This window comes from Nocardioides campestrisoli (assembly GCF_013624435.2).
GTDB lineage: Bacteria > Actinomycetota > Actinomycetes > Propionibacteriales > Nocardioidaceae > Nocardioides > Nocardioides campestrisoli.
Genome location: NZ_CP061768.1, coordinates 3,420,270 through 3,473,957, shown reverse-complemented (window position 1 = coordinate 3,473,957; position 53,688 = coordinate 3,420,270). Strand labels below are relative to the sequence as shown.

Annotated in this window: 63 protein-coding genes and 1 tRNA gene (1 of these 64 cut by a window edge); 20 read left to right on the top strand and 44 right to left on the bottom strand. The window is 72.4% G+C overall.

The window, feature by feature from the left end:
• Nucleotides 1–140: 140 nt before the first annotated feature.
• The 29 genes from flhA to H8838_RS16250 form a co-directional block, all read right to left on the bottom strand.
• Complete coding sequence (gene flhA / locus H8838_RS16390; protein WP_224766199.1) at nt 141–2,195, bottom strand: flagellar biosynthesis protein FlhA; 2,055 nt, start codon at nt 2,193–2,195, stop codon at nt 141–143.
• 81 nt (nt 2,196–2,276) lie between these two features.
• Nucleotides 2,277–3,425, bottom strand: coding sequence for an EscU/YscU/HrcU family type III secretion system export apparatus switch protein (locus tag H8838_RS16385; RefSeq protein WP_181313137.1), 1,149 nt, complete (start codon nt 3,423–3,425; stop codon nt 2,277–2,279).
• A 7-nt stretch (nt 3,426–3,432) separates the two neighbouring features.
• On the bottom strand, nt 3,433–4,197 hold the full coding sequence (locus H8838_RS16380; RefSeq protein ID WP_181313138.1) for a flagellar biosynthetic protein FliR: 765 nt from the start codon (nt 4,195–4,197) through the stop codon (nt 3,433–3,435).
• A gap of 12 nt (nt 4,198–4,209) precedes the next feature.
• The gene (locus H8838_RS16375) at nt 4,210–4,479 is read right to left on the bottom strand and encodes a flagellar biosynthetic protein FliQ (RefSeq protein ID WP_181313139.1); all 270 of its coding nucleotides are present in this window, start codon (nt 4,477–4,479) and stop codon (nt 4,210–4,212) included.
• Complete coding sequence (gene fliP / locus H8838_RS16370) at nt 4,476–5,294, bottom strand: flagellar type III secretion system pore protein FliP (RefSeq protein ID WP_185994590.1); 819 nt, start codon at nt 5,292–5,294, stop codon at nt 4,476–4,478. Before fliP ends, H8838_RS16375 begins: the two co-directional genes overlap by 4 nt.
• The gene (locus H8838_RS16365) at nt 5,291–5,761 is read right to left on the bottom strand and encodes a flagellar biosynthetic protein FliO (RefSeq protein ID WP_181313141.1); all 471 of its coding nucleotides are present in this window, start codon (nt 5,759–5,761) and stop codon (nt 5,291–5,293) included. The genes fliP and H8838_RS16365 overlap by 4 nt, the downstream gene beginning before the upstream one ends.
• Nucleotides 5,762–5,764: 3 nt before the next feature.
• The gene (fliN, locus tag H8838_RS16360) at nt 5,765–6,601 is read right to left on the bottom strand and encodes a flagellar motor switch protein FliN (protein ID WP_181313142.1); all 837 of its coding nucleotides are present in this window, start codon (nt 6,599–6,601) and stop codon (nt 5,765–5,767) included.
• Nucleotides 6,598–7,557, bottom strand: a complete 960-nt coding sequence (locus H8838_RS16355; RefSeq protein ID WP_224766198.1) for a flagellar motor switch protein FliM — start codon at nt 7,555–7,557, stop codon at nt 6,598–6,600. Before H8838_RS16355 ends, fliN begins: the two co-directional genes overlap by 4 nt.
• A gap of 107 nt (nt 7,558–7,664) precedes the next feature.
• Nucleotides 7,665–8,114, bottom strand: coding sequence for a flagellar basal body-associated FliL family protein (locus H8838_RS16350; RefSeq protein ID WP_185994591.1), 450 nt, complete (start codon nt 8,112–8,114; stop codon nt 7,665–7,667).
• On the bottom strand, nt 8,111–8,998 hold the full coding sequence (locus tag H8838_RS16345; RefSeq protein ID WP_181313143.1) for an OmpA/MotB family protein: 888 nt from the start codon (nt 8,996–8,998) through the stop codon (nt 8,111–8,113). The genes H8838_RS16350 and H8838_RS16345 overlap by 4 nt, the downstream gene beginning before the upstream one ends.
• Nucleotides 8,998–9,771 carry a motility protein A gene (locus H8838_RS16340; protein WP_181313144.1) on the bottom strand — a complete coding sequence of 258 codons (774 nt, stop codon included), beginning with the start codon at nt 9,769–9,771 and terminating at the stop codon, nt 8,998–9,000. The genes H8838_RS16345 and H8838_RS16340 overlap by 1 nt, the downstream gene beginning before the upstream one ends.
• On the bottom strand, nt 9,771–10,106 hold the full coding sequence (locus H8838_RS16335) for a flagellar FlbD family protein (RefSeq protein WP_224766537.1): 336 nt from the start codon (nt 10,104–10,106) through the stop codon (nt 9,771–9,773). Before H8838_RS16335 ends, H8838_RS16340 begins: the two co-directional genes overlap by 1 nt.
• Before the next feature lie 152 nt (nt 10,107–10,258).
• Nucleotides 10,259–11,116 carry a flagellar hook protein FlgE gene (locus H8838_RS16330; protein ID WP_181313146.1) on the bottom strand — a complete coding sequence of 286 codons (858 nt, stop codon included), beginning with the start codon at nt 11,114–11,116 and terminating at the stop codon, nt 10,259–10,261.
• Between the two features lie 32 nt (nt 11,117–11,148).
• The gene (locus tag H8838_RS16325; RefSeq protein WP_181313147.1) at nt 11,149–11,586 is read right to left on the bottom strand and encodes a flagellar hook assembly protein FlgD; all 438 of its coding nucleotides are present in this window, start codon (nt 11,584–11,586) and stop codon (nt 11,149–11,151) included.
• A gap of 10 nt (nt 11,587–11,596) precedes the next feature.
• Nucleotides 11,597–12,745, bottom strand: a complete 1,149-nt coding sequence (locus tag H8838_RS16320; protein ID WP_185994592.1) for a flagellar hook-length control protein FliK — start codon at nt 12,743–12,745, stop codon at nt 11,597–11,599.
• Complete coding sequence (locus H8838_RS16315; RefSeq protein ID WP_185994593.1) at nt 12,742–13,770, bottom strand: transglycosylase SLT domain-containing protein; 1,029 nt, start codon at nt 13,768–13,770, stop codon at nt 12,742–12,744. Before H8838_RS16315 ends, H8838_RS16320 begins: the two co-directional genes overlap by 4 nt.
• Nucleotides 13,767–14,210 carry a flagellar FliJ family protein gene (locus H8838_RS16310; RefSeq protein WP_181313150.1) on the bottom strand — a complete coding sequence of 148 codons (444 nt, stop codon included), beginning with the start codon at nt 14,208–14,210 and terminating at the stop codon, nt 13,767–13,769. Before H8838_RS16310 ends, H8838_RS16315 begins: the two co-directional genes overlap by 4 nt.
• A complete protein-coding gene (locus H8838_RS16305; RefSeq protein WP_181313151.1) occupies nt 14,207–15,517 on the bottom strand; it encodes a FliI/YscN family ATPase in 1,311 nt (436 codons plus the stop codon). Before H8838_RS16305 ends, H8838_RS16310 begins: the two co-directional genes overlap by 4 nt.
• Nucleotides 15,514–16,176 carry a FliH/SctL family protein gene (locus tag H8838_RS16300; RefSeq protein ID WP_181313152.1) on the bottom strand — a complete coding sequence of 221 codons (663 nt, stop codon included), beginning with the start codon at nt 16,174–16,176 and terminating at the stop codon, nt 15,514–15,516. Before H8838_RS16300 ends, H8838_RS16305 begins: the two co-directional genes overlap by 4 nt.
• Nucleotides 16,160–17,173: a flagellar motor switch protein FliG gene (fliG, locus tag H8838_RS16295; protein ID WP_181313153.1), complete on the bottom strand. Its 1,014-nt coding sequence runs from the start codon at nt 17,171–17,173 to the stop codon at nt 16,160–16,162. Before fliG ends, H8838_RS16300 begins: the two co-directional genes overlap by 17 nt.
• On the bottom strand, nt 17,173–18,747 hold the full coding sequence (fliF, locus tag H8838_RS16290) for a flagellar basal-body MS-ring/collar protein FliF (RefSeq protein ID WP_224766197.1): 1,575 nt from the start codon (nt 18,745–18,747) through the stop codon (nt 17,173–17,175). The genes fliG and fliF overlap by 1 nt, the downstream gene beginning before the upstream one ends.
• 11 nt (nt 18,748–18,758) lie before the next feature.
• Nucleotides 18,759–19,088, bottom strand: coding sequence for a flagellar hook-basal body complex protein FliE (gene fliE, locus H8838_RS16285; RefSeq protein WP_181313155.1), 330 nt, complete (start codon nt 19,086–19,088; stop codon nt 18,759–18,761).
• Entirely contained in the window at nt 19,088–19,480 is a 393-nt protein-coding gene (locus tag H8838_RS16280) for a flagellar basal body rod protein FlgC (RefSeq protein WP_181313156.1), read from the bottom strand. The genes fliE and H8838_RS16280 overlap by 1 nt, the downstream gene beginning before the upstream one ends.
• Nucleotides 19,480–19,842, bottom strand: a complete 363-nt coding sequence (gene flgB, locus H8838_RS16275; protein ID WP_181313157.1) for a flagellar basal body rod protein FlgB — start codon at nt 19,840–19,842, stop codon at nt 19,480–19,482. Before flgB ends, H8838_RS16280 begins: the two co-directional genes overlap by 1 nt.
• A 178-nt stretch (nt 19,843–20,020) precedes the next feature.
• Nucleotides 20,021–20,503, bottom strand: a complete 483-nt coding sequence (locus H8838_RS16270) for a hypothetical protein (protein WP_181313158.1) — start codon at nt 20,501–20,503, stop codon at nt 20,021–20,023.
• Entirely contained in the window at nt 20,500–20,871 is a 372-nt protein-coding gene (locus H8838_RS16265; RefSeq protein WP_181313159.1) for a response regulator, read from the bottom strand. Before H8838_RS16265 ends, H8838_RS16270 begins: the two co-directional genes overlap by 4 nt.
• Nucleotides 20,868–21,356, bottom strand: a complete 489-nt coding sequence (locus H8838_RS16260; protein WP_185994594.1) for a chemotaxis protein CheX — start codon at nt 21,354–21,356, stop codon at nt 20,868–20,870. Before H8838_RS16260 ends, H8838_RS16265 begins: the two co-directional genes overlap by 4 nt.
• Nucleotides 21,357–21,364: 8 nt before the next feature.
• Entirely contained in the window at nt 21,365–21,748 is a 384-nt protein-coding gene (locus H8838_RS16255) for a response regulator (protein ID WP_181313161.1), read from the bottom strand.
• Nucleotides 21,749–21,750: 2 nt separating this feature from the next.
• The gene (locus H8838_RS16250) at nt 21,751–22,605 is read right to left on the bottom strand and encodes a CheR family methyltransferase (protein ID WP_185994595.1); all 855 of its coding nucleotides are present in this window, start codon (nt 22,603–22,605) and stop codon (nt 21,751–21,753) included.
• A gap of 92 nt (nt 22,606–22,697) precedes the next feature.
• On the opposite strand from H8838_RS16250, the gene H8838_RS16245 reads away from it, so the two are divergent.
• The gene (locus H8838_RS16245; RefSeq protein WP_224766196.1) at nt 22,698–23,741 is read left to right on the top strand and encodes a protein-glutamate methylesterase/protein-glutamine glutaminase; all 1,044 of its coding nucleotides are present in this window, start codon (nt 22,698–22,700) and stop codon (nt 23,739–23,741) included.
• Between the two features lie 17 nt (nt 23,742–23,758).
• Here H8838_RS16245 and H8838_RS16240 read toward each other — a convergent pair whose 3' ends face one another.
• From H8838_RS16240 to H8838_RS16220, 5 genes are all read right to left on the bottom strand, one after another.
• A complete protein-coding gene (locus H8838_RS16240; protein ID WP_181313163.1) occupies nt 23,759–24,106 on the bottom strand; it encodes a hypothetical protein in 348 nt (115 codons plus the stop codon).
• Nucleotides 24,106–24,489, bottom strand: a complete 384-nt coding sequence (gene fliS / locus H8838_RS16235) for a flagellar export chaperone FliS (protein WP_224766195.1) — start codon at nt 24,487–24,489, stop codon at nt 24,106–24,108. The genes H8838_RS16240 and fliS overlap by 1 nt, the downstream gene beginning before the upstream one ends.
• A gap of 5 nt (nt 24,490–24,494) precedes the next feature.
• Nucleotides 24,495–25,832: a flagellar filament capping protein FliD gene (gene fliD, locus H8838_RS16230; protein WP_185994597.1), complete on the bottom strand. Its 1,338-nt coding sequence runs from the start codon at nt 25,830–25,832 to the stop codon at nt 24,495–24,497.
• Between the two features lie 110 nt (nt 25,833–25,942).
• The gene (locus H8838_RS16225) at nt 25,943–26,857 is read right to left on the bottom strand and encodes a flagellin N-terminal helical domain-containing protein (RefSeq protein ID WP_185994598.1); all 915 of its coding nucleotides are present in this window, start codon (nt 26,855–26,857) and stop codon (nt 25,943–25,945) included.
• Between the two features lie 156 nt (nt 26,858–27,013).
• The gene (locus tag H8838_RS16220; protein WP_224766194.1) at nt 27,014–27,859 is read right to left on the bottom strand and encodes a sigma-70 family RNA polymerase sigma factor; all 846 of its coding nucleotides are present in this window, start codon (nt 27,857–27,859) and stop codon (nt 27,014–27,016) included.
• A 245-nt stretch (nt 27,860–28,104) separates the two neighbouring features.
• On the opposite strand from H8838_RS16220, the gene H8838_RS16215 reads away from it, so the two are divergent.
• The 9 genes from H8838_RS16215 (at nt 28,105) to H8838_RS16175 (ending at nt 39,067) form a co-directional block, all read left to right on the top strand.
• Nucleotides 28,105–28,581, top strand: coding sequence for a flagellar protein FlgN (locus H8838_RS16215; RefSeq protein WP_181313167.1), 477 nt, complete (start codon nt 28,105–28,107; stop codon nt 28,579–28,581).
• 7 nt (nt 28,582–28,588) lie between these two features.
• Nucleotides 28,589–29,968, top strand: coding sequence for a flagellar hook-associated protein FlgK (gene flgK, locus H8838_RS16210; protein WP_185994599.1), 1,380 nt, complete (start codon nt 28,589–28,591; stop codon nt 29,966–29,968).
• Nucleotides 29,965–30,855, top strand: a complete 891-nt coding sequence (locus tag H8838_RS16205) for a flagellin N-terminal helical domain-containing protein (RefSeq protein WP_185994600.1) — start codon at nt 29,965–29,967, stop codon at nt 30,853–30,855. Before flgK ends, H8838_RS16205 begins: the two co-directional genes overlap by 4 nt.
• Nucleotides 30,852–31,304, top strand: a complete 453-nt coding sequence (fliW, locus tag H8838_RS16200) for a flagellar assembly protein FliW (protein WP_224766193.1) — start codon at nt 30,852–30,854, stop codon at nt 31,302–31,304. Before H8838_RS16205 ends, fliW begins: the two co-directional genes overlap by 4 nt.
• A 41-nt stretch (nt 31,305–31,345) precedes the next feature.
• The gene (csrA, locus tag H8838_RS16195; protein WP_181313170.1) at nt 31,346–31,582 is read left to right on the top strand and encodes a carbon storage regulator CsrA; all 237 of its coding nucleotides are present in this window, start codon (nt 31,346–31,348) and stop codon (nt 31,580–31,582) included.
• 126 nt (nt 31,583–31,708) lie between these two features.
• A complete protein-coding gene (locus H8838_RS16190) occupies nt 31,709–33,937 on the top strand; it encodes a chemotaxis protein CheW (protein WP_185994601.1) in 2,229 nt (742 codons plus the stop codon).
• Nucleotides 33,937–34,422, top strand: a complete 486-nt coding sequence (locus H8838_RS16185) for a chemotaxis protein CheW (RefSeq protein ID WP_181313172.1) — start codon at nt 33,937–33,939, stop codon at nt 34,420–34,422. Before H8838_RS16190 ends, H8838_RS16185 begins: the two co-directional genes overlap by 1 nt.
• The gene (locus tag H8838_RS16180) at nt 34,419–36,710 is read left to right on the top strand and encodes a methyl-accepting chemotaxis protein (protein ID WP_185994602.1); all 2,292 of its coding nucleotides are present in this window, start codon (nt 34,419–34,421) and stop codon (nt 36,708–36,710) included. Before H8838_RS16185 ends, H8838_RS16180 begins: the two co-directional genes overlap by 4 nt.
• A 47-nt stretch (nt 36,711–36,757) precedes the next feature.
• Nucleotides 36,758–39,067 (top strand): methyl-accepting chemotaxis protein, encoded by a 2,310-nt coding sequence (locus tag H8838_RS16175; RefSeq protein WP_224766192.1) that lies wholly within the window; start codon nt 36,758–36,760, stop codon nt 39,065–39,067.
• Nucleotides 39,068–39,076: 9 nt separating this feature from the next.
• Here H8838_RS16175 and H8838_RS16170 read toward each other — a convergent pair whose 3' ends face one another.
• Nucleotides 39,077–39,721, bottom strand: a complete 645-nt coding sequence (locus H8838_RS16170) for a response regulator (protein ID WP_185994603.1) — start codon at nt 39,719–39,721, stop codon at nt 39,077–39,079.
• Between the two features lie 218 nt (nt 39,722–39,939).
• On the opposite strand from H8838_RS16170, the gene H8838_RS16165 reads away from it, so the two are divergent.
• Nucleotides 39,940–41,526 carry an MDR family MFS transporter gene (locus H8838_RS16165; RefSeq protein WP_317983768.1) on the top strand — a complete coding sequence of 529 codons (1,587 nt, stop codon included), beginning with the start codon at nt 39,940–39,942 and terminating at the stop codon, nt 41,524–41,526.
• Nucleotides 41,523–41,990 (top strand): MarR family winged helix-turn-helix transcriptional regulator, encoded by a 468-nt coding sequence (locus H8838_RS20235; protein WP_181312426.1) that lies wholly within the window; start codon nt 41,523–41,525, stop codon nt 41,988–41,990. The genes H8838_RS16165 and H8838_RS20235 overlap by 4 nt, the downstream gene beginning before the upstream one ends.
• On the opposite strand, the gene H8838_RS16155 is transcribed toward H8838_RS20235, so the two are convergent.
• Together H8838_RS16155 and H8838_RS16150 are read right to left on the bottom strand one after the other, a co-directional pair.
• On the bottom strand, nt 41,954–43,594 hold the full coding sequence (locus H8838_RS16155; RefSeq protein WP_185994604.1) for a glycoside hydrolase family 13 protein: 1,641 nt from the start codon (nt 43,592–43,594) through the stop codon (nt 41,954–41,956). The two genes, H8838_RS20235 and H8838_RS16155, sit on opposite strands and share 37 nt — an antisense overlap.
• Nucleotides 43,591–44,355, bottom strand: a complete 765-nt coding sequence (locus H8838_RS16150; protein WP_181312428.1) for a hypothetical protein — start codon at nt 44,353–44,355, stop codon at nt 43,591–43,593. Before H8838_RS16150 ends, H8838_RS16155 begins: the two co-directional genes overlap by 4 nt.
• Nucleotides 44,356–44,392: 37 nt before the next feature.
• Between H8838_RS16150 and H8838_RS16145 the strand changes: the two genes are divergently transcribed.
• Complete coding sequence (locus H8838_RS16145; RefSeq protein ID WP_181312429.1) at nt 44,393–45,085, top strand: metal-dependent transcriptional regulator; 693 nt, start codon at nt 44,393–44,395, stop codon at nt 45,083–45,085.
• Nucleotides 45,082–45,567, top strand: coding sequence for a GyrI-like domain-containing protein (locus tag H8838_RS16140; RefSeq protein WP_181312430.1), 486 nt, complete (start codon nt 45,082–45,084; stop codon nt 45,565–45,567). The genes H8838_RS16145 and H8838_RS16140 overlap by 4 nt, the downstream gene beginning before the upstream one ends.
• Here H8838_RS16140 and H8838_RS16135 read toward each other — a convergent pair.
• Both H8838_RS16135 and H8838_RS16130 read right to left on the bottom strand, forming a co-directional pair.
• Nucleotides 45,545–46,372: a Sir2 family NAD-dependent protein deacetylase gene (locus tag H8838_RS16135; protein WP_185994605.1), complete on the bottom strand. Its 828-nt coding sequence runs from the start codon at nt 46,370–46,372 to the stop codon at nt 45,545–45,547. The two genes, H8838_RS16140 and H8838_RS16135, sit on opposite strands and share 23 nt — an antisense overlap.
• Nucleotides 46,369–46,638: a DUF2277 domain-containing protein gene (locus H8838_RS16130; RefSeq protein WP_181312432.1), complete on the bottom strand. Its 270-nt coding sequence runs from the start codon at nt 46,636–46,638 to the stop codon at nt 46,369–46,371. Before H8838_RS16130 ends, H8838_RS16135 begins: the two co-directional genes overlap by 4 nt.
• Nucleotides 46,639–46,718: 80 nt before the next feature.
• On the opposite strand from H8838_RS16130, the gene H8838_RS16125 reads away from it, so the two are divergent.
• Nucleotides 46,719–46,794, top strand: a tRNA-Arg gene (locus H8838_RS16125).
• 18 nt (nt 46,795–46,812) lie between these two features.
• Here the strand turns inward: H8838_RS16125 and H8838_RS16120 are convergent.
• The gene (locus H8838_RS16120; RefSeq protein WP_181312433.1) at nt 46,813–47,091 is read right to left on the bottom strand and encodes a MerR family transcriptional regulator; all 279 of its coding nucleotides are present in this window, start codon (nt 47,089–47,091) and stop codon (nt 46,813–46,815) included.
• 112 nt (nt 47,092–47,203) lie between these two features.
• Between H8838_RS16120 and H8838_RS16115 the strand changes: the two genes are divergently transcribed.
• Nucleotides 47,204–47,632: an Hsp20/alpha crystallin family protein gene (locus H8838_RS16115; protein ID WP_309136407.1), complete on the top strand. Its 429-nt coding sequence runs from the start codon at nt 47,204–47,206 to the stop codon at nt 47,630–47,632.
• Between the two features lie 70 nt (nt 47,633–47,702).
• Nucleotides 47,703–48,092, top strand: coding sequence for a YbaB/EbfC family nucleoid-associated protein (locus H8838_RS16110; protein ID WP_181312434.1), 390 nt, complete (start codon nt 47,703–47,705; stop codon nt 48,090–48,092).
• Here H8838_RS16110 and H8838_RS16105 read toward each other — a convergent pair.
• Nucleotides 48,082–49,257 carry a saccharopine dehydrogenase family protein gene (locus H8838_RS16105; protein WP_185994606.1) on the bottom strand — a complete coding sequence of 392 codons (1,176 nt, stop codon included), beginning with the start codon at nt 49,255–49,257 and terminating at the stop codon, nt 48,082–48,084. The two genes, H8838_RS16110 and H8838_RS16105, sit on opposite strands and share 11 nt — an antisense overlap.
• Nucleotides 49,258–49,438: 181 nt before the next feature.
• On the opposite strand from H8838_RS16105, the gene H8838_RS16100 reads away from it, so the two are divergent.
• Entirely contained in the window at nt 49,439–50,746 is a 1,308-nt protein-coding gene (locus H8838_RS16100; RefSeq protein WP_224766191.1) for an LCP family protein, read from the top strand.
• Nucleotides 50,743–50,919: a hypothetical protein gene (locus H8838_RS16095; RefSeq protein ID WP_185994607.1), complete on the top strand. Its 177-nt coding sequence runs from the start codon at nt 50,743–50,745 to the stop codon at nt 50,917–50,919. The genes H8838_RS16100 and H8838_RS16095 overlap by 4 nt, the downstream gene beginning before the upstream one ends.
• 6 nt (nt 50,920–50,925) lie before the next feature.
• On the opposite strand, the gene H8838_RS16090 is transcribed toward H8838_RS16095, so the two are convergent.
• From H8838_RS16090 to H8838_RS20375, 3 genes are all read right to left on the bottom strand, one after another.
• On the bottom strand, nt 50,926–51,294 hold the full coding sequence (locus tag H8838_RS16090) for an MscL family protein (protein ID WP_181312438.1): 369 nt from the start codon (nt 51,292–51,294) through the stop codon (nt 50,926–50,928).
• 48 nt (nt 51,295–51,342) lie between these two features.
• The gene (locus H8838_RS16085; RefSeq protein ID WP_181312439.1) at nt 51,343–51,981 is read right to left on the bottom strand and encodes an SAF domain-containing protein; all 639 of its coding nucleotides are present in this window, start codon (nt 51,979–51,981) and stop codon (nt 51,343–51,345) included.
• Nucleotides 51,982–52,097: 116 nt separating this feature from the next.
• Nucleotides 52,098–52,421: an FmdB family zinc ribbon protein gene (locus H8838_RS20375; RefSeq protein WP_181312440.1), complete on the bottom strand. Its 324-nt coding sequence runs from the start codon at nt 52,419–52,421 to the stop codon at nt 52,098–52,100.
• Between the two features lie 44 nt (nt 52,422–52,465).
• Here H8838_RS20375 and H8838_RS16075 point away from each other — a divergent pair, with 44 nt between their 5' ends.
• Nucleotides 52,466–53,688 carry the 5' end (the start) of a penicillin acylase family protein gene (locus H8838_RS16075; protein WP_185994608.1) on the top strand. Its footprint extends 1,354 nt past the window's final position, so the window shows 1,223 of its 2,577 coding nt (coding positions 1–1,223); the start codon lies at nt 52,466–52,468; its stop codon lies beyond the right edge, outside the window.

Here is a 53,688-nt window from a genome sequence, read left to right as displayed (position 1 = left end):
CCAGCACAGCGCCACCGAGATCAGGTAGCGGGTCAGGGCGGCGTCCAGGGGCAGCGTCCCCTCGACCAGGGAGAGCCACAGGGCGGGGGAGGAGACGACCGCGGCCGCTCCCAGGACGAAGCCGTTCAACGGGCCCACGCTCATCGGGGCACCCCTGTCTGGGTGAGGGCGCGGTCACCGGTGACCACGCCGACGGACCGGACCTGCCCGCTGCCGCTGAGCTCGGAGTAGGAGAGCACCGGCAGCCGGTCCAGGGTGGGACGGACCAGGCGGCGCAGGGCGGCGCGGATCTGCGGGGCGCAGACCAGGACCGGACGCTGGTCGCGGTTCTCCGCGTCGGCCGCCAGCCCGGCCAGCTGGACCAGCACCTGCTGGCCGGTGTCGGGGTCGAGGGTCAGCACGGCGCCGGTCTCGGTGGCGCGCATCGACTCGAGCATCCGGTGCTCCAGCTGCGGGTCGAGGCTGATCACGTGCACGTTGCCCTCCTGCAGGTACGGCGCCACCACGGCGGGCCCGAGCGCCTGCCGGGCGGACTCGACGAGCCCGTCCAGGTCCTTGGAGACCGCCGCCCGCAGCGAGAGCGCCTCGAAGATCCGGACCAGGTCGCGCACCGAGATCTTCTCGTCGAGCAGGGACTGGAGCACCCGCTGGACCTCGCCGAGGCTGAGGTGGGTGGGGGTCAGCTCCTCGATCACCACCGGGTGCGTCCGCTTGACCACGTCGGTGAGCAGCCGAACGTCCTCGCGACCCAGCAGCCGGGCCGCGTGCTGGGTGACGACCTCGGCCAGGTGGGTGGTGATCACCGAGGCCCGGTCGACCACGGTGGCACCGGTGATCTCGGCCTGGCTGCGCAGCTCGGCGGGGATCCACTTGGCCTCGAGGCCGAAGACCGGCTCGACGCCGACCTGCCCGGGCAGGTTGCCGAGGTAGTCGCCGATCGCCATCACGTGGCCCGACGGCGCCTCGCCGCGGGCCACCTCGATCCCGAACAGGGTGATGGCATAGGTGCGCGAGGGCAGGTCGAGGTTGTCGCGGGTCCGGACCGGCGGGACCACGATCCCGATGTCCGAGGCGACCTTGCGCCGCAGCGCCTTGACCCGGTCCAGCAGGTCGCCGCCGACGCTCGGGTCGACCAGGTCGATGATGTCGGGCGCGAGCTCGAGACCGAGCGGGTCCACCTGGATCTCGGCGGCGAGCTGCTCGGGGGAGTCGGGGTTCGGTGCGGCCGCCAGGGCCTGCTGCCCCTCCTCCAGTGCCGGGTCCGGGGGCTTCGGCACCCGCGTGGAGGCGAGCAGCATCAACCCTCCGGCGAACAGGAAGGGCAGCTTGGGCAGGCCCGGGATCAGGCACAGCGCGAAGGCGGCGAAGCCGGCGATCCGCAGCGGCATCTGGTTGGCGGTGATCTGCCGGATGATGTCGCTGCCCATGTCCTCGTCGCCGGCGTGCCGGGTGACGACCAGGCCGGTGGCGACCGAGAGCAGCAGCGCCGGGATCTGCGAGACCAGGCCGTCGCCCACGGTGAGCAGGCTGTAGGTCTGGATCGCCTCGCCGAACGGCATGCCCATCTGCGCGACGCCGATCGCGAACCCGCCGATGAGGTTGACCAGGGTGATCACGATCGCCGCGATCGCGTCGCCCTTCACGAACTTCGACGCACCGTCCATCGCGCCGTAGAAGTCGGCCTCGGCGTGCACCTCGGCCCGCCGGCGACGGGCCTGGTCCTCGGTGATCAGGCCGGAGTTCAGGTCCGCGTCGATGGCCATCTGCTTGCCGGGCATCGCGTCCAGGGTGAACCGCGCCCCCACCTCGGCGACCCGGCCGGCACCGTTGGTGATGACGACGAACTGGATGATCAGCAGGATGGTGAAGACGATGATGCCGACCACGAGCGAGCCGCCGACCACGAAGTGGCCGAAGGTGTCGATCACCTTGCCGGCGTAGCCGTCGAGGAGCACGAGCCGGGTGGCGCTCACGTTGAGCGCGAGCCGGAACAGCGTCATCACCAGCAGCACGGCCGGGAACGAGGCGAAGTCGAGCGGCCGGGTGACGAACATCGCCACCATCAGGATCAGCAGTGCACCGGTGATGTTGAGGGCGATGAGCATGTCGAGCACCACCGCGGGCAGCGGGACGACGAGCATCACCACGATGCAGACGATGCCGATCGGCACGCCCAGCTGGGTCAAGCGCTTCACGCCACGGTCCTCTCGGGGGGTCACCACATCCAGGTGCGCCCTCCGTGGCGCGGCCGGCACCATCCTGGTGCCGCACGGTTCCTATCGGCCGTCGACGACCGGTGCTGAGGACTTTCGCCGACGACCCGCAGCCAGCACCGGCGGCAGGTCCGCCTCGTGCCGGGGGCTGCGGTGCTCTCCGCCGTGGTGCCCGCGGGTACGACGGCTGATCACGAACGCCAGCACCTGGGCCACCGCGGCGAAGAGCTCGGCCGGGATCTCCTGCCCGACCTGCGTCGACCGGTGCAGCGCCCGGGCCAGGGCGACGTCGCGGACCAGCGGCACCCGGTGGGCGGTCGCCTCCTCGCGGATCCTGGCCGCGACCGCGCCGGCGCCGCGGGCGACCACCACCGGCGCGCCGCGCTCGGGCTGGTAGCGCAGGGCCACCGCCACGTGCGTGGGGTTGACCAGGACGACGTCGGCGGTCGGCACGTCGGCCATCATCCGGTTGCGCGAGGCGGCCATCTGGCGCGACCGGATGGCGCTCTTGACCAGCGGGTCCCCCTCGGTGTTCTTGTGCTCCTGCTTGACCTCCTGCTTGGTCATCCGGGTCTGCTTGCCGATCTTGCGGCGCTGGAAGGCGTAGTCGGCCACGGCCATCACCAGGCCGGCCACGGCCACGTTGCGGATCAGGCCCAGCGCCTCCTGGGAGATCACGTCGAGCACCACCGGGATCGGCACCAGGCCGCCGAGCAGCGGCATCATCGTGCGGATCACCGAGTAGGCGAACAGGGCGACCACCGAGCTCTTGATCAGCATCTTGGCCCCCTCCCACAGCGCCTGCGGCCCGAAGACCCGCTTGGCGCCCTGGATCGGGTTGAGCTTGGACAGCTTCGGCTTGACCGCCTTGGTGGCCAGGTAGAAGCCGCCCTGGGCCAGTGCGCCGGCGACCCCGATCACCATCACCCCGGAGGCCAGGGCCAGCAGCGCCACCGCGACGTGCCACAGCCCGCCGCTCAGCAGCTCCATCGCCACCGCGGGATCGGGGTCCTCCACCGCCCGCAGGGAGCTGACCAGCAGCTTCTCCAGCGAGCGCATCTCCGCGCCGAGCAGCAGCGGGAGCGCGAGCCCCACGGCGAGCATCGAGGCCCAGCCGCCCAGCTCCTGGGTGCGCGGGACCTGGCCCTCCTTGCGGTTCTCCTTCTTCTTCCGCGCGGTGGGTTTCTCGGTCTTCTCCTCGCCCTGGCTCACGCCGCTCTCACCCCCCGCCCGCGATCGTGGCCATGGCGTCGTTGGCGAGGGCGACCAGCCGCTCCATCGCCTCGGGCAGCACCGGGAAGGAGAGGCCCAGCAGGAGCAGGGTGAGGCCGATCTTGGCCGGGAACATCACGTTGATCGCGTTGAGCTGGGGCGCCACCTTGGTGAGCAGCGCCAGGCCGAGGTCGGCGACGAAGAGGACCGCGATCATCGGCAGGGCGATCTGCACCGCGGTCACGAAGAACATCCCGAACGCCGTGGTCAGCAGGCCGGGGGCGCCCTCGGTGTCGGGGGTGCTGCCCAGGGGGAGCAGCTCGAACGTCGAGAGCAGGCCGCCGATCACCAGCAGGTGCCCGGAGGTGGCGAAGAGCAGCATCGTGGCCAGCATCGAGTGGAACTTGCCGAAGACGGTGTTCATGTTCATCCCCAGCGGGTCGAACCCCTGGGCGAGCGCGAATCCGCCGAAGACGTCGACCAGGGCACCGGCGGCCGAGACCGCCTGGAAGAGCAGGAAGGTGACGAAGCCCATCGACACCCCGACCAGGACCTGGGTCACCGCCACCACCACCAGGTCCCAGGTGTCGGTCCCCACCTGCCCGGCCAGGCCCGGCGCCACCAGGAAGGCGAGCCCCAGGGCGAGCACCACCTTCGCCATCGACGGCACCGAGCGCGAGGAGAACGGCGGCACCACCGCGAGCCAGGCGCCGATCCGGAGCGAGGCGAGCAGGTAGGCGATCAGCTCCTGGCCGGCGATGGTGAGGGTCACGGCGGGGATCGCCTAGGAGAGCATCGAGGGCAGCGCCTCGAAGAGGTCGAGGGTGAAGGTGACGAGCGTGTGCAGCATCCAGTTGCCGCTGACCAGCAGCGCGACCCCGACCCCGACCAGCTTGGGCACGAAGGAGAGCGTGAACTCCTGGATCTGGGTCATCGACTGGAACAGCGAGATGGCGAAGCCGATCACCAGCGAGGTGACCAGGATGGGCGCGGAGAGCTTGAGCGCGACCACCATGGTGCGCAGCGCGATCTCGATGACGACGGTGTCGGTCATCCTGGCCCTCCGTAGCTGGAGACCAGTGAGGTGATCACCAGTCCCCACCCGTCGACCAGGACGAAGAGCAGCAGCTTGAACGGCAACGAGACCATCACCGGCGGCATCATCATCATGCCGAGCGCCATCAGCGCGCCGCTGACCACGATGTCGATCACCAGGAACGGGATGAAGATGATGAAGCCGATGATGAAGGCCTGCTTGAGCTCGCTGAGCACGAAGGCCGGCACCAGGGTGGTGGTCGCGACGTCCTCGCGGTCCTCGGGCAGGTCGCGCCCGGCGACGTTGGTCAGCAGGGTCAGCTCCTCGTCGCCGGTCTGGTCGAGCATGAAGCCGCGCAGCGGCTCCAGACCGTCCTCGAAGGCCGCCGCGGCGGTCTTGTCCCCGTCCAGGTAGGGCTGGAGCCCGACGTCGTTGATGTCGGAGAGGACCGGGCCCATGATGAACAGGCTGAGGAAGAGCGCGAGCCCGGCGAGCACCTGGTTGTTCGGCGTCTGCTGGAGCCCCAGCGCGTTGCGGGTCAGGCCCAGCACCACCAGGATCTTGGTGAAGCTGGTGCAGGTGAGCAGGATCGCCGGCAGCAGCGAGAGCAGCGTGAGGGCGACGATCACCACGACGGAGTTGCTGGGTGTCTCGGTCAGCCCGTCGAGCTCGATGGTCACCGAGCTCTCGGGGCCCGACGGCCCCTCGGGACCTCCGGGGCCGACAGGTGAGAGCGCAACGTCGGCGGAAGCGGCCCCGCCCACGGCGCCGAGCAGGAGGAGCAGGAGCACGGCGGCCAGGAGAGCGGCGGCCAGCCGCGAGAGCAGCCTCATGGGCGGTGCCTGCCGGGGACGCCCGGGTCGTCGTCCCGGTCGCCGGAGCGGTCGCGACGCAGGGCGGTGAGCGCCTGGCGCCAGGTCTGACGCGACAGCACGGAGCCGGAGAGCGGACCACCCAGGTGCCCGCTCAGCGGCGGCGTCTCCGGGGCGAACCGGGGCGCCTCGGCCGGCGGGTCCACGGGCAGGACGCCCTCGGCCATCGCCTCGTCGTCCAGGAGCTCCTCGGGGTCGAGCTCGGTCAGCAGGGTGACCTGCTGCTCGGTCGTGCCGAGCACCAGGACCCGGCTGCCGACGGTGACCACGGCGACCGACGAGCCCCGGGTCAGGGGCTGGCGGTGCACGACCTGCACCAGGGAGCCCGCGCCGCCCTTGAACCGGCGTGCGCCGAAGCGGGCCAGCAGCAGGAGCAGGCCGAGGACGACGGCCAGCGAGAAGACCAGCCGGAGGGCGAGCTCGAGCACGGCTCAGGCGCCCGCGTCGTCGACGATCTCGGTGATCCTCAGCCCGAAGTCCTCGTCGATCACCACCACCTCGCCCCGGGCGATCAGCCGCCCGTTGACAAGCAGGTCGGCCGGGCCGTCTGCGGCGCGGTCCAGCTCGAGCACGGCGCCCGGCGCCAGCGCCAGCAGGTCGCGGACCGCCATCCGGGTGCGGCCGAGCTCGACGGTCACCTCCATGTCGACGCCGGCCAGCATCTCGATGCCGCGCTGGGAGGCCAGGGCGGGGCGAGGCGCGGCGTCGAAGGACGGGACCGGCGTGGGGGCGCCGTACGAGAGGGGACCGCTGAGCGGGTCGCCGAGGGGCGTCCCGGCCGGGGCGAAGACGGCGGTCGGCTCCGCGGTGCTGGGCACCGCCGCCACGGCGGTCACCAGCGCCGAGTCGCCGATGAGCACGGCCGCCTCGATCCCCTGGCCGACGAGCGGGACCGCGGTGAACGGGCCGCCGAGGTCGGCCGGGACCATAGCCAGCTCGACCGCGGTGGCGGCGCGCGCCGTGCAGCCCAGGGCGGCGGCGAGCGCGTCCAGCGCGGGCTGGGTCGCGGCGGGGAGGTCGAGACCTCCGAGCGGGCTCTCGGCCAGCGCCCGGACGAACTCGTTGCCGACCAGCACCGCGGCCCGGTGCGTCCGGCCGTCCGACCCTTCGAGGCTGGCGATCGCCGCCCCGGCGAAGGCGTTGGTGACGTGCTCGTTGCCGGGCTGGGTGGCCACCGCGCTGAGCGGGGTCACCGAGGGCAGCACCCCGGCGGCCGCGGTGGCGGCCGCGAGGGCCAGCGTCGGGTCCGGGGTGTGGGCGGTGGTCATGCGTTCTCCTTGGGGTTGCCCACGATGAGGGCGGCGAGCCGGGGGCCCTTGGCCCCGGCGGTGGCGTGGGCGAACGTGGTGTCGTCGACGCAGACGTCCAGCGGTGCGGACGCCGGGTGCGCGAGCCGGATCACGTCCCCGGGCTTGAGCTGCCCGAGGGCGGCCGGGTGCAGCGAGGTCGGGCGCAGCCGGACCGACGCCTCGACGGGCACGTCGGCGAAGCGCCGCTGGAGCAGCGAGGCCGCCTCCTGGCGCTTGACCTGCTCGCGCTCGGAGACCGGCGCCGGCGCAGCGGCCTTGGTCAGGTGCGGCAGCAGGCCGTTGAACGGCAGGCAGAGCGTCATCTTGTGCACGCCCTCGCCGATCCGCACCTCGAGCTCGACGACCACCATCACGTCGGCGGCCCCGGCGATCTGGGCGAACTGGGGGCTGTACTCGATGCCGGCGGGGAGCAGCTCGAAGTCGGCGATGGCGGCCAGGCCGTAGCGCATCTCGCTGAGCAGCCGGTCGGTCAGTCCGCGGATCACGCCGGACTCGATCTCGGTGAGCGGGCGCACCGGCTGGGCCGGCCCCCCCGGTCCGCCGAGCATGTGGTCGATGCAGGCCATCGCGCCGGGCAACGGCAGCTCGAGCATGCCGAGCCCGTTCATCGGCTCGGCGGTCAGCTTGATCATGTACGTCGGGGCGTGCAGCGAGTCGATGTACTCGTCGTAGCTGAGCTGCTGGATGGAGAGCAGCTGCACCGAGCAGACGGTGCGCAGCCAGGAGGTGAAGACGGTGGTCGCCTGCCGCGCGAAGGAGTCGAAGCCCAGCTGGAGGATGCGGGAGTGCTCCCGGCTGAGCTGGATCGGCCGGCGGAAGTCGTAGGCCACCGGCACGCTGGTGCGGTTGCGACGGCGCGCGCGGACGCCCGACGTCCCGCTGGGGGGCGCGGCCGAGGCGGCAGAAGGGGTCACGTGGAGTCGTATCGGCCCTCGCCGTCGACTCCTGAGTGTTTTGGACTAGACCAATCGGGTCCCCTGCGTCACAGCGTCACAGCGTCACAGCGTCACAGGGTCACCGCTCACTGGGTGACGAACTCGGTGTAGTACACCTCCAGCACCTCGCCGTGGTACGCGTGGTCGAGCTTCTCCAGCAGCTGGCCGCGCAGCTCCTCGCGCTGCTCGCCGCGGACCAGCGCGGACATCTCCAGGCCGCTGAAGATGCTGATCGCCGCGTCCATCGCCTTGCTGCCGTCGACCTCGTGGGCGCCCTCCTCCAGCTGCAGCGCGAGGCCCAGGCGCAGGTAGTGGCCGCCGGCCAGGTTGAGCTGCATCGACTCCAGCGCCATCACCTCGCCCGGCACCGGCTCGGAGGGGCCCGAGGGCTTGAGGAAGAAGAACCAGCCCGCCCCGCCCACGGCCAGCACCAGCACCAGCACGAGGAGCAGCTTCTTCCTGCTCTTCTTCTCCGGCTCCTCCGGGGCGGCGGGAGCCTGGCTGGCGGGGGCCGGCGGCATCGCGGTGACGGTCATGTCCTGTCTCCTTCGGGGGCGGTACGGGCTGCGGCCTGCTCGAGCAGCTCGCGGGTCTCGGCCGGCAGCGCGGAGAGCACCACGATGTCGACCCTCTTGTTGATCCGCTGGGACCCGGGCTCCTCGGGGTCCATCAGCGGCTTCTCGTGCCCGAACGCGGAGGCGGTGAGGCGCTCCTCGGGGATCCCGCGCCCCTCGCTCAGGTGGCGGAGCACGGTGATGGCGCGGGCGGCCGACAGGTCCCAGTCGGAGTCGTAGTACCGCGGCTTCACCGGCACCTGGTTGGTGTGCCCGTCGATCTGCAGCGGGTCCTCGGCGCGGGCCAGCACCGGTGCCAGGGCGTCGACCACCTGGCGGCCGCGCGGGGTCAGGTCGGCCCGGTCGGCCTCGAAGACGATGTGCCGGGACACGAGGCTGACCACCAGTCCGCGCCCGTCGATGGTGGTGACCACGTCGCCCTCCAGGCCCTGCGCGGCCAGCGCCCGGACCAGGCGGCGTCGCAGCTCCAGCAGCCGGTCGGCCTCGGCCTCGGCCTCGGCGTACCGGCGCTGGGTCCGCAGCCGCTCCTGCTCGGCCACCGCGCGGCTGACCGCCTCCTGCTGCTCGGGGCTCAGCTCCTTGTACTGCGCGGGGGTGAGCGTCTTGACCGCGGCGCTGCCGGGGTTGTCGAGCAGCGACTCCGACCCGTCCATCACCACGGCGGACTGGCCGAACCCGGCGGCCAGGCCCTCCTTGAGGGCGCTGAACTTCTTCTCGTCGACCTGGCTCATCGCGAACATCACGATGAAGAGCACCATCAGCAGGGTCACCATGTCGGCGTAGGTCACCAGCCAGCGCTCGTGGTTCTCGTGCTCCTCCTCGAGCTCCCGCTTCGGGCGGCCCATCAGGCGGCCTTGTTCTGGGCGGCGGCCTCGGAGGCCGGCAGCAGCGAGGTCAGCTTCTGGGCGATCACCCGCGGGTTGGCCCCGGCCTGGATCGCCGCGACCCCCTCGATCGCGACCTCCATCCGGTTGCACTCCAGCTCGCTGAGGCGCTTGAGCCGGGCGGCGATCGGCAGCCAGATCGCGTTGGCCGAGCAGACCCCCCACAGGGTGGCCAGGAACGCGGCGGCGATCAGGTGGCCGAGCTCCTCGGGCTGGGCCAGGTTCTCCAGCACGTGCACCAGGCCCATCACGGTGCCGACGATGCCGATCGTGGGGGCGTAGGCCCCGGCGTCGGCGAAGAACTTGGCGCCGTGCTTGTCCTGGGACTTCTTGGCGTAGACCTCCGCCTCCAGGATCTCCCGCACCTCGTCGGGGTCCGTGCCGTCGATCGCCAGGGTGACGCCCTTGACCAGGAACGGGTCGTCGATCTCGCGCAGCGACTCCTCCAGGGCCAGCAGCCCGTCGCGGCGGGCCCGCTCGGCCAGCTGCACCACCACCGGCACCAGGTCGGCCGAGGAGGCCGCCTTGCCGGTGAAGGCGCGCTTCAGCGAGCCGATCGCGTTCTTCCCGTCGGCCACCGTGCCGCCGGCGAAGCAGATCGCCAGGGTGGCGCCGAAGACCAGCAGCATCGGGGGCAGCAGGATCATCGAGGCGGGGTTCCCGCCCTCCAGCACGTTGGAGATGATGATGATCGCGAAGGCCAGGCCGATGCCGATCAGGGTTGCCGGATCCATCAGGGCTCCCTGATCTCGACGCGGCGGGCCTCGACGCCGCCGGCCTCGACCCGGTCCTCGAGTCGGTCCTCGAGTCCGGGGAGCCGGGAGACCGGTGCCAGCCGGGCGGAGGTGGGGCTCGGGAAGAGCTGCTCCAGGTCGGGCGGCACCATCGAGGAGAGCGCGACGATCTCCGACCGGAAGCCGCGGATCGCGGAGACGACCTGCGCCATCGAGTCGGCGACGACGTACTTGGTGCCGTCGGTCAGCGTGATCACGGTGTCGGGGGTGGCGTCGATGCGCTCGATCAGGTCCGAGTTCAAGACGAACATCGTCCCCGAGAGTCGGGTCAGCATGATCACGATCAGCACCATCCTTGGGCGTGGAACCCAGGGCCGTCCGTGGCCCTGCACCTGTCCATTCGGCCGGGACGTCGCCGACCTGAGGGCTTCGGGCCGGTCCGTCCCACCCCGCGGGGCAGCAGACGGACCGGCCGGCCCGGCGTACGTCAGCGCTTGATGTTGACGAGCTCCTCGAGCACCTGGTCGGAGGTGGTGATCACCCGCGAGCTGGCCTGGAAGCCGCGCTGGGCCAGGATCAGGTTGGTGAACTCCGCGGCCAGGTCGACGTTGGACATCTCCAGCGACCCGCCCTTGACCGTGCCGCGACCGCCCTGGCCGGCGACGCCGACCTCGGCCTCGCCGGAGTTCGCGGTGACCCGGAAGCTGGTCTCCCCGACCTTCTCCAGGCCTTGGGGGTTGGTGAAGTCGGCGATCGCGATCTGGGCCAGGCCGCGCTGGATGCCGTCGGAGAACAGTCCGGTGACCTTGCCGTCGCTGCCGATCGAGTACGAGGTCATCTCCACGCCCGCCGGGACGGCCGGCACCGCGTTGGCGGTGTTGCGGGTGACGTCGATCAGGGGCCCGGTGGCGGCGCCGTCCGCGTCCAGGGCGTAGCCCTGCACCCGGTTACCGGTGGGGGAGACCAGGGTGCCGGCGTTGTCGAAGGAGAACGCCCCGGCCCGGGTGTAGAGCGTCTCGTTGCCCTTGCGGACCACGAACATGCCGTCACCCGACAGCATCAGGTCGGTCGCCCGGCCGGTGGTCTGCTCCGACCCCTGGCCGAGGTTGGTCACGGTGGCCGCGAGCTGGACGCCGAGCCCGACCTGCACCGGGTTGGTGCCGCCGTTGTTGTTGGGGTTGGCCGCGCCGGCCCCGTTCATCACCTGGCTCAGGGTGTCCTGGAAGACCGTGGTGGAGGACTTGAAGCCGGTGGTGTTGGCATTGGCGATGTTGTTGCCGGTCACGTCGAGCATCGTCTGGTTGACGCGCAGCCCGGAGATGCCGGAGAAGAGAGAACGAAGCATGGTGGTTACCTCACGTGGTGGGAAGGGACGGTTCAGGGGGTGGGGGCGGAGGCGCCGTCGGTGACCGTGGCGACGAGCGCGAGCGGCACCTCGGTGCCGTCGACGTCGAGCACGGGCCCCTGGGCGCCGAAGGTGACTCCGCTGACGGGACCGCTGCCGGCGCTGCCGTCGGGGTTGGTCCAGGAGACGTGGCGACCCACGAGCCCGGCGGCGCCGAACGCCATCTGGGTCGAGAGCAGCAACGCCGTCTGGTCGGCCACGGCCTGCATCTTCTCCAGGGCCGTGAACTGCGCCGACTGGGCGAGGAACGCCCCGGAGTCGGCCGGGTTCAGCGGGTCCTGGTAGCGCATCTGCGCCACCATCAGCTGCAGGAACATGTCCTTGTCGTTCTGCGCCGACTGGGTCGACGTGCTGGCCGGAGCCGGGCCGAACATCCCCGGTGCCACGGCCTCCGTTGCCTGGATCGACACGGGTTCCTCCTCACACGGTCACGTCGATGCCCGTGGCACGGGAACGGCTGACCGGGTCGTGCGGCAGGGGGTCGACCCCTGGTCCGCGGGTGGTGCCGTCCGTGGCGTTTCTTCCCTCACGCGTCCCTGCGTGGTGGTCTGTGGGCCCCCGGTCTCCGCCGGGGGATCGCGCGTCCTCGCGCTGCTGGCCCGTCGAGGCGGGCAGCGGCTCGGGCGCGCTCGGGTCGCGGACCTGGATGCGGCTCTCGCTCGCACCCGTCAGCTCCAGCAGCCGGACCAGCTCGGGTGCGCCCTCGAGCAGCGCGTGCCGGGCCTGGTCGCCGGCCGCGAAGCTGACCGTGACCTCGCCGTTGCGCACGGTCAACGTCACCCGGACCTCGCCGAGCGCCTCGGGGTTGAGCTGGAGGGTGATCCGGTGGGTGCCGTTGCCGCGGCTGACCAGGCTGGTCACCTCGCCGAAGACCTGGCTGGTCACGTGCGCGCTGCTCGCAGGAGCGGCGGGGGCGGGGGCGTCCGGGGCGGCCGTCGGGGCGACTGCGGCCATTCCCGCCGGCAGCACCAGCGCGCCGGGCTGGGCGCCCTCGGTGGTCTGGACGGCGGTCTGAACGGGGGGCTGCGCCGGGGTCGCGAGGGCCCCGGTGGCCGTGGTGGCCGCGGTGGTCTGCCCGAGGGGCGAGGGGGTCTCGGTCGGGCCGTCCGCGAGGAGCGCCGGGGAGGTCGTCGCGGCGGTCGCCGTCTCGGGGGTCTGCACGGTGAGGGTCGTCTCGGTGGTCAGCCCGGGCGTGCCGGCGGGCACGGGCCCGGTCGGCAGGCTCGGCAGCAGGCCGAGAGCCGACTGGAGCGCCCACTCCGGCACGGGGGTCTGGGAGACCTGCGGGACCTCGGGGGTCTGGGCCACGACCTCGGGCTCCTCGGTGGCGCCCGGCTGCTCGGCGTCCTCGGTCTCCGGGATCGCCGGAGCCGCCGGAGTCTCGCCCGCGGTGGCCGAGCCCGCCTCCGGGGCAGCCTGCGGGACCGGCTCCTGGCCGGGGAGCGCAGCCATCAGCAGCGCCAGGAACGGGGAGGCGTTCTCCGCCGGCACCGGGAGCCCCGTGGGCGCGGTGGGCGGGGTCGCCAGCAGCGCGGTGGTGGCGCCCGGCAGACCGGCCAGCGTGCTCATCGAGCACCTCCGAGCGCCGTCATGATGGAGGAGACGTACTTCTGGGTCTCGGCGTACGGCGGGATGCCGTCGTAGCGCATCACCGCGCCGGGCCCGGCGTTGTAGGCGGCCAGGGCGAGGTCGGTACGACCGAACCGGTCCAGCAGGTCACGGAGCAGCTTGGCGGCCCCGTCCACCGCCTGGGTGGGGTCGAAGGAGTCGGTGACCCCGAGGCCCTGCGCCGTGGCCGGCATCAGCTGCATGAGTCCCTGCGCACCGGCGGGGCTGACCGCGGAGGGGTCGAACCCCGACTCCTGGCGGGCCACGGCGGCGAGCAGGGCGGGAGCGACCCCGTGCCGGGCGCCGGCACTGGCGAAGAGCCCGGCGAACGGCGTGCTGGGAGACATCGCGCCGGACAGGGGCGCGACCGGGGCGGCCCCGCCGAGCGCGTCGGCCCCGGACGTGCCGGTCGCGGCGTCGGGCAGGATCCGGCGGATGACGTCGGGCGTGGTCGGCACGTCGATGATCCGCACGTCCAGGCCCGTCCGCGGAGCCTCGATCATCTTCCCGCCGCCGATGTAGATGGCGATGTGGTCGACCCCGTTGTTGCGGCTCGAGTTGTCCCAGGCGATCAGGTCGCCGGGCTGGGCCTCGGACATGCTCGCCACGGGTCGGCCGGAGGCGGCCTGCTGGAAGGAGACGCGCGGCAGGTCGTAGCCGAGGTTCTTGTAGACCAGCTGCACCAGGCCGGAGCAGTCCAGGCCCTTGGTCGGGTCGGTGCCGCCCCACACGTAGGGCAGACCGAGGTACTTGCGAGCCTCGCCGACGACGTCCGCCCCGGTCACCGAGCCGGGGGACGCGCTGCTCGGCACCGGACTGGCCCCGGCGCTCTGGGCGCTCGGCGCGGTCGAGCCGCCGGCCACCAGGTCGCCGAGCGCCTGGCCCAGGGAGGCGGAGAAGTCGGTGCTGCCGGTCGAGCGGGGGGCGAGCAGCGCCAGCTGGGACTGGATCTGGGCGATCCGGCTGGTGACGTCGGCGACGGTCATCGCGCTGCCCCCTGCTGCCTGGTCCACAGCTGGGCGGAGATGTCGTCGAGCTCGCGGGCCTCGCGCCGGGCGCGCTCGGTGCGCCTGGCCTCGGCCCGGCGCGCCAGCAGGTTCTCCACCGCGGCGAGCCGGGTGCGGTCCTGGCCCCAGTGGGCAGCCGCGCTCTCGGCGATCCGCTGTGCCGCCGCGACCTCCTGCTCGGCCCGGGCGATGGACTCGCCCAGCCCGAGCAGCGAGCCGCGCAGAGCCAGGTAGGACCAGGTCTCCCCGGAGGTCCACGCGCTGCTGTCGTGCAGCTGCTGCTCCAGGGCGTCGAGCCGGGCCTGCTGACGGTCCCGCTCGGCGGTCGCCTGCTGGAGCCCGAGCCGGCTGTCGCGCTCACGGACCGAGCGCACCCTCTCCACCGCCCGCATGCCGCGGTCGTGCGTGCTCGTGCTCATCGGGCCACCAGCTCGTGCAGGCGCGCCCAGGTGGCGACGGTCGGCGTGCTGTCGTCCATCGACTGGCGCAGGAAGTCCTCGATCTGCGGCATCAGGGTGAGCGCCGCATCGGCGTCGGCGTCCGCACCACGCACGTAGGCGCCGATCTCGACCAGCTCGCGCACGTCGCGGTGGGCCGCGAGCATCCGGCGGAGCCGGGTGGCGTCGGCCCGCTGCTCGGGCGTGGTGACCGCCCCGGTGACCCGGGAGATCGACTCGAGCACGTCGATGCTGGGGAAGTGGCCCGAGGTGGCCAGCCGGCGGGAGAGCACGACGTGGCCGTCCAGGATCGAGCGCGCGGTGTCGCCGACCGGGTCCTGCATGTCGTCGCCCTCGACCAGCACGGTGTAGAGGCCGGTGATCGAGCCGGTCGCGGCGGTGCCGGCCCGCTCGAGCAGGCGGGGGAGCAGGGCGAAGACGCTCGGCGGGTAGCCGCGGGTGGCGGGCGGCTCGCCGGCGCTCAGGCCGATCTCGCGCTGGGCCATGGCGACGCGGGTCAGGCTGTCCATCATCAGGACGACGTCGCGGCCCTCGTCGCGGAAGGACTCCGCGATCCGGGTGGCGACGAACGCCGCCCGCAGCCGCTCGACGGGCGGGGCGTCGGAGGTGGCCACGACCACCACGGAACGGGCCAGGCCCTCGGGGCCCAGGTCGTTCTCCAGGAACTCCCGGACCTCGCGGCCCCGCTCGCCGACCAGCGCGAGCACGCAGACCTCGGCGTCGGTGCCGCGGGCGATCATCGACAGCAGGCTCGACTTGCCGACCCCGGAGCCCGCCATGATCCCGATGCGCTGGCCGCGGCCGCAGGGGGTGAGCGAGTCGAGGGCGCGCACGCCCAGGCCGAGCTGCTCGGTGATCCGGGGCCGGGAGAGCGCGGGGGGCGTCGGGTGGTCGACGCTGACCAGGGGCAGGTGGTCCAGCGACGGACCGTCGTCGAGCGGACGGCCGAGGCCGTCCAGGACGCGGCCGCGCAGCTCGTCGCCCACCCGGATCCGCAACGGGCCGCCGGTGTGCTGGACCAGCGCCCCGGCGCGCAGCCCGGTGGTGGGTCCCAGCGGCAGGCAGACCAGGCCGGCGGAGCCGGAGGCGGCGACCTCGGCGAGCACCGGCACGCCGGTGGTCGACTCGACCTCGACCAGGTCGCCCACGGCGGCGGCGAGGCCGCCGACCAGCAGGTGCAGGCCCAGGATCTCGCTCACCCGGCCGAGCCGGGCCGGGGCGAGGGCGGCCAGGGCAGCCTCGGCCCGGGCGGAGGTCAGGACGCTCATGCCAGGGCCTCGCGGACCCGCGCCATCGCGCTGCTCACCCGGAGGTCCAGGGCCTGCTCGCCGACCTGGACCACCGCGTCCGCGGGCTCGAGCGCCTCGTCGGCGACGACCCGCACGCCGCGGGCGACCAGGTCGGCCACGGCCGGGTGCCCCAGGTGCCCGGGTGCGAGGTGGACCGAGGCGATCGGCTCGGTCGGCGTCAGGGCGAGCACCCGGCGTACGACGTCGGCGCCGCTGGCCACGGAGACCTCCCGCGCGACGAGCTCCTCGGTGAGCGCCCAGGCCAGCTCGGTGCCCTGGGCCTCCAGCCGCTCCACGGTCGAGGAGACGGCGGCGTGCAGCTGGGCTGCCGCGGACTGCAGCGCCTCGACGGCGGCAGCGTGCTCCAGGGCGCGCTCGCGCTCGGCCCGGGCCCACCGCTCGGACTGCTCCTGGGTGGCGACCGTGGCCTCCTCGGCCGCCTCACGACGACCCTGGGCCCAGCCCACGGTGTAGCCCTGGGCGCGGGCGGCGGCCCGGGCCTGCTCGGCGACCGCGGAGAGCGTGTGCTCGGCGACCGGGTCGCCCAGGAGGCTGTCCGGTCCGAGTCGCGTCCACTCGCCGCGGCGCAGCTCCGGGGGCCGCAGGCGGGTGACCCGGGGCTCAGTCGACGAACTCATCGTCGCTCCCTCGCCGCACCATGATCTGGCCGGACTCCTCGAGCTTGCGGATGGTGCGGATGATGCCCTGGCGGGCCTCCTCCACCTGGGTGAGGCGGACCGGTCCGAGCAGCTCGACCTCCTCGAGCAGGTTCTCGGCGGCGCGCTCGGAGAGGTTGCCGGTGATCTTGGCTCGGACGGGGCCCTCGTCGATGCCCTTGAGGGCCAGGGCGAGGTCGGAGCCGTTGACCTCGCGCAGCACCTGCTGCACCGAGCGGTCGTCGAGCATCACGATGTCCTCGAACATGAACATCTTGCTCTTGACCTCGTCGGCCAGCGCGGTGTCGAGCGCCTCGAGCCCCTCGACGATCTGCCGCTCGGTCGACCGGTCGGAGCGGTTGATGATGTTGACCAGCGGGTCCAGCCCGCCGACCCGGGACATCTCGGCCGGCTGGAGCATCGAGGAGAGCTTGCGCTCCAGGGTGGTCTCCACGACGTGCACGATCTCCGGCGAGGTCCGGTCCATCACCGCGATCCGGTGAGCGACCTGCGCCTGCTGCTCCGGCGGGAGCCCGGAGAGCACGAGCGAGGCCTTGTCCGCGGTCATGTGGGCCAGCACCAGCGCGATCACCTGCGGGTGCTCGTCGGCGATGAAGGAGCGCAGCTGGGCCGGGTCGGCGCGGAGCAGGAACTGGAACGGCATCTGCACCGCGGCGGCCTGCAGCCGCTCGATCACCTCGGCGGCGCGCTCCTCGCCCAGCGACCCCTCGAGCAGCTGGCGCGCGTAGTCCAGACCGCCCTTGGCGATGTGCGCGCGGGCGGTCAACAGGTCGCGGAACTCGCCCATCACCTGGTCGGACTCGTCGGCGGAGACGTACTGCAGGCGGGCGATCTCGGAGGAGATCTGCTCCACCTCCTCGGTGGACAGGTGGCTGAGCACCTCGCTGGCGCGCTCCCGGCCGAGCTGGATCAGCAGCACGGCGGTCTTGCGCAGGCCCTTGGTGGCGACGGTGGTCATCAGGGACGCTCCACCAGCCAGCCGCGCAGCAGCTGCGCGACGTCCTCGGGCTGACGCTCGACCAGGGCGGTGAGCTCCTCCCGCAGGTCGTCGGCCTCGTTGCGCTCGGCCGACTCCAGCGCCACCATCGCGGCGCTGGTCTCCATCACCGGCTGCTGGGCGCGGGTGGCCTGGTCCAGGCGCAGCTGCTCGACGACGTACGTCGTGGCCTCGGCACGCGCCTTGGCCCGCTTGCGGCCCTTGAGCCAGGCCAGCAGCAGCATCAGCGCGACCAGCGCACCGAGACCGCCGTTGCGCAGCATCTCGTTGCGTGCCGCCTTGGCGTCGGCCGCCGCGGCTGCCTCCAGCTCCTGCTGGGCGGCCTCCTCGGCGCTGCGGTCGAAGGCCAGGGTGGCGACCTCGATGGTGTCCCCGCGGTCCAGGTCCTCGCCGATCGCGGCGGCGATCAGGTCGCGCACGTCGCCGGCGCTGACCTTGACCGGCGCGTTGGCGTCCAGCGCGATGCCGATGTGCAGCGACTCGACCCCTCCGGGTGCGGCCTCGCGGGTCTCCACGACCTGGTTGACCGCGTTGTCCTCGGTGGTCGTCTCCTTGTTGTAGGCGCCCTCGCCGTTGCCGGGCTGCTGCTCCATCTGGCCCTCGGGGCCGACCGGGCCGCCGGCGCCGGCGTTGCCCGCGGCGCCGCCGTTGTAGGTCTCCCGCTGGCGCGAGCGCGACAGCGGCTTCGCGGCGGGGTCGGACTGGTAGGTGGTGCTGGTGCTGACCGACTTGTCGAAGTCGAGGTTGGCGGACAGGGCCACCGTGGAGTTGCCGGGGCCGATCACGGTGTCCAGGGTGCGCTGGATCTTGGCGCTCAGGTCGTCCTGGTACTCCTCGACCGCCTGGGCGCGGGTGCCTGCGCCGGTGCCGCTGGTGGCGTCGTCGGCCGAGAGCAGCCGACCGGTGGAGTCGGCGACGGTGACCTTCTCCGGGGCCAGGCCGTCGATGCTGGAGGCGACCAGGTGGACCACGGCCTGCACCTGCTCGGGCGCGAACGTGTCGCCGGGGTCGGTGGCCACCAGCACCGAGGCGGTGGCCGGGTCCTGCTCCTTGGCGAAGACCTGCTTGGGCGGCAGCGCGAGCCGGACGACGGCGGTCCGCACGCCGTCGATCGCCTCGATGGTGGTGGCCAGCTCGCCCTCCATCGCGCGCTTGAAGGAGGTCTGCTCCTGGAACTGCGAGGTGGACAGGCTCTGCTCGTCGAGCAGCGAGTAGCCGCCGTCGTTGCTGGCGGGCAGGCCCTCCCCGCTGAGCGCGATCCGGGTCTCGTGCACCTGCTCCTGGGGCACCATCACCGTGGCGCCGCCGTTGCTGATCTCGTAGGGCACGCCGGTGGCCTCGAGCTCGTCGATCACCGCGGAGGCGTCCTCGGCGCTCATGTTGGAGAACAGCGGGCTGTAGCTGGGCGTGGCCGCCCAGCGGAAGACCATGAACCCGGCCAGCAGCAGGGCCAGGGTCCCCACCACGGCGACGGCCTTCTGGCCGGCGCTGAACGAGGCGAAGGTGTCCTTGAGCCGGTTCAGGCTCTGCGTCATCGTGTCCTTCATCAGACCTGCATCCGCATGATCTCGTTGAACGCCTCGAGCGCCTTGTTGCGCACCGCGACGGTCAGCTGGGTGGTGACCGCGGCCTCGGTGGCGGCGATCGTGTAGTCGTGCATGGCGGCCAGGTCACCGGTGGCGGCCTGGACGGCCAGCTTGTCGGCGCGGTCCTGGACCCCTTCGAGCCGGTCCAGCCCGTCCAGGACCAGGTCGCCGAAGCCGCCGACGCCCGAGGCGCCCGAGGAGCCGCCGGTGGGGGAGGAGGCCCCGGCCGGGGCGACGGTGGGCGGGACGTACGGGGTGAACCCGACGCTCTCGATGCCGGAGATGCTCATCAGCCACGTCCGATCTGCAGGGCGGCGTTGTAGGAGTCCTGGGCGTTCTTGGTGACCTGGACCGACGCCTGGAAGCCGCGCTGGGCCATCACCAGCTGGCTCATCTGGCTGGCCATGTCCATGTCCGGCAGCCGCACGTAGCCGGCCTCGTCGGCCAGTGGGTGGTCCGGGCTGTGCACGAGGCGGCCCTCCGCGGAGCCCAGCTCGATGCCGCCGACGTCGACGCCGCCGTCGGGCCGCGCCCGGGCCACGACCATCCGGGCCTGGAAGGCGTCCTCGTCGGTGCTGGTGGCGGTGTTGGCGTTGGAGATGTTGTGGGACAGCGAGTCCAGCCAGGTCTGGTGCATGCCCAGGCTGGAGCCGGCGATCCGCAGCAGGTCGAAGGCGCCCATCACTGCCCCGTCACGGCGGTGCGCAGCAGCGAGTAGCGGTCGTTCACCGCGCGGGTCAGCAGCTGGTACTGGAACTGGGACTGCATCGCCGCCAGCGACTCCTTGCGCAGGTCGACGTTGTTGCCGTTCGGGCCCACGGGGGTGTCGGTGGGGGTGGCGGTCACCGACAGCGGGGTGCCGTTCTCGACCTGGCCGCCGGCGATGGCGGCGCGCAGGGAGGACTCGAAGTCGACCGAGCTCGCCCGGAAGCCCGGGGTGTCGATGTTCGCGATGTTGTCGGCGATCACGCGCTGGCGCACGGAGACCCCGTCGAGGGCGGCGCCGAGCGCGGCGGAGACCGCGTCGGTGACGGCGAAGGACAAGGCAGTGCCTCTCTCGAGGGGTTGCCGGTCCTTCGGCGGGGGTGAGCATTCCGTGCTCAGGAGGTCAGTTCGGCCGCAGCGGCGCCGGGCTGAGGAGTTCTGCGGGGTCGGCGCCCAGGTCGGGACCTTCGGCGCCCCGGGACCACCCGGAATGACCAGGGGCCATGGCCCGGGCGGGTCAGGGGGCGAGCACGACCGAGAGCACCCCGGTGCCGTAGCCGGCGACCTGCACGCTCACGTCGGTGCGCCGACCCAGGGTCAGGGACCGGGCCAGGACGTCCTGCGGCACCGGTCCGCCGGCCGGGTGCACCACGTGCAGCCGGAGGTGGTCGGAGTCGCCGGAGTGGAACAGGTTGACCGTGACGTTGAGGACCTCGCGCAGGTTCTCCTCCAGCAGCGGGGTGAGCACGTTCCACCGGATCGAGTTCTTCGCGACCGTCGGCGGGACCAGCCCGATCGCGGCACCGGCGTACGCCGAGAGGGCCACGTCGAGGACGATCACCGCGGCGACCTGGAAGGAGTCGTCGACGTAGACCGCGAAGGTGGCGGGGCTCTCCGCGCTCGGCGCGAGCGGGGCGGTGGGGGAGATCACCACGTCGCGGCCCAACAGGTCCGCGAGCAGGTCCCTGACCTCTTTGGGAGCGGGCAGGTGGACGGTCATGGGGCGAGCGGCAGGACCGTGGAGAGCTGGCTGGCGAAGACCTCGGCGGTGAAGGGCTTGGCGATCAGGAACTGCGCCCCGGCCGCGGTCGCCCGGGCGCGCATGTCCTCGGTGCCCTCGGAGGTGACGAAGCCGAACGGGATCGTCGAGCCGGACGCGCGGATCAGCGACAGCGCGTCGAGCCCGCTCATCTCGGGCATGTTCCAGTCCGAGAGGACCAGGTCCAGGCGCTCCCGGGCGACCAGGTCGACGGCCTGGCGCCCGTTCTCCGCCTCCACCACCTCGTGGCCCGCGAAGCCGGCCTGGCGCAGCGTACGGATGACGATCTGGCGCATCACCCGGCTGTCGTCGGCGACCAGGATCCTCATCGGGTCTCCCGCGGCGTCGGGCGGCCGGCGTGCACGGTGATGGCGAGCGGCTCCCGGGCCCACGTGCACCCGAGCCGGACCACCTCGCGCTGCGCCGAGCCGTGCAGGAACCGGCCCGCGGTGACCAGCGGGAGGGAGAGCCGGCACGGGCCCCGGACCAGGCTCTTCACGTTGCCGCCGATCATGTTGACCATCTCGCCGATCGCGTCGACCAGGTCGCCGTCGACCAGCTCCGCGGCGGAGTCGAGGGCCAGCATGCTGCGGGTGAGCTGCTGCGCGCCCGAGGTGCTCATCTCCAGCGCGACCACGCCGTTCCACTCGCCCTTGACCGTGACGCTGGCCGACCAGTCGGGGGCGAAGTCCGGGTCGGTGCCGACCTGGAGCGGTCCGTGCTCGGCGAGGAAGGAGGCCCAGACCTCCTCGGTCAGCATCCGTACGTCGGCCGGCTTGGGACTGGCCGCGACGAGCGCCTGCTCGGCGTTCATGGCGAGGATCATGCGAAGGCTCCGTCCTGAGCGAGCCCGAGCAGCTCCAGCTTGTCGCGGATGGCGTCGGCGGTGAAGGGCTTGATCACGTACTCGTGCGCGCCCGCCGCCAGGGCCCGGACGATCTGCGCGTGCTCGCTCTCGGTGGTGACCATCATCAGGGTGATGTCGCGCCACTCCCGGACCTTGCGGACCTCGGTGACGAAGTCGTACCCGTCCATCACCGGCATGTTCCAGTCGACCAGGCACAGGTCGGGGTGCAGCCCGACCTGCAGCAGGTCGAGCGCCTCCTGGCCGTTGGCCGCCTCGGTGGCGCCGAAGCCCAGCTCCACCATGATCCGGCGCAGGATGAGCCGCATGGCGCGGGAGTCGTCGATGATCAGTGCGTGCATGTTCAGGATCCCGTCGCGGTGAGGGTGGGTGCGGCCGCGGGCGTCCGCACGTACGGAGCGGGCCGGTGGAGCTGCAGTCGACCGCAGGTCTCGCGCACCCAGCGGTCCCCGAGGTCCATGGCGGTCTCGGAGGAGCCGAGCACGAGGTAGCCGTCCGGGGCCATGACGTCCCGGACCCGGTCGAGCACCTCGTGGCGCACCGCGAGGTCGAAGTAGATGAGCACGTTGCGCAGGAAGACCACGTCGAAGCGGGGCATCGCGGGCAGGTCGTCGATCAGGTTGACCACCGAGGGGCGCACCATCGCGCGGAGCTGGGGCAGCACCTCCCACTCCGAGCCGGTGCGGGTGAAGTACTTGACCAGCGAGGTGGCCGGCAGGCCCCGGTTCATCTCCACCTGGCCGTAGCGGCCGGCGGCGACCCGCTCGACCATCGTGGGGGAGACGTCGGTCGCCCAGATCTCCGTGGTCCAGTCCTGGGGCAGCCGCTCCTCCAGCGTCATCGCGATGCTGTAGGGCTCCTGCCCGCTGGAGCAGGCCGCCGACCAGACCGAGAGGTGCCGACCGCTCCGCTCGCGGAGCAGCGCCGGCACGATGTCGGTGGCCAGCGCACGGAAGGGCGTGTTGTCGCGATACCAGGAGGTCTCGTTGATGGTCAGGGCGTCGGCGACCCGGGCCTGCTCGTTCGGGTCGTGCCGCAGCTGGGCGACGTACGCCTCGAGGCTGCGCGCCCCGGCAGCGCGGGCGAGCGGCTCGAGCCGGGACTCGACCAGGTAGGCCTTCTCCGGGGGATAGAGCATCGCCGTCTCACGACGTACGAGGTCGGAGACGTAGGCAAAGCTCAGGGTCGAGAGGCTCACGGGAACCCCATCGGTCGCCGGGGCGACGTCCTGAGGGAAAACAGGCAGCCGAACCGCCTCACGTCGGGCCCGGTCCTGCCGATGGGGCAGGCGTGATCAGTGTGCTCGTCGTCGACGACTCCGCCACCGTGCGGAGGATCGTGACCACCGCGCTGGAGACCGACCCCGGCGTGGCGGTCGTCGGCCAGGCGGTCGACGGCGAGCACGCCCTGGACCTGGCCCAGGAGCTGGCCCCGGACGCGGTCGTGCTCGACATCGAGATGCCGGTGCTCGACGGACTGGCCGCCCTGCGCCGGCTGCGCGCCGCGAACCCGCGGCTGCCGGTGATCATGTTCAGCACGCTCACCGAGCGGGGCGCGATGAAGACCCTGGAGGCGCTCTCGCTGGGTGCCTCGGACTACGTCACCAAGCCGACCGGCACCGACAGCCTGAGCGCGAGTGTCCGCGAGATCGCCGACCAGCTGGTCCCGAAGATCCGGGCGCTGGTGGGCACCGCCCGCTCCCTGGACTCGGGCGGCCAGCCGGTGCCGCCGCCCCCGCCGGCCCGGCACAGCCCCGCGGTCGCCCCGCAGGTCCTGATGGTGGGCTGCTCGACCGGCGGGCCGGACGCGCTGGCCTCCCTGGTCAGCGAGCTGCCCTTCAACCTCCGGGTCCCGGTCGTGGTGGTCCAGCACATGCCGCCGGTCTTCACCGCGATGTTCGCCTCCCGGCTCGACCGGGTCAGCGCGCTGAGCGTCTCCGAGGCCGTCGACGGCGAGCCGCTGCGGGCGGGGCACGTCTACGTCGCCCCCGGCGACCGGCACCTGTCCCTGCACCGGGTCGAGGACCGGGTGCTGGCCCGGATCGACGCGGGTCCGCCGGAGAACTTCTGCCGGCCCTCGGTCGACGTGCTGTTCCGGTCCGGGGCCCACGTCTACGGTCCGGCAGCCCTGGGCGTGGTGCTCACCGGGATGGGCCACGACGGCACCGCCGGCGCCCGCGCCGTGCAGACCACCGGGGGGACCGTGCTGGCGCAGGACCAGGCCTCGTCGGTGGTCTGGGGGATGCCCGGGGCGGTCGTCGCCGCCGGGCTGGCCCACGAGGTGCTGGCGCTGGACAAGATCGCCGCGCGGCTCGTGGAGCTGGTGCGCGGCTGAGGAGCCGGGCGTACGCCTCAGGCCGTGATGTCGAGGTACGCCGGACCGGCGGGGCCCGACGCGGTCGCGTCGCTGACCCGGTCGGCGAAGCCGCGCTGACGCGCGAGCGCGGCCAGCGCCTCGGTGAGCTGCGTGCGGAGCTCGCCCTGCCGGGCCAGCAGCGCCTCGGCCCGGGGGCGCAGGTGCTCCGGGACCGGTCCCAACGACGGGGCGTGCCAGGCCGGGCGGGTGTGCCACGACAGCAGGGCCTCGGTGGGGTCGGCGATGAGCTCCTCGGTGCGGTGCACGTCGGCCTCGAGCCGCTCGAGCTCGGCGACCCAGGCCGCGGTGATCGCGCCGCGGGCCAGGTCCTCGGGGCCGGTCATCAGCTCGCCGCCGCCTGCTGCAGCGCGGCCTCGCGCCAGGTGTCGGCCAGCTGCTCGGCCAGGCCCAGCACGTGCTGGGTGGCACCGCTGTCGCGACGGGTGTTGGCGAGCACCAGCTGGCCGAACATCCAGTCGTAGAGGGCGGCCAGCTGGGGGGCGCCGTCCCAGGCGTCGGTGCGCAGGGTGGAGCGCAGCTCGACGACGATGTCCTGCGCGTGCAGCAGCAGGGTGTGCGCCTCGGCGTGGGTGCCGGCGTCCTGGGCGTCCTTGGCGCGACGTACGTCGAGCACCAGCCGCTCGCAGAGCATCACCAGCAGCCGCTCGGGGCTCGCGGTGTTCACCGAGGCGCCGAGGTAGGCGGCGCGTGCGTTGGAGGGGACCATGAGGATCATCCGTTCCGGCTGGGCAGGGAGCCGATCTGGCCCGCGAGCCAGGTGGACTGGCTCTGCATCTGGGTCAGCGCGGTCTCGAGGGCGGTGAACTGACGGGTGAGGGTGGTCCGGCGCAGCTCCAGGCGCAGGTCCCACTGGGCGACCGAGTCGGCCAGCCGCTTGATGCCGTCCTGACGGCCGCTGACCGCGACGGTCAGGGTGCCGTCGACGGGGGCACTGGCCGACTTGGCGACGTCGCGGACCCGGGCGGCGAAGCCTTCACCGGCGGAGCCGAGGGCCGCCGCGACCTTCTCCGGGTCCTTCTCGTACGCCGCGGCGAGGGCCTTCTCGTCCAGCACCAGCTTGCCGTAGCGGTCGGTCTGGATGCCCAGCTCGGCCAGGGTGGTGCCGTCCTTGGGGTAGACCGCGTCGAAGAGCGCGGTGCGCACGCCGCGGACGGCGACGTCCCCGGCGAGCATGCCCTTGGCCGACCCGGTGCCGCCGGAGGCGGTGACGGTGTCGAACGAGGTGAGCAGCGAGTTGATGTCGTCGACCAGCGACTTCATCGCCGTCTGCACCGCACCCGCTTCGCGAGCGATGGTCAGGGTGGCGGTGCTGCCCGCGGTGGCCGGCGGGGCCAGGCTGAGGGTGACGCCCGGCATCAGGTCGTCGAAGGTGTTGGTGGACGACGTGGCGGTGATGCCGCCCAACGTGACCGCGGCGTCCTCGCCGGCGCGGGCGGTCGCGCCGCCCAGCAGCGGAGAACCGTCGGCCGCGCTGAGCGCGAAGTCGGAGGCGGCGCCGGTCGCGGTGGACTCGACCAGCAACCGGTAGGAGCCCTCGGCGACCCGGACGGCGGTGGCGCGCACGCCGGTCTCGTTGGCCGGGTCGTTGAGCGCGTCCACCAGGCCCTGGAGCGTGCCGTCGGTCTCGAGGTCGAGGGGAGCGGTGCCGTCCAGCCGGTCCAGCCGGACCGTCGTCGGCTCGGCCGTGGCGCCGCCGGTGACAGAGCCGGTGAGCGCGGCCGGCGCGGCGAAGGTGAGCTGGTGGGTCCGGGCCAGGCGGTCGACGGTGACCGAGAAGGAGGTCGCGGCGGTGGCCGCGGTCGCGGTCGCGGTGACGCCGGGCGTGGTCGAGCTGGCCGTCAGGGTGCTCCAGGCGCCGGCGCGACCGGTGTCGGCCGCCTTGGTGGAGAGTGCGGCGAGCCTGGTGTTGAGCGTCTGGAGGGCGCTGACCGCCGACTCCTCGGAGCGGACCCGGGTCTGCAGTCGCGTCTTGGGGGCGGTCTCCAGCTGCATGAGCTGGTCGACGAACTGCGCGCTGTCGAAGCCGGACAGACCGGAGATGCTGGCCACGGGATCCTCCTCTCAGGCGCCGCGGGTCGTACGGGGTGGCGGGGATGCGGAGACGGCGGCCGGCCGGGGCCCTGGGGCGACCAGGACGTCCGACCGACCGCCGTCAGCCATCAGCGGAGCAGGGAGAGGACGCCCTGGGGCGCCTGGTTCGCCTGCGCCAGCATCGCCGTGCCGGCCTGGGAGAGGATCTGCGAACGGGTGAAGTTCATCATCTCCTGAGCCATGTCGGTGTCGCGGATCCGGCTCTCGGCGGCCGAGAGGTTCTCCACGGCCACGTTGACGTTGGCGATCGTGTGCTCGAACCGGTTCTGGATCGCACCCAGCTCGGCGCGCTGCGTTGAGATGTCCTTGATCGCCGCCTGGACCGCGTTGGAACCACCGCTGGAAGGGTTGGCGACCGGGTCTGCGCCTGCAGCCGTGAACTTGATCTCCAGGCCCTGGATGCCCTCGCCGTTGCTCGCAGCGGGAGGCGTAGCCGTGTTCGGCGTGCCGGCGAAGGCCAGCAGCGCCTTGGAGCCGGTGACGGTGATGGTGTCGCTGCTGTCGAAGCCGACCTGGAAGGTCTTGTCGCCGTTGGTGGGGTTGTCCGCCGGAGCAGTGGCCTGGCCGGTGAAGATCTTCTCACCGTTGAACTTGGTGTTCTCCTGGATCCGGCCGATCTCGGTCTTCAAGGAGTTGAACTCCGCCTCGAGAGCCGACTTCGAGTCGTCACCCTGGGTGCCGTTGTTGTACTGCGTGGCCAGGTCGTTCATCCGCTGGAGCATGGAGTGCACCTCGGTGAGCGCGCCCTCAGCGGTCTGGACGAGCGAGACGCCGTCCTGGGCGTTGCGAGCGCCCATCTTGAGGCCGCCGACCTGCGAGCGCAGGCCCTCGGAGATCGCCAGGCCGGCCGCGTCGTCGCCGGCGCGGTTGATCCGGAAGCCGGACGACAGCTTCTCCAGCGACTTGGCCATCTGCCCCGAGGTGGTGGACAGGTTGCGGTAGGCCGACATTGCGTCGATGTTCTGGTTGATGCGAAGACTCATGATGATTTCCTTCCTGGAATGGAGTCACGTGCTGGAGTCCGTCCGTGGACTCCGTTGGCGATCAGATCGGCCCCCGTCGGACCGGCCTGAGGAAATCAGGCGAGAGTTTTTTCGCCTGCCTTGCTCGGACCCGGGGAAGTGGGTGGGAAGAGCCGACTACGCGGTGGCGTCCAGCGTCGGCCGGGCCATCGGGCGGCGCAGGGAGGCGGCGTGCCGCGCGGAGACGGCGGCGAAGTAGGACTCGCGGCGGCGGGCGGCGCAGCCCTCCGGCTTGGCGGCGGGCTTGACCAGCCCGGGCTCCAGCTCACGGTGCAGCACGTCGCGCAGCAGGCTCAGCGCCTCGGCGCGCAGCTGGGAGACCCGGGACTCGCTCACGCCAAGCTCGGCGGCGATCTCGGCCATCGGCCGCTCCGCGAGGAAGTAGTCGTTGACCACGATCCGCAGCCGATCGGGCAGCTCGGCGACCGCCTCGATCATGTAGGTCAGCCGCTCCTGGTGCTCCAGCAGCTGCTCCGGGGTGGCGCCGTCGGCGGGCAGCAGCTCGTCCAGGGCGTCGTCGGGGGCGCCCTGGAGGGAGAGCACCTGGGCCCGGGCGATGTCGTCGTCGTTGGCGATGACCTCGTCGAGGCTCATCCCCATCGCGCTGGCCACCTCGGCGTTGCTGGGCACCCGGCCCAGCGTGGCGGCCATCCGGTGGCGGGTCTCGTCCAGGTCGCGGGCGCGGCGGCGCACCGAGCGGGAGGCCCAGTCGACGCTGCGCAGCTCGTCGAGGAGCGCGCCGCGGATCCGGGTGGCGGCGTACCGGGCGAACGGCACCCCGCGCTCGGCGTCGAAGGCGTGGGCGGCCTGGACCAGCGCGGCCAGGCCGGCGGAGGTCAGGTCGTCGCGAGAGACGTGCGACGGCACCCGCCCGGCCATCTCCCGGACGATGTGCCCGACCAGCGGCATCGTCGCCGTGATCAGCTCCTCGGTGGCCTGCCCGGCCCTGGTCTTCTCGCTCACGTGGACGAGAGTCGTTCAGGAAAGCGCACCGTGTACCCATAATTAGGGAGCAACCCTCCGGGTGCGCAGCATTCAGGACGAAGGTCCCGCAGCGTCATGGCCCGCTCCGACTACCGGGGGTGAGCCATATGCGGGCCGGAGGTCCCGAAGCTGTCGGCGCAAACCCCTCAGGTCGCCCCCGGAGCCGCCGATGGGAGCCGTCGAGGAAGTGCACGCCCTCGTCGAGACCCAAGGGAGACCGGTACATGGAGAAGCTCTCGCTCATCCTGTGGCGCGAGCGCGAGCTGCTGGAGACCTTGCTGTTCAAGCTCGAGGTCGAGCAGCTCGTGATGGCCGGCGGCCGCACGAAGTGGCTGCTGCGCGCGGCCAAGGAGGTCGAGTCGGTGCTGGAGACGATCCGGCAGACCGAGGTGCTGCGCGCCGTCGCCGCCGACGAGGCCGCCGCCGAGGCGGGCATGCCTCCCAACCCCAGCCTCCGCTCGCTCGCCGACTCGGTGGCCGAGCCCTGGGCCTCGATCCTGGGCGACCACCGCGACGCCTTCGAGGCCATCACCCGCGAGGTCACCGCGATGGCAGAGGCCAACCGCGAGCTGGTCACCGCCGGCATCCGCTCGGCCCGGGAGACTCTCCTGACCCTCGGCGAGAGCACCGACGGCTACAGCGCCGACGGCACCGCCGTCTCCGCCGGCACCCGCCGCCCGTTGGTCGACCGGAGCCTGTGAGCCGGCCGTGAGCGGGTCCTTCGCCTCCCTCAACAGCGCACTCGGTGCGCTGCGCTACAACCGCGTCGTGATGGACGTGGCCAGCGGCAACATCGCCAACGCCGCCACCCCCGGCTACAACCGCCGCCGGGTGGAGGGGGAGTCGGTGGGCGCCGCGGCCCAGGTCGCGATGTGGTCGCGCTACGAGGGATCCGGCGAGGGGGTCCGGGTGGCCGACCTGCACCGGCTCGCCGACCAGTTCCTCGACGGCCGGGTCCGCCAGGAGCGGGCAACGCTCAGCTACCTCGACGTACGCCGTACCACGCTGGAGCGGCTGGAGACCGGGATCGCCGAGCCGGGGCCTGACGGCGTGGGCGCCGCGATCGCCGACTTCCGGGCGAGCCTGCACGCGCTGGCCAACGAACCCGGCTCCGACCTGGCGCGCACCCACGTGCTCACGCGGGCACAGACCCTCGTCGATGCCGTGCGCACCCAGGCAGCCAACGTGGCCCGGGAGACCTCGGACGCGAGCAGCCGGCTCGAGGGCACCCTGACGAAGGTCAACGCCGCCGCCGGCGAGCTGGCCGAGCTCAACCGGCAGATCGCCCAGCACGGGGCCGCCGGCACCGACGTCAACGCCCTGCTCGACCGGCGCGACCAGGTCGCGCTGAGCCTGTCCAGCCTCACCGGGGCAGTGGCCACCGAGCGCCCCGACGGTGGGCTGGACGTCACCGTCGGCGGGGTCCCCCTGGTCAGCGGCCGGGAGGCGGGCACGCTCGTGCGCAGCAGCGGCACGGACGTCGTCCCGGTGACCTTCGCGATCCGCGGCGGCGCCGCAGACGTGCCGGTGCCTGCGGGCATCCGCGGGGAGCTGGGCGCCGGCGCGGACCTGCTCAGCGTCACCCTCCCGGCGTACGCCGCCGGCCTGGACGCCGTGGCCGCGTCGCTCGCCGACCAGCTCAACGCCGGCCAGCAGGCAGGCTTCGACCGCGACGGCAACCCCGGCGCGCCGCTGCTGACCTACGACCCGGCGGACGCGGCCGGCTCCCTCCGGCTCGCGATCACCAACCCCGCACGACTGGCGGCCTCCTCGCTCCCCGGTGGGGTGCTGGACGGGCAGAACGCCACTGCGATGGCTGCTCCTACCACCGTCGAGACCGCCTACCAGCGCCTGGTGGCCGGGCTCGGCACCGAGGTCGCCACCGCCGGCCGCCTGGTCACCAACCAGGCCTCCCTGGTGGCCCAGGTCGACGGCCAGCGCGAGCAGCTCACCGGGGTCAGCCTGGACGAGGAGATGGTCTCGCTGATGTCCGCCCAGCGTGGCTACGAGGCCGCCTCGCGGGTGATGAACGCCGTGGACTCGATGCTCGACACCCTCATCAACCGGACAGGACTGGTGGGTCGATGACCATCACCCGCGTCACCCAGAACATGATGACCTCGCGGTCGCTGGAGCACCTGAACGCCGGGCTCTCCCGGTTGTCCAAGCTCCAGGAGCAGGTCGCGTCCGGGCGGGCGATCTCGCGGCCCTCCGACGCCCCGGCCGAGACCACCACGGCGATGCGGCTGCGCGCCACGCTGACCGAGGTGGCCCAGCACCGGCGCAACGCCGAGGACGGGCAGGGGTGGCTCGCCGAGGCCGACACGATGCTGCAGTCGATGATCACCCGGACCCGCCAGGCGCGCGAGATCGGCATCCAGGCCGCCAACCCCGGTGCCGTCAGCCCGGGCGGGCGCGAGGTGCTGGCCGGCGAGATCGAGCAGATCCGCGACTCGCTCATCGCCCTCGCGAACACCAAGCACCAGGACCGCCCGGTGATGGGCGGCATCTCCGGCGGCAGCGAGGCCTACTCGGCCGGCGGCACGTACGTCGGCGTGGCCGGCCAGGTCACCCGGACCGTGGCCGACGGGGTGAGGATCCGCGTCGACCTCGACGCCGAGGCCACCCTGGGGCCGGACGGGGCCAACCTCTTCGACCACCTGACCGAGATGGCGGCCGCGGTCCGCTCCGGGGACACCGCCGCGCTGCGGGCCGGGATGGACACGGTCGCTGGCGACCTCGACCGGCTGGGGGTGGCGGTGATCGACGTGGGCAGCCGGACGGTCGCGCTGGACCGGGCGGTGGAGACCGCCGACGCCCGCGAGCTCAGCATGGTCAAGTCGCTGGCCGGGATCGAGCAGGTCGACCTGCCCAAGGCGATCCTGGAGCTGCAGACCCAGGAGCTGGCCTACCAGGCGGCCCTGGCCTCGACCAGCCGGGTGATGGCGCCCAGCCTGATGGACTTCCTCCGGTGAGCACGTCTGTCATGATCGACCCGACCACGGACAGCGCCCAGCAGGGCCAGGAGGGAACGACGGTGGACGAGATCCCGGTGATCGAGCTGGTGAACCCGATGCCCGGGTTCCCCGAGCGGCGACGGTTCACCCTGGTCCGCCTCGACGACGACGGGACGCTGTGCGCCCTGCGCTCCCTGGAGGACCCGGACCTGAGGTTCCTGGTCACCACGCCGGTCGCCTTCTTCCCCGACTACGCGCCGGTGGTCGGGGACGACGTGGTCGACGAGCTCGGGATCACCGACGCCGCGCAGGTGCTGGTCCTGCTGGTGCTCACCGCAGGCGCGACCCTGGCCGAGACCACGGCCAACCTGCTCGCCCCGGTCCTGGTCAACACCGTCACCCGGCAGGCCAGCCAGGTCATCCTCGACGACACCTCGTTGTCGGTCGCCACACCGCTCGTCGCCTGACTCTGCTCCGCGGCTGAGCGTCGTGCCGTAGTGTCGTCGCCATGCTGGTGCTGAGCCGTCGTGCGGGGGAGAGCGTCGTCCTGGGTGACGACATCACCGTGACGATCCTCGAGGTCCGCGGCGACGTCGTCCGCGTGGGCATCGACGCGCCCCGCTCGGTGAGCGTGCACCGCGCCGAGCTGCTGGCCGAGCTGGCCACCAGCAACCAGAGCGCCGCCTCGCCGTCGGAGGACGCCGTCGCGTCCCTGGCCGCGGCGATGCGCACCCGCAAGCCCTGACGCTCCGGTTCCGCCCAGTTCCTCTCAGTTCCCTCCGCTCCCGGCCGATGAGCCTGGTGAGCACCCGCCGCCCCCGCGACGCGGGTGCGTCCAGGTGCCCCCAGCCGTAGGAGAGGAGGTCGCGTCGTGGACGACGATGCCGAGATCATCGCCGAGTTCCTGGTGGAGAGCCACGAGAACCTCGACCAGCTCGACCGCGACCTCGTCGCACTGGAGCGCGCGCCCGGCTCCAAGGAGCTGCTCTCGAGCATCTTCCGCACCATCCACACGATCAAGGGCACCAGCGGCTTCCTGGCGCTGCACCGGCTGGAGGCGCTGACCCACGTCGGCGAGAACCTCCTCTCCCGGCTGCGCGACGGCGACCTGGTGCTGGACGCCGAGGTCACCGGCGTCCTGCTCTCCATGGTCGACGCCGTCCGGGTGCTGCTCGCCGCCGTCGAGGCCTCGGGCACCGACGTCGACGCCGACGTGGACGTCGACGCGGTCGTGGCCACGATCCGCACGCGCCTGGAGGCGACCGAGAGCCCGGTCCCGGTGACGGCGCCGGCCGCCGCCACCGCGCTCGCGACCACCCAGCCGACCGGACTGGCGGCGACCGAGCAGACGGCTCCGGCCGGCGGCCCGGTGACGCAGACCGTGTCGGCGACGGCCATCCCCGGCAGCGAGGGTGAGCCCGCGCGCAGCGTGATCGACTCCACCGTCCGGGTCGACGTCGACCTGCTCGACAGCCTGGTCCAGCTGGTCGGCGAGCTGGTGCTGACCCGCAACCAGATCCTGCGCCGGACCGAGCAGGAGGACGACGTGGAGCTGCAGCGCGCCGCCCAGCGCCTCGACCAGGTCGCCAGCGAGCTGCAGGAGGGCGTGATGCGCACCCGCATGCAGCCCATCGCGCACGTCTGGTCGAAGATGCCGCGCGTGGTCCGGGACCTGGCCCACCAGCTCGAGCGCCAGGTGCAGCTCGACCTCGAGGGCCACGAGACCGAGCTGGACCGCTCCCTGCTCGAGGCGCTGCGCGACCCGCTGACCCACCTGGTGCGCAACGCGATCGACCACGGCATCGAGCCGCCGGCCGAGCGGCTGGCGGCGGGCAAGCCCGCGACCGGCCGGCTGCTGCTGCGGGCCCGGCACGAGAGCGGCCAGGTGGTCGTCGAGATCAGCGACGACGGCAAGGGCATCGATCCCGACGTGATCGCCTCCGCCGCGCTCTCCCGCGGGGTGGTGACCCGGGACGAGCTGGCCAGGATGGAGCCGCGCGACGTGCTCAACCTGATCTTCGAGCCCGGGTTCTCCACCGCCACGGTGGTCACCAACGTCTCCGGCCGCGGCGTCGGCATGGACGTCGTCCGGACCAACATCGAGCGGATCGGCGGCACCGTCGACGTGCAGAGCGTGGTGGGGCACGGCACGATGTGCCGGGTCCGGATCCCGCTCACCCTGGCGATCATCCCCGCCCTGCTCGTGGGTGAGGGCACCGAGCGGTACGCGATCCCGCAGGTCAACCTGGTCGAGCTGGTCCGGGTGGAGGGCCAGGCGCTGGCCGCCGACGTGGAGACGGTCGCCGGCGCGCCGCTGCTGCGGCTGCGCGGCGAGCTGCTGCCGCTGGTGCACCTCGGCTCCGCACTCGCCTCCCCGGCGGGCTCGGGCGCGGGTGCGCTCCCGCTGCCGGCGGACTCCGACGGGATCACGGTGGTGGTGGTCCAGGCCGACGACGTCCGGTACGGGCTGTGCGTCGGCGAGGTGCACGACACCCAGGAGATCGTGGTCAAGCCGCTTGGCCGGCAGCTCAAGGCGCTGGCTTCCTACGCCGGCGCGACCATCATGGGCGACGGCCGGGTAGCGCTGATCCTCGACGTCGCCGGGCTGGCGCGCACCCGGGGGATCGGCGCGGTGCCGGTCTCCAAGGTGGAGGTCTCCCTCCCGCGCCAGCAGACCACCCCGATGCTGGTGCTCGAGGTGGTGCCCGGACGACGGGCCGCACTGCCGCTGCGCGACGTCTCCCGGCTCGAGGAGATCCACGTCTCCCGGGTCGAGGGCGCCGGCCCGCTGGACGCCGTGCAGTACCGCGACGGCATCCTCCCGCTGGTCCGGCTCTCCGCGGTCATGGGCCTGCCGGCCGCGGTGACGGCCGACGAGCTCCCGCTCGAGGAGCGCGCCACCCTCTCGGTCGTCGTGCACGAGGAGGGCGAGCGCCGGGTGGGCCTGGTGATCGACCGGGTGGTCGACATCGTCGACACCGTGCTGCGTCCCAGCGAGGTCGGCCGCCGTGCCGGCGTGCTGGGCTCGGCGGTGATCGACGAGCGGGTGACCGACCTGCTCGACCTGGACGCCGTGGTCGCGGCCGCGGGGGTGGCGTGATGACCCTGTCACCGCTGTCCTCCGCCTCCGCCGAGGCGGCCCCCCAGTACTGCACCTTCGTCGTGGACGGCCTGCTCTTCGGGGTGCGCGTCCAGGAGGTGCAGGAGGTACTGCGCTTCCAGCCCCTGACCCCGGTGCCGCTCGCCGCGGACTCGGTTCGCGGACTGCTCAACCTGCGCGGCCAGATCGTCACCGCGGTGTGCCTGCGGCGTTGCCTGTCCCGTCCGCTGCGCGAGGGCGACGACCTGCCGCTCAACGTGGTGGTGCGCTCGCGCGGCGAGGCCGTCAGCCTGCTGGTCGACGAGGTGGGCGACGTGGTCGACACCACGGGGTTCGACCTGCTCCCGCCGCCGGCCAACCTGCCGCCCGCCGTCCGCGACCTGCTCGAGGGCGTGATCGCCCTGCCCGACTCGATCCTTCTCGTCCTCGACTTCGACCGCGCGGTCGACGTCCCGCACGACGCATCCCCCGGAGGAACCTCATGACCGACCTGCTCGCCGCACCCACCGCCGCCGCTGTGGCCGAGGCGTACGCCCCTGCCGTGGTGCGCCACGTGCTCGACGGCCTGCCCGCCGCGGTGCTGCTGGCCGACTCCCAGCAGCGGGTGAGCTACGTCAACGTCACCGCCCAGGCGGACCTGCGCCCGCTGGAGGCGTTCCTGCCGCTGCCGCTGGACCAGTGGGTCGGTGCCGACGTACGACCGATCTTCGCCCTGCTGGGCGACGTGGGGCCGTTCGAGCGGGTCTGGGGCGACCCCTCGCTGCTCCCCTTCAAGACCCAGGTGGAGGTCGGGACGGAGTTCGCGGACCTGAGCATCACCGAGGTCACCTCCGACGGGCAGTTCGGCGGGGTGATGATCTCCTGGATCAAGAAGACCGAGCGGATCCGCGAGGAGCGTCGCTTCGCCCGGGTGCACGCGATGCTGGAGAACTCGCCGACCAAGATGATGTTCGCCAACCCGGACGGCATCATCACCTACCTCAACCCCGCCTCCCTCAGGACCCTGGAGGGACTGGCCGAGCATCTCGTGATCCGTCCCGACGAGCTGGTCGGCGTACCGCTCGCGATGCTCTACGAAGAGCAGGACGCCCAGCGGGCCGCTCTCCTCGATCCCCAGGGCACCGTCGCCCGGTCCTCGGAGCAGCTGAAGCAGCTGCACTCGCTCAAGCACCAGATCGGCCCCGAGACCCTCGACGGCTCGATCACCGAGATGTTCGACGACGACGGGCAGCGGCTCGGCTTCCTGCTCACCTGGGACGTCGTCACCGAGCGGCTCGAGGTCGAGCGCGCCCGGCAGCGGGCGATGGCCGACACCGCGGCGATGAACCACGTGCTCGCCGCGCTGGGAACCGCCAGCTCGGTCGACGAGGCGATCAACCGCGCGCTCGAGGAGGTCCGCTCCGACTTCGGGTGGGAGTACGGCTCCGCCTGGCGGGTCGACCCGAAGATCGACCGGTTCCGGTTCGTGGGCGCCTCCGGCGAGACCTCCGAGGAGGTCGTGTCCCTGCTCGCCCAGAGCACCTTCCGCCCCGGCGGCTCGGGGCTTCCCGGGCGCACCTGGGCGAGCGGCGACATCGTCTTCGCCGACGCCGCGGAGATCCCCGAGTTCGACCGCCGGATGCGCGCCCACGGGGTGGAGCTCAAGTCGGGGGTCAGCCTGCCGATCAAGGTCGGCGGCGAGGTGATCGCGACCCTGGACTTCTTCTGCTCCCGGGAGAACGAGTTCGGCGACCGTCGCCTGGAGACGCTGCGCAACATCAGCGACCTGATCTCCCAGGCGGTCGCGCGGATCCAGCGCGACGAGACCGACCGGACCGCGGCGGCCGAGCTGGCCGCCAAGGTCGACCTGGTGCTCGACGTGGTGCGCGCGGTGGGCGCGGGGGACCTGACCCGGGAGATGCCGGTCAGCGGGGACGACGCGATCGGCCAGCTGGCCGGTGGCCTGGCGGACGTGGTGGAGACCCTGCGCCAGTCGATGGCCGACATCAGCGGCACGGCCGACGCCCTGGCCGCGTCCGCCTCCCAGCTCTCCACGCTCTCCCACGGCATGGAGGAGGGGGCGACCCTGACGTCCGAGCGGGCCGCGAGCGCGTCCGGCTCCTCGGTGCAGGTCTCGGCCAGCATCCAGAAGGTCGCGGAAGCCTCGGAGGAGATGACCGCGAGCATCCGGGAGATCGCCAAGAACGCCACCGAGGCCGCCACGGTGGCGACCACGGCCGTGGGCGTCGCCGGGTCCGCGCAGGGCACGGTGGCGAGCCTGGGCGAGTCGAGCGCGGAGATCGGCAAGGTGATCAAGGTGATCACCTCGATCGCGCAGCAGACCAACCTGCTGGCGCTCAACGCCACGATCGAGGCGGCTCGAGCCGGGGACGCGGGCAAGGGGTTCGCGGTGGTGGCCAACGAGGTCAAGGAGCTGGCCAAGGAGACCGCGCGGGCGACCGAGGACATCGGCCAGAAGATCGAGGCGATCCAGTCCGACACCTCCGGCGCGGTGACCGCGATCGCGGAGATCACCGACGTCATCGGTCGGATCAACGACATCCAGACCACCATCGCCGACGCGGTGGAGACCCAGACCGCGACCACCAACGAGATCGCGCGCAGCGTCACCGACGCCGCCGCCGGCGCCACCGGCATCGCCGGCGACGTGCGACAGGTCGCCAGCGCGGCCGAGGACACCCGACACGGCGCCTCCAACACCATGGAGTCCGCCAACGACCTGGCCAACATCGCCGGCCGCCTGCGGGCGCTGGTCAGCCGCTTCCGCGTCTGACCCACCCCGTCATTCTTCCTGCAGACCGATCACCCTCGAGGACTCCCATGACCGACCTCGTCCAGCCCCTCAGTCCGAACGGCTCCCACCCCTCGGGCGAGCCGGCGCTCGCCGAGCTCGAGCCGACCTCCGCCGAGCAGCGCGAGGTGCTGGACGCGATGCCGGCCCGGGTCTTCCTCACCGACCGCGACCGGCGCATCCGCTACGCCAACAAGAAGGCGGTCGAGGAGCTCCGTCCGGTCGAGGAGTTCATGCCCTACAAGGTCGACGAGCTGGTCGGCTCCGACGTCAAGCCGCTCTTCGCGTTCATCGGCGACGTCGACCGGGTCGAGCACTACTTCGAGAACCACCACGAGCTCCCGTACGCCAACCAGCTGATGATCGGCAACGAGCACGCCGACATGACCGTGAGCGCGATCTACCGCGAGGACGGCGAGTTCAACGGCGTGATGGTGGCCTGGGTCTACGTCACCGACCGGGTCAAGGCCGAGCGCGGTCTGCACCGGGTCAACGCCATGATGGAGAGCTCGCCGACCGCGTTGATGTTCGCCGACCGCAAGCGGGTGATCAACTACCTCAACCCGGCGGCGTACGAGACGTTGCGCAGGCTCGAGCCCTACATGCCGATCACCGCCGAGCAGCTCCACGGGCTCAGCCTCGACGTGCTCGCCGAGGGCACCCGCGAGACCGACACCGAGCGCGGCCGGGCCCAGCTCGACGAGCTGAGCTATGAGAACCTGCCGGTGAGGGCCGAGCGCACCGTCGGCCCGGAGACGCTCGACCTGCTCTTCACCGCGATCCACAACCGCGACGGGGCCTACATCGGGATGATGGTCACCCTCGAGCTGATCACCGAGAAGCGGAAGGCCGAGCGCGACCGGGCCGAGGCCCTCGCCGACACCGCGGCGATGAACCAGGTGCTGTCCGCGCTGGGCACGGCGATCTCGGTGGACGAGGCGGTCGAGCGCACCCTGGAGGTCGTCGGGGAGGAGTTCGGCTGGCGGGCCGGGATGGCCTGGCTGGTCGACCCGGAGGCAGACCGGCTGCGGTTCGCCGTGGCGGTCGGCCAGGTTCCCGACCGGGTGCGGTCGGCGATGGCCGGGATGAGGCCGCGCCGCGGGGAGGGCATGGCCGGACGGACCTGGGCCAGCGCGGACGTGCACCAGTCGTCGGAGGCGATCGACCTGCCGCGCGAGGTGCGGATGGTCAGCCCGGAACTGCGGACGCCGAACGCCGTGGGGTTCTGCGTGAAGGCCCACGGGGAGGTGGTGGCGGTCCTGGAGTTCTTCACCAGCCAGGCGGTGGAGCTCAGCGAGCAGCGGTGGGGCACGTTGCGCAACATCAGCGACCTGGTCTCCCAGGCGGTGACCCGGATCATGAGGGAGGAGGCCGAGCGGGCCGCGGCCGCCGACCTCGCGACGAAGGTCGACCTGGTGCTCGAGGCCGTCCGTGCCGTGGGCACGGGCGACCTGACCCGGGAGATGCCGGTCAGCGGGGACGACGCGATCGGCCAGCTGGCCGGTGGGCTGGGCGACGTCGTCGCCGCCCTGCGCATCTCCATGACCGACATCGGCGGCACGGCCGACTCGCTGGCCGTGGCCGCCGAGCAGATCTCGACGCTCTCCCGGACGATGGGCGACGGTGCGGTGCTCACCTCCGAGCGGGCCGAGAGCGCCTCCACCTCCTCGGTGCAGGTCTCGGCCAGCATCCAGACGGTGGCCACGGCTGCGGAGGAGATGACCGCGAGCATCCGGGAGATCGCCAAGAACGCCACCGAGGCCGCCACGGTGGCGACCACCGCGGTCGGGGTGGCCAGCGCGGCGCAGGGCACGGTGGCGAGCCTGGGCGAGTCGAGCGCGGAGATCGGCAAGGTGATCAAGGTGATCACCTCGATCGCGCAGCAGACCAACCTGCTGGCGCTCAACGCCACGATCGAGGCGGCTCGGGCCGGGGACGCGGGCAAGGGGTTCGCGGTGGTGGCCAACGAGGTCAAGGAGCTGGCCAAGGAGACCGCGCGGGCGACCGAGGACATCGGTCAGAAGATCGAGGCGATCCAGTCCGACACCTCCGGCGCGGTGACCGCGATCGCGGAGATCACCGACGTCATCTCCCGGATCAACGACATCCAGACCACCATCGCCTCGGCGGTGGAGGAGCAGACCGCGACCACCAACGAGATCGCCCGCAACGTCACCGACGCGGCCGGCGGCGCCAACGGCATCTCCGCCGACGTCAGCCAGGTCGCCCAGGCCGCCGAGCAGACCCGTCAGGGCGTGGGGGAGACCCTGCAGTCGGCGCAGGAGCTGGCGGCGATGGCGAGCACGCTGAAGGCCCGGGTCACCAAGTTCAAGGTCTGACCGAGAGGCTCAGCCGTGGTGCAGGCGGGAGGCCAGCACCGCGGCCTGGGTACGGCGCTGCACGCCGAGCTTGGCCAGGATCGAGGTGACGTTGTTCTTGATCGTCTTCTCCGACAGGAAGAGCCGCTCGCCGATCTGCCGGTTGGTCAGGCCGTCGCCGATGAGCTGAAGGATGCGCAGCTCCTGCTGGCTGAGCTTGTCCAGGCCCTGCGCCGACTCCAGCCGCCGGCGCTCGCGCATCCGGGCCATGATCCGCGCGGCCACGGCAGGGGCCACCAACGTCTGTCCGGCCGCCACCGAGCGGATCCCGTCGAGCAGCGAGTCGGCCTTGATCTCCTTGAGCACGTAGCCCGCGACGCCGGCGGAGAAGGCGTCGGCGAGGATGTCGTCGTCGTCGTAGCTGCTCAGCATCAGGGTCCGCACCTGCGGGGCCTGGGCCTGCAGCTCGCGCGCGACCTCGACCCCCGAGCGGTCCGGCAGCCGGGCGTCGAGCAGGGCGACGTCGGGCATCGCCGAGAGCACCCCGGCGAGGCCGTCGTGCGCGGTGCCGGCCTCGCCGACGACCGTCATGTCGTCCTCGGCGTCGAGGAGGGCGCGCAGACCGTGTCGCACGATCTCGTGGTCGTCGACGAGGAAGACCCGAATCGTGTCCATGGGAACTTTGGTATCCCGTCCTGGACGTCCGGGAGGTCGAAGGTGCAATACGCGCGGTGAGTCGGACATCACGTCGGGAACCGGGGGCCAAGACGTGCCGGAATAAAGTTGCGTGTGGCAACCTTATGGGGTGGTGCCGGGTGAGCGATCCGCCCCCCGCAGCGCCCCGCGAACCAACCGCGCCCGACCGGGCAGTCTGGTCCAGGAGAAGGAACCCCGTGACGACAACCCCCGCGCCGCCGACCGCCGAGCAAGCCGGACAGATGACCCACCGCCAGGTGCTGGAGGCCCTCACCGGCCTGCTCCTGGCCATGTTCGTGGCGATGCTCTCCAGCACCGTCGTCTCCAACGCCCTGCCGGTGATCGTGGCCGACCTCGAGGGCAGCCAGACCGGCTACACGTGGGTGGTGGTGGCGACCCTGCTCACCATGACCGCGACCACCCCGATCTGGGGCAAGTTCGCCGACCTCTTCGACCAGAAGACGTTGGTCCAGGTGGCCCTGGTGATCTTCTCGGTAGGCTCGCTGCTGGCCGGGCTCGCGCCCTCGATGGAGGTGCTGATCGGCGCCCGCGCCGTCCAGGGCCTCGGCGTGGGCGGCCTGACCGCGCTGGTCCAGGTGGTCATCGCCGGCATGGTGAGCCCGCGCGAGCGAGGCCGGTACGCCGGCTACATCGGCTCCGTCTTCGCCCTCTCCACCGTGAGCGGCCCGCTGATCGGCGGGGTGCTGGTCGACACGCTCGGCTGGCGCTGGTGCTTCTTCGTCGGCCTCCCCGTCGCCCTGGCGGCGTTCGTGGTGCTGCAGAAGACCCTGAAGCTGCCGCGGCAGCCCCGCCGCGAGGTGCACGTGGACTACCTCGGCGCGACCGTGATCATGGCCGGCGTCTCGCTGCTCCTCATCTGGGTCTCGCTCGCCGGCAGCCAGTTCGCCTGGACCTCGGCGACGAGCGCCGCGCTCGTCGCCGCCGGCCTGGTGCTGGTCGCCGCGGCGGTCTTCATCGAGATCCGGGTGGCCCGCGAGCCGATCATCCCGATGCGCCTCTTCCGCGACCGCACCACCGCCCTGGCCACCGCCGCCTCGGTCATGGTCGGCGTGGCCATGTTCGGTTCCACGGTCTACCTCAGCCAGTACTTCCAGCTCGCCCGCGGCATGTCCCCGACCCGCGCCGGGCTGATGTCGATCGCGATGGTCGGCGGCCTGCTGGTCTCCAGCATCATCTCGGGCCGGATCATCAGCGAGACCGGCCGCTGGAAGCGCTTCCTGGTCGCCGGCATGGTCAGCGTCATCGCCGGGCTCGCGCTGCTCTCCACCATCGACGAGACCACGTCCCTGGTGTGGGTGGGCCTGTTCATGGCGGTGCTCGGGGTCGGCATCGGCGCCACGATGCAGAACCTGGTGCTGGCGGTGCAGAACAACACCGCGATGGCCGACATGGGTGCCGCCTCGTCCCTGGTTGCCTTCTTCCGCTCCATCGGCGGCTCGGCCGGCGTCTCCGCCCTGGGCGCGATCCTGGCCCACCAGGTCGCCGACCGGGTGAGCAGCGGCCTGGACAAGCTGGGCATCAGCGGCGGCGAGTCCACCGGGTCCTCCGTCCCGGACATGGACTCCCTGCCCGCGCCGGTGCGACAGATCTTCGAGAGCGCCTTCGGCGAGGCCTCCGCCCACCTCTTCCTGGTCGCCGTCCCGTTCGCGGTGGTCGCCCTGGTCTGCGTCGTGCTGATCAAGGAGGTCCCGCTGCGAGAGACTGTCCTGCGTGCGGACGAGATGACCCCCGAGCTGGAGGTCGAGGAGGAGAGCGGACGGTGACCCCCCAGGAACGCGTGCTCAGCGACGAGGCCTACCAGGCGCTCGAGCACCAGGTGATGATCCTGATCCGCCGCTCCAAGCGGGCGATCGCCCTGCGGGCCCAGATGGTCCACCCGGAGCTCTACCCGGCGGGCTACCTGATGCTCGCCCTGCTCGCCGAGCGCGGACCGTCGCGGCCCTCCACGATCGCGGAGGTCTTCGAGCTGGACAAGGGGGCGACCAGCCGCCAGGTCCAGCAGCTGGTGGACCTGGGTCTGGTCGACCGGGAGCCCGATCCGGACGACCGGCGGGCCAGCCTGCTCACCCCGACCGACCTCGCGCTGCGCGGGCTGGCGGAGGTCAGGGACGTCCGGCGTGCCCGGCTGAGCCGGCGCCTGGGGGAGTGGGACGAGGAGGACATGGCCGACTTCATCAACCGCCTGCGTCGCTACAACGAGATGCTCGAGGGCCCCGAGCTGCCCTGAGGCAGCTCCAGCCAGACCGCGTGGTCCGGGGCCAGCACCCCGGGGTCGGAGTCGCCCGAGGCCACCAGCAGCCGGCCGGTCGGCAGCGGCACCGGCACCTCGCCGCAGTTGAGCACCACGCCGAGCGACCCGCGGCGGAAGGCCAGCACGTCGGCGCCCCACTCCGCCGGCGCGGCGATCAGCTCCACCGGCCCCGCGCCCCGCGCGTGCCGGTGTCGGGCGGCCAGCGCGCGCTGGTAGAACGACCACGTCGATCCCGGGTCCGCGCGCTGGGCCTCCACGGTGAGCCCGCCCCAGTCGGCCGGCTGCGGGATCCACGGGGTGCTGCCCGGCGGCCCGAACCCGTACGGCGGCTCCTGCCCCGACCACGGCATCGGCACCCGGCACCCGTCACGGCCGACCTCCCCGGTCCGGAACCAGGACGGGTCCTGCCGGTGCTCGGGGGCCACGTCGACCTCCTCCAGCCCCAGCTCCTCGCCCTGGTAGAGGTAGCAGGACCCCGGCAGGGCCAGCATCACCAGGGTGGCCGCCCGGGCCCGGGCCAGGCCGCGCGCCCCGCCGCCGTACCGGGTGGGGTGGCGGACGACGTCGTGGTTGCTCAGCACCCAGGTGGGGGAGGCGTCCACCGGGGCCATGGCCGCCAGGGTGCCGCGGACGACCTCGGCGAAGGCCGGGGCCGACCAGTCGGCCAGCAGCCAGGAGAAGTTGAAGGACTGGTGCAGCTCGTCGGGCCGGACGAAGCGGGCCATCGACTCGGGCGTCTGGGTCCACGCCTCGGCCACCACCATCCGGTCGGTCCCGTGCTCGTCGCTGTAGTCGTCCACGAGCCGGCGCCAGCTCCGGTACACCTCGTGCACCTCCGGCTGGTCCCACATCGGCTCGTCGGCCAGGGTGCGCTCGACGATCTCCCGCGGGGCGTCCCCGGCGTCCGGCTCCTCGGGCCGGTCCTGGTCGCGCAGCGACTCCTCCTTGAACAGGCCGTGCGCGACGTCCACCCGGAAGCCGTCGACGCCCCGGTCGAGCCAGAACTGCAGCACGCCCTCGAACATCTGCGCGACCTCCGGGTTGCGCCAGTCCAGGTCGGGCTGGGTGGAGTCGAACAGGTGCAGGTACCACTGGTCGGTCCCCTCGACCCGGGTCCAGGCCGGTCCGCCGAAGACCGACTCCCAGTTGTTGGGCGGCTCCTCGGCCCCGGCGCCACGCCCGGTGCGGAACAGGTAGCGGCTGCGCGCCGGCGATCCCGGCGGGGCAGCGAGCGCCTCGACGAACCACGGGTGCTCCGAGGAGGTGTGGTTGGGCACCAGGTCGACGATCACCCGCAGCCCCAGGCCGTGGGCGGTGTCCAGCAGGGTGTCCAGGTCCTCCAAGCTGCCGAACCTGGGGTCGACCGCGCAGTAGTCGGCCACGTCGTAGCCGTGGTCGTGCTGGGGAGAGGGGTAGAACGGGGTGATCCACAGGGCGTCCACCCCCAGGTCGCGCAGGTAGGGCAGGCGGGAGGTGATCCCGGGCAGGTCGCCGACGCCGTCCCCGTCGCTGTCGGCGAAGCTGCGTACGTACACCTCGTAGACGACCGCCTCGCGCCACCACCCCTGCGGCGCGCTCACCCGAACGACCCCGGCTCGATCGCGATCCACACGTGCTCGGCCACCGCCACCACCCGCCCGTCCGCGTCGTAGAGGGTGGAGGCGGTGAAGGTCTTGCGGCCCTCGCTCCCGCGGTGCGCGCCCACCACCACGTGCGGCTCGCCCACGACCGGCAGGACGTCGACACGGGCGGTGATCCGGCCCAGCACCATCATCCGGTCCGTCAGGTCCCCCGCCCACCCGCCGGGGCAGTCCAGCGCCGCCCAGGTGACCGCCAGGCCCACCCGGGGCTCGTCCTCGGGGTCCGGCCCCTCGTCCAGGTCGGCCGTGGGGGTCCAGGTGGCCGCGATCTGGCCGGGAGCGTCCACCGGTCCCGGGAAGATCCGCAGCCCGTCGCCGGGCGCGCGCTCGGGGCCGCAGACGAAGCAGCCGGGGAACGGGTGCGTCCGGTGACCGGCGTACGACGGCTCCGCGGCGCGGGCGGTCGCGGGCGGCACCGACGGCACCGGCTCGGTCGCCTTCTCGGCCACCCGGGCCGCTGCCACCAGCTGACCGTCGGGCTCCACCAGCCGGACGGCGTCCTCGGCCCGGGAGACGGTGAGCGGCAGCTCGAGGGGCGGCGGCCTGCGCAGGGTGACCTCGATCGGCGGCCAGCGAACGCCTCGTGCGGTGGCCTCCGGGTCGACGTGGGCGGCGAGCGATCCCGCGCTCCAGCCCCCGTTGCCCGACCCGGACGGCCCGCGGAAACGGCGGGGAACGATCAGCTCGGTCACGACAGCCACCCTGCCACTTCTAGGGCAGATGGGACAGAATGAGTGCGTGAGCGACCTCATCGACACCACCGAGATGTACCTCCGCACGATCTACGAGCTCGTGGAGGAGGGGATCGTCCCGCTGCGTGCGAGGATCGCCGAGCGGCTGCACCAGAGCGGCCCCACCGTCTCCCAGACCGTGGCCCGGATGGAGCGCGACGGCCTGCTCACCGTCGAGGGCGACCGGCACCTCCAGCTGACCGACCAGGGCCTGGTCCTGGCCACCCGGGTGATGCGCAAGCACCGGCTGGCCGAGCGGCTGCTCACCGACGTGATCGGCCTGGACTGGGAGCTCGTCCACGCCGAGGCCTGCCGCTGGGAGCACGTGATGTCGGAGACCGTCGAGCGGCGCCTGCTGGAGCTGCTCGACCACCCGACGGAGTCGCCGTACGGCAACCCGATCCCGGGCCTGGACGAGCTCGGTCAGACCACGCCGAGCGAGGAGTTCATGGACGGCGTGGTCTCGCTGGCCAAGGCGGCCGGCTTCGAGGAGTCGCGGGTCCACGTCCGACGGATCTCGGAGGAGATGCAGAAGGACGAGCTCCTGATGAGCGCCCTGCGCCGGGCGGGGGCGCTGCCCGACAAGACCGTGGTGGTGCTGGCCACCGACGCCGGCGTGCTCATCGGCTCGGGCGGGGAGACCGCCGAGATCGAACCCGAGGCCGCCGAGCACATCTTCGTCAGGCCGGTGGAGGCATGAGCCCCCTGGTGCCCGAGCCCGAGGGCGACCCGGTGGTGGTGCGGGTCGCGCCGGTGCCGATCGCGGTGGTCCGCGAGCAGGTCGCGCTCGAGGCGCTGCCCGATTTCTTCGACCGCACCTACGGCGTGGTCGCCCATGCGCTGGAGGGACAGGAGATCGGCCGGGTCGGCCCGGCTGTCGCCGTCTACCGCGGGGAGGCCGGCGCGACCGTCGACGTGGCCGTGGGCTACCCGGTGCAGCGCCCGGTCGCCCCGACCCACGGCGTCGTGGCCGAACAGCTGCCGGGCGGGCTGGTGGCGCGCACCATCCACGTCGGTCCCTACGACCGGCTGGCGCAGACCTACCACGAGCTGCAGTCCTGGATCGCCGCGCAGGGACTGGTGGCCGCGGACGTGATGTGGGAGTCCTACCTGACCGAGCCGACCCCGGAGGCCGACCCGGCGCGGATGCTGACCGAGGTCACCTGGCTGCTGATGGACTGAGGCGCCGGCCGGCCAGGGTGAGCAGGAACTCGCTGCACCCGACCTCGACGGTGACGCTCGCCAGCGCGTCCCCCCGGGTGGCGCCACGGTTGACCACCACCACCGGGACGCCGAGCCGCGCTGCCCGCTTGACGAACCGCAGGCCGCTCATCACCGTGAGCGACGAGCCGGCGACCAGCAGGGCTCCGTCCTCCTCGGCGAGCCGGTCGACCGCCTCGTAGCACCGCGCGACCCGCAGCGCCGGCACGTTCTCCCCGAAGAAGACCACGTCCGGCTTGAGCGGTCCTCCGCAGTCGGCGCAGCCGGGCACCACGAAGTCGGCCGTCTCGTCGAGCTCGACGTCGCCATCGGGGTTGACCACGGCGTCGGCGTGCCGCTCCAGCCAGCCGCGGTTCACCTCGGCCATCCGGTGCTGCAACGCCTCGCGGGACGACGTACGCCGGCAGTCCAGGCAGACGACGTCGGCGATCCGGCCGTGCAGCGCCACCACCCGCCGGGAGCCGGCCGCCTCGTGCAGGCCGTCGACGTTCTGGGTGATCAGGAGCTCGGGGTCCAGCGCGGCCAGCGCCCGGTGGCCCCGGTTGGGCTCGGCCCGACCCATCACCGCCCAGCCGAGGTGGCTGCGCGCCCAGTAGCGCCGGCGTGCGGCGTCGGTGGCGACGAACTCCTGGTAGGTCATCGGGGTGCGCGGGCGCGAGCCCGGGCCCCGGTAGTCCGGGATGCCCGAGTCGGTGGAGAGCCCGGCGCCGGTGAGCACCACCAACGGGCGGTCACTGAGCAGCGCGAGCGCCGCCTCGGTGCTCATCGGGCGTACCGCAGCTCCGCCCGGGCTCGGGCCTTGGCCGCCTCGACGTCGCGGTCCTTGGGCGGCGCGGTGGTGACCAGCTCGTCGACCAGCGCGCGGGTCACCCGGGTGACCTCGGCGACCGCCCGGTCGAAGGCCGCCTGGTTGGCGGCCGAGGGACGGGTGGCGCCGCTGACCTTGCGCACGTACTGCAGCGCCGCCGCTGCGACCTCGTCGTCGGTCGCCGGGGGCGCGAAGTTGTTGAGCGGGCGGATGTTGCGGCACATGTCCTCGAGGGTACGCCGCGACGGGTCTCCGAGGACATGCCAAGATGTTCCCTGGCCCGTCCGGTTCCGCCGCGGGCCACGCCCCAGTAGCTCAGTGGATAGAGCAGCCGCCTCCTAAGCGAAAGGTCGCAAGTTCGACTCTTGCCTGGGGCACCAACAGGCACCAGCAGGCACCTACTCGCGCCGGTCCGCCAGCCGGTCGCGCAGCTCGCGGACCTCGTCCTCGAGCTCCAGCACCTTGGCGATGCCGGCCAGGTTGAGCCCCTCACCGAGCAGGTCCCGGATCCGGCGCAGGGTCTCGATGTCGTCGGGGGAGTAGAGCCGGGTGCCCCCGGGCGTGCGGTCGGGGCTGACCAGCCCGCGGCGTTCGTAGACGCGGAGGTTCTGCACCTCCATCGAGACCATCGAGGCCGCCACCGAGATGGCGTAGACCCCGACGACTTCCTGGCTCATGGGCCCTCCTCGGATCGTGTCAGTGGGTCGTGCAGGGCTCTCTTGAACAACTCTACTCTGTGTGTTACAAAATCTATATCCGTCAATACAGATCCGTGAGGAGGATCCAGTGATGCTGCTGCGCAACACCGACCCGTTCCGCGACTTCGACCGTCTGACCCAGCAGCTGCTGGGCACCACCAACCGACCGGCCGTGATGCCGATGGACGCCTGGCGCGAGGGCGACAAGTTCGTCATCGAGTTCGACCTCCCAGGCGTCGCCAAGGAGTCCATCGACCTCGACATCGAGCGCAACGTCCTGACCGTCCGGGCCGAGCGGGTGGCCCGCAACGGCGACTGGGAGATGCTCGCCTCGGAGCGTCCGCGCGGCGTCTTCAGCCGTCAGCTGGTGCTCGGGGACAACCTCGACCTGGAGCGGATCCAGGCCGACTACGAGGGTGGCGTGCTCCGGCTGCTCGTGCCCGTGGCCGAGCGGGCCAAGCCGCGCAAGATCCAGATCGGCGGGGTCGAGGAGGAGAAGCCGGCCAGCCTGCCCGGCTGAGCCCGGCCCAGAGGTCCCGAGCTGACGCAAACCGCCCCGCACCGGGGCGGTTCTGCGTCACTCTGGGGGCATGACCCGACCCGGAGTGCGAGCGGCCGACGTGATCGCCACGATCGAGGCCCAGACCGAGTCCGCGATCGCCCGGCTGCACCGGGCCTCCGCCTTCCGCGACGAGCTCGGCTCGGTCCGCGGGACCGGCACGGTCGACGGTGTGACCGTGACCGTCAGCGCCTCGGGCACCCTCCTGGACGTCGACTTCACCGGCGCCGGCCTGGTGGGCGGGCAGGAGCTGCGCCGCCGGGTGCTGGCGGCCCACCGCTCGGCCCAGCGCGACGTCGCCGACCGGATCGGCGACCGGGCGAGGTCGACTTGGGGCGACGACCCGGTGGTCGCCAGGATCGAGACCGCGGTGACCCGGCGTACCGGCCCCCGCGCGGTCCCCGACGACCTCAGTCGCTGACCACCTCGAACCGCATCCCGGCCCGCCGCAGCCGGAAGAGCAGGTTCTCGCCCATCGCCTGGGCCGTGGTGACCTGGCCCGAGGTCCGCGGGTTGTCGTCGAGCAGCAGGCACAGTGCCGACTCCGCCAGCATCTTGGCCGTCTCGGTGTAGCCGGGGTCGCCGCCGCTGACCCGGGTGTGCACCTGCTCCCCGGCGGCCTCGCCGACGAAGTCGGCGGTGAACCAGCTGCGGTCGCGCCGCTCCTGGTTCGGGCCGCTGCCCTGGTCCACCCGGCCCAGGATGACCCGGCGCAGCGGCGGCACCTGGGCGGCCAGCACGAGCCCGCCGACGCCGACCGCGCCGCCGACGGCGAACCGCAGGGTCTTCGTCCCGACGTAGTGGGAGTAGCGGAAGTCCGGCCCGTAGCCGGGCAGTGCCGCCCCGCTCCGGGCGACCACGGCGGGGTCGATCGTGGGCAACGGCAGCAGCCAGTAGCCGAGCACCGGGTCGCGGTGGGGCTTCCCGGCGACCGCGCGCGAGGACCGGCCCCCGGCGCGCGACTCCAGACGGCGACGGGCTGCGGCCGCCTTCCGGGACTCACGCGCCCGCCCCATCGCGTTGACCGCCGAGTGGAGCGTCCCTCCGGAGAAGGTCGCGTTCGACCGGACCACGCCGCGCACGGTGATCGGGACCCCGGAGGGCAGCTGGGCGACGGTGAACAGGGCGCCCAGGTCGTGCGGGATCGAGTCGAACCCGCAGGCGTGCACGAGCCGGGCGCCGCTGGCCACCGCGGTCGCGTGGTGGGCGACGTACATCTCGTCCACGAACTCCGGCTCGCCGGTCAGGTCCAGGTAGTCGGTGCCGGCGGCGGCGCAGGCGGCGACCAGCGGCTCGCCGTGCTGCTGGTAGGGCCCGACCGTGGTGACCACCGCCCGGGTGGCGCCGGCCAGCTCGGCCAGGGAGTCCGGGTCCGAGGAGTCGGCCACCACCAGGGGCAGGTCGGCCAGGGCCGGACGGTCCGCGGCCAGCCGGTCCCGGACAGCCTCCAGCCGGGTGCGGTCGCGACCCGCGATCGCCCAGCGCAGGCCGGCCGGGGCGTGCTCGGCGAGGTAGTCGGCGGTCAGGCCTCCGGTGAAGCCGGTGGCGCCGAGCAGGACGAGGTCGAGCTCGCGTGGTGAGGTCATGGCGGTCATCGTGGCAGGCCGCGGCAATCCGGGGGAATGGTCGGGGCGGACACAGGGATGCCGTTTTGCTCCCGGTGCGTCCCAGCGAGGACACTTGACCTGTCGCGTAGGTTGCGGCGAGTAGATTTGCCACGTCGGTCTACCCGGGACCGACGTCGCCCCGAGCCATCACGAGGTGCACGTGTCCGACGAGACGTCTGCAGAGGGACCCGCCGACGTTCCCGTCGAGGACTCGCCCGAGGCCGGGAAGCGCAAGGGCAAGGGAAACAAGAAGCACACCGTCGGCGCGGTGCTGCTCGCCTCGATGGTCGTGCTGGCCCTGGTCACCGGCCTCTCGGTCGCCTTCATCTACCGCCACCTCAACGGCAACATCACCATCTCCGACGCCTTCGACGAGGTCGACAACGCGCCCGAGGACCTGGGGCCGAAGGGCGCGCTCAACATCCTGGTGCTCGGCTCCGACACCCGAGACGGCGAGAACGACATCGGCGACGGCGAGGCGGGCGGCGGGGTCTCCGACACCACGATCCTGCTGCACATCTCCGCGGACCGCGAGCGCGCCTACGGCATCTCCATCCCGCGCGACTCCCTGGTCACCCGGCCCGACTGCGGCAAGGACAACGAGATCGGGGGCGGCGAGAACCAGATGTGGAACGCCGCCTACGCCCTGGGCGGCGAGGCCTGCACCATCGAGCAGTTCAACGAGAACACCACCTTCACCAACAAGAAGGGCAAGGAGGTGGGGATCCGGCTCGACGACTTCGTCATCATCGACTTCGCCGGGTTCAAGGACATGGTCGACGCCGTGGACGGCGTCCCGGTCTGCATCCCCGAGGACATCGACGACCCGGCCCACGACATCTTCATCGAGGCCGGCGAGGAGGTCGTCCTCAAGGGCGACGAGGCGCTCAACTACGTCCGGGTGCGGTACACCCTGGGCGACGGCTCCGACATCGGCCGGATCAAGCGCCAGCAGAACTTCATCGCCTCGATGGTCAACAAGGTCGTCTCCAAGGGCACGCTCGCCCGCCCCGACCGGCTGGTCGGCTTCCTGGACGCCGCGACCCAGTCGCTCACCGTCTCGCCCGGCCTGCGCAACCTGACCAAGCTCGGCGGCCTCGCGCTCAGCCTCCAGGACGTCGGCCTCGACAAGGTCCAGTTCCTCACCGTGCCGTGGGAGTACGACCAGCGCGAGGAGTACCGCGGCCGCGTGGTGTGGAAGCCCGAGGCGAAGAAGATCTGGAAGAAGCTGGCCAAGGACAAACCGCTGAGCCGGCGCCAGAGCGCGGGCGCGATCAACGCCCAGGCGCCGCCCGGCCTGAAGCCGACCCCCACGCAGACGCCGTCGGCGACGCCGACCGAGCAGCCCACCCAGACGCCCAGCGAGACCCCCTCGCTCTCGCCGTCGCCCAGCCCCACGCCCAGCGTGACGCAGGGGCCGAGCGACGAGGAGGTCGCCGAGGCCCGCGCCAACGGGTTGTGCGCATGACCGGTCGGCCTGAGTCGGACTGGGAGCGCAAGCGGCGCCTTGCCGAGGTCTTCGGCGACGTGCTGCCGGAGACCACCTCCGACGAGCGCGAGCCCGATCCCCGCGAGGCGTCAGGCGAGCCCGCCTCTGAGGCGTGGCTCAAGGCTCAGGTCCCGCCCCACCACGGGGGCTGACCCGGCTCAGACCCGGCCACCCCGCTCGCGGAGCAGGTCGCGGATCTCCTCCAGCAGCGCCACGTCGGCCGGCGTGCCCTCGTCGCTCTTCTTCGGGAAGAAGCGCTCCTGAGCCTTGGTGTAGGGCAGCACGATCGCGTAGTAGACGACCGCGGCCAGGATCAGGAACGAGATCACCGCGGTGATCCAGGCGCCCACCGAGACGCCGCCCGGTGCGTAGTCGGAGAAGTCGGGCTGGTCGATGACCTTCCCGATCAGGTCCATCAGCAGGTTGACGGTCGCGGTGACCACGGCGGCGAACGCGGTCGCCATGATGAAGGCGACGGCCAGCTCGACCAGGTTGCCCTTCATGATGAAGTTCTTGAAACCGGTCATCTCGCACTCCTCAGGGTCGGTCGGGACCGTGTCCCGCACCACAGCAAACTAACGCGAGAAGGCGACCGTGAGGAACTGCCGGGAGGCCGCGACGCTGACCTCGCGCACCTCCGTGGCGCTCAGCCCCAGCACCACCAGGCGCCCGCTCGTGACCTGGCCCGACCCGTCGGCCGGCTCTCCGGGCAGCGCGAGCACCGGCACGCCGACGGCGACCGTGTCGGCGGTGGCCGCCTCGGGGTCGCTGGCCACCAGGTCGATCTCGTCGCCGACCCGTAGCAGCGAGACAGCCGTCGGGTCGGGGATGCGGACCGGCAGCGCCACCAGCCCGGGATAGCCCGCGAGCAGCGACGGGGCGACCAGGCGTACGTCGGTCAGCGGCTCGCCGCGGCGCAACGGGGCTGCCACCGTCCGGCCCAACGGCCGGGCCGCCAGCCCGTCCGGCGCCGTGCCCCGGGGCCACCGGAGCGTGGTCAGGTCGCCGGCTGACAGCACCGTGCCCGCCGGCAGGTCGCGGGCGGCGACCAGCACGGGCTCGGTGGGCGGGTCCGGCGGCGCGAGGGTGCGCAGCCCCGACGCCACGGCGAGCGCGAGCAGGAGCGCGGCCCAGGCGCGGCGGTGGGCCAGCACCCGGGTGCGCAGGAACCGGCGGAGCAGGTCCGGTCGGCGGCGAGGGGGAGCGTCGGCCATGGGTCGACGCTAGGGGCGAGCCAGCCGAGACGGCCGACGTCGTCCCCAGACCCTCAGGTGGAGGGAGGTGCTCCACAGCCTCGGGCTGCCGGCCCGGGCCCGGCTGCGGGCGGGGATCAGGCTGAGGCGGGAGTGCTGCTCGAGCTGCCGGACGACGAGGACGACGAACCGGACGAGGACGAGGAGGACGGGGTGGACGAGGACGAGTCCGCCGCCTTCGTGCTCGACGAGCTGCTGGTGGAGCTGCTGGTCGAGCTGCTGGAGGAGCGGCTGTCCGTCCGGTAGAACCCGGAGCCCTTGAAGACCACGCCCACGGCGTTGAACACCTTGCGCAGGCGTCCCTCACACTCCGGGCAGGAGGTCAGCGCGTCGTCGCTGAAGCTCTGGAACTGCTCGAATGCGTGCCCGCACTGGGTGCAGGCGTACTGGTAGGTCGGCACGGCGTGGAGTTTACGCCACGCGCAACCGGCACAATGGCACGGCGATGAGTGAGAACGAGAGCAGCTGGTGGAGCACCTTCACGACCTGGCCCCGGGCGGTCAGGATCTCGACGTTCCTCGTCCTCGGGCTCGTGCTCGTCCTGGTCGCCGGTGTGGCCACCGCGGTGGTGCTGGTGCGCCGGCCGCTCCCGCAGACCGAGGGCGAGCGGGCGCTGCCCGGCCTCGTCAGCGACGTCACGGTGCTGCGCGACGAGCACGGCATCCCGCACCTGTACGGCGACTCCGACGACGACCTGCTCCGGGCCCAGGGCTACGTGCACGCCCAGGAGCGGTTCTACGAGATGGACGTGCGCCGGCACGTGACCGCCGGCCGGCTCGCCGAGCTCTTCGGCGAGTCCGCGCTGGAGACCGACAAGTACATCCGCACGATGGGGTGGCGCCGCGTCGCCCAGCAGGAGCTCGGCCTGCTCAGCGGGGACACCCGGCGCGCCCTGGACGCCTACGCGGCCGGCGTCAACGCCTACCTCTCCCAGCACTCGACCAGCCGGATCGCGGTGGAGTACACGCTGCTGGGCCTGACCGGGCTGGACTACACGCCCGCGCGCTGGACCGCGGTGGACTCCCTGGCCTGGCTCAAGGCGATGGCGTGGGACCTGCGCGGCAACATGGACGAGGAGATCGACCGGGTGGTCGCCTCGGTGGGCAACGACCAGGAGACCGTCGACCTGCTGCACCCGCCGTACGACGAGCAGCGGCACGCCCCGATCGTCGCCGGCGGAACGGTGGCCGACGGGGAGTTCGAGACCGGCGACACGGTCGGGGCGTCCCCCGAGGCCGCGCAGGTGCTGGCGCAGGTCCAGCAGGGACTGGAGGCGGTGCCGGCGATGCTGGGCCGCGGCGACGGGCTCGGCTCCAACTCGTGGGTGGTCTCCGGAGAGCGCTCGGCCACCGGGAAGCCGCTGCTCGCCAACGACCCGCACCTGGGCGTGAGCATGCCGGGGATCTGGATGCAGGTGGGCCTGCACTGCCGCACCCGGACCCCCGACTGCACCCTCGACGTCTCCGGCTTCAGCTTCTCCGGCCTGCCGGGCGTGGTGATCGGCCACAACGCCGACATCGCCTGGGGCTTCACCAACCTCGGCCCCGACGTCACCGACCTCTACCTGGAGAAGGTGGACGGCGACACCTGGACCTACGGCGGCAAGCAGCGTCCGCTCCGGGTCCGCACCGAGGTGATCGAGGTGCGCGACGCCGACGACTTCGTCCT

Excerpts from the sequence above, each read along its gene's own strand:
- H8838_RS16375 (WP_181313139.1), bottom strand. The coding sequence starts at position 4,479 with ATGACCGACACCGTCGTCATCGAGATCGCGCTGCGCACCATGGTGGTC.
- fliP (WP_185994590.1), bottom strand. The coding sequence starts at position 5,294 with ATGAGGCTGCTCTCGCGGCTGGCCGCCGCTCTCCTGGCCGCCGTGCTC.
- fliN (WP_181313142.1), bottom strand. The coding sequence starts at position 6,601 with ATGACCACCGCCCACACCCCGGACCCGACGCTGGCCCTCGCGGCCGCC.
- H8838_RS16350 (WP_185994591.1), bottom strand. The coding sequence starts at position 8,114 with ATGACCGTCACCGCGATGCCGCCGGCCCCCGCCAGCCAGGCTCCCGCC.
- H8838_RS16345 (WP_181313143.1), bottom strand. The coding sequence starts at position 8,998 with ATGGGCCGCCCGAAGCGGGAGCTCGAGGAGGAGCACGAGAACCACGAG.
- H8838_RS16340 (WP_181313144.1), bottom strand. The coding sequence starts at position 9,771 with ATGGATCCGGCAACCCTGATCGGCATCGGCCTGGCCTTCGCGATCATC.
- H8838_RS16335 (WP_224766537.1), bottom strand. The coding sequence starts at position 10,106 with ATGCTGACCCGACTCTCGGGGACGATGTTCGTCTTGAACTCGGACCTG.
- H8838_RS16330 (WP_181313146.1), bottom strand. The coding sequence starts at position 11,116 with ATGCTTCGTTCTCTCTTCTCCGGCATCTCCGGGCTGCGCGTCAACCAG.
- H8838_RS16320 (WP_185994592.1), bottom strand. The coding sequence starts at position 12,745 with ATGAGCACGCTGGCCGGTCTGCCGGGCGCCACCACCGCGCTGCTGGCG.
- H8838_RS16315 (WP_185994593.1), bottom strand. The coding sequence starts at position 13,770 with ATGACCGTCGCCGACGTCACCAGCCGGATCGCCCAGATCCAGTCCCAG.
- H8838_RS16310 (WP_181313150.1), bottom strand. The coding sequence starts at position 14,210 with ATGAGCACGAGCACGCACGACCGCGGCATGCGGGCGGTGGAGAGGGTG.
- H8838_RS16305 (WP_181313151.1), bottom strand. The coding sequence starts at position 15,517 with ATGAGCGTCCTGACCTCCGCCCGGGCCGAGGCTGCCCTGGCCGCCCTC.
- H8838_RS16300 (WP_181313152.1), bottom strand. The coding sequence starts at position 16,176 with ATGAGTTCGTCGACTGAGCCCCGGGTCACCCGCCTGCGGCCCCCGGAG.
- fliG (WP_181313153.1), bottom strand. The coding sequence starts at position 17,173 with ATGACCACCGTCGCCACCAAGGGCCTGCGCAAGACCGCCGTGCTGCTG.
- fliF (WP_224766197.1), bottom strand. The coding sequence starts at position 18,747 with ATGACGCAGAGCCTGAACCGGCTCAAGGACACCTTCGCCTCGTTCAGC.
- fliE (WP_181313155.1), bottom strand. The coding sequence starts at position 19,088 with ATGAGCATCTCCGGCATCGAGAGCGTCGGGTTCACCCCGTACGTCCCG.
- H8838_RS16280 (WP_181313156.1), bottom strand. The coding sequence starts at position 19,480 with ATGGGCGCCTTCGACCTGCTGCGGATCGCCGGCTCCAGCCTGGGCATG.
- H8838_RS16270 (WP_181313158.1), bottom strand. The coding sequence starts at position 20,503 with ATGACCGTCCACCTGCCCGCTCCCAAAGAGGTCAGGGACCTGCTCGCG.
- H8838_RS16265 (WP_181313159.1), bottom strand. The coding sequence starts at position 20,871 with ATGAGGATCCTGGTCGCCGACGACAGCCGGGTGATGCGCCAGATCGTC.
- H8838_RS16260 (WP_185994594.1), bottom strand. The coding sequence starts at position 21,356 with ATGAACGCCGAGCAGGCGCTCGTCGCGGCCAGTCCCAAGCCGGCCGAC.
- H8838_RS16255 (WP_181313161.1), bottom strand. The coding sequence starts at position 21,748 with ATGCACGCACTGATCATCGACGACTCCCGCGCCATGCGGCTCATCCTG.
- H8838_RS16240 (WP_181313163.1), bottom strand. The coding sequence starts at position 24,106 with ATGACCGGCCCCGAGGACCTGGCCCGCGGCGCGATCACCGCGGCCTGG.
- fliS (WP_224766195.1), bottom strand. The coding sequence starts at position 24,489 with ATGGTCCCCTCCAACGCACGCGCCGCCTACCTCGGCGCCTCGGTGAAC.
- H8838_RS16225 (WP_185994598.1), bottom strand. The coding sequence starts at position 26,857 with ATGAGTCTTCGCATCAACCAGAACATCGACGCAATGTCGGCCTACCGC.
- H8838_RS16215 (WP_181313167.1), top strand. The coding sequence starts at position 28,105 with ATGGAGAAGCTCTCGCTCATCCTGTGGCGCGAGCGCGAGCTGCTGGAG.
- H8838_RS16205 (WP_185994600.1), top strand. The coding sequence starts at position 29,965 with ATGACCATCACCCGCGTCACCCAGAACATGATGACCTCGCGGTCGCTG.
- csrA (WP_181313170.1), top strand. The coding sequence starts at position 31,346 with ATGCTGGTGCTGAGCCGTCGTGCGGGGGAGAGCGTCGTCCTGGGTGAC.
- H8838_RS16185 (WP_181313172.1), top strand. The coding sequence starts at position 33,937 with ATGACCCTGTCACCGCTGTCCTCCGCCTCCGCCGAGGCGGCCCCCCAG.
- H8838_RS16180 (WP_185994602.1), top strand. The coding sequence starts at position 34,419 with ATGACCGACCTGCTCGCCGCACCCACCGCCGCCGCTGTGGCCGAGGCG.
- H8838_RS16175 (WP_224766192.1), top strand. The coding sequence starts at position 36,758 with ATGACCGACCTCGTCCAGCCCCTCAGTCCGAACGGCTCCCACCCCTCG.
- H8838_RS16170 (WP_185994603.1), bottom strand. The coding sequence starts at position 39,721 with ATGGACACGATTCGGGTCTTCCTCGTCGACGACCACGAGATCGTGCGA.
- H8838_RS16140 (WP_181312430.1), top strand. The coding sequence starts at position 45,082 with ATGAGCCCCCTGGTGCCCGAGCCCGAGGGCGACCCGGTGGTGGTGCGG.
- H8838_RS16135 (WP_185994605.1), bottom strand. The coding sequence starts at position 46,372 with ATGAGCACCGAGGCGGCGCTCGCGCTGCTCAGTGACCGCCCGTTGGTG.
- H8838_RS16130 (WP_181312432.1), bottom strand. The coding sequence starts at position 46,638 with ATGTGCCGCAACATCCGCCCGCTCAACAACTTCGCGCCCCCGGCGACC.
- H8838_RS16120 (WP_181312433.1), bottom strand. The coding sequence starts at position 47,091 with ATGAGCCAGGAAGTCGTCGGGGTCTACGCCATCTCGGTGGCGGCCTCG.
- H8838_RS16115 (WP_309136407.1), top strand. The coding sequence starts at position 47,204 with ATGCTGCTGCGCAACACCGACCCGTTCCGCGACTTCGACCGTCTGACC.
- H8838_RS16110 (WP_181312434.1), top strand. The coding sequence starts at position 47,703 with ATGACCCGACCCGGAGTGCGAGCGGCCGACGTGATCGCCACGATCGAG.
- H8838_RS16105 (WP_185994606.1), bottom strand. The coding sequence starts at position 49,257 with ATGACCTCACCACGCGAGCTCGACCTCGTCCTGCTCGGCGCCACCGGC.
- H8838_RS16095 (WP_185994607.1), top strand. The coding sequence starts at position 50,743 with ATGACCGGTCGGCCTGAGTCGGACTGGGAGCGCAAGCGGCGCCTTGCC.
- H8838_RS16090 (WP_181312438.1), bottom strand. The coding sequence starts at position 51,294 with ATGACCGGTTTCAAGAACTTCATCATGAAGGGCAACCTGGTCGAGCTG.
- H8838_RS16085 (WP_181312439.1), bottom strand. The coding sequence starts at position 51,981 with ATGGCCGACGCTCCCCCTCGCCGCCGACCGGACCTGCTCCGCCGGTTC.